Source organism: Thalassotalea sp. Y01, assembly GCF_012932945.1.
In the GTDB taxonomy this organism is placed as follows: Bacteria; Pseudomonadota; Gammaproteobacteria; order Enterobacterales; family Alteromonadaceae; genus Thalassotalea_A.
In genome coordinates this window covers 83741-141411 of sequence record NZ_JABBXG010000005.1, presented here as the reverse complement: position 1 = coordinate 141411, position 57671 = coordinate 83741, and the positions used below count along the sequence as shown (strand labels likewise).

The following is a 57671-nucleotide window of genomic DNA, read 5'->3' as shown; positions in this document are numbered from 1 at the left end:
CTAAAATATTAACGCCAAAAAACGACAATATACTGTTGATATTCAAGGTCAACAACACCCCGGCAATGGCGCCTAATATCGTGCCCCACAGGCCATTTACCATGCCTTGGGTAATAAAAATATGCAAAATTTGATGTCGTTTCATGCCTAAGGTTTGCAAAATACCAATCTCACCTTGTTTATCAATCACTACCATCACCAGCGCCGAGACAATATTAAACGCCGCAACGGCAACAATCAGGCTTAACATCAACCACATCATATTCTTTTCAATCTGCACCGCGGCAAACAAGTTACCTTGGCTGGCATTCCAAGTGGTGATATCAAATTTGCCATTGGCATTATTTACCAGGCTGGCTTTAACCGCATCGGCGTCAAACGCATCGTATAAATACAGACGTATATTGTCGACATAATCTTTGGGCTTACGCATCATTCTTGCAGCGTCTTGAGCATGAATAAGCACCATGTGCTCATCCACCTGGGAGCTGACTTGAAACACCCCAGACAAGGTAAATGTGCGTTGTACAGGCACCCTGCCCATAGGGGTAAAAATGGTTTTATTTGGTAAGGCTATGCGTAATTTATCGCCAATTTTAACGCCTAGTTTGCGTGCCAACGCCATACCGACAATCAGATTATATTGACCGCTTTGTAGGGTATCTAAATTACCAACTTGCATTTTTTGTGCGACTAACGCGTGTTGTTTTTCAAATTCAGGATACACCCCTTGCACCAGGACACCTTGCAATTTGCCAGGGGCTTGAATAAACGCTTCGCTTTCTAGGTATGGCGTTGCGCCTTTTACTCTGGGATCTTTGCTGTACTGGCTAATGAGCAAATCTACGTTGGTAAACGCTTGTTGCTGCTTGTTGATAACCACATGCGGAACCAGCCCTAAAATGCGCTGTTTTAGTTGACCTTCAAAGCCATTCATCACAGAGACAACGGTGATCAATGAGGCAACGCCCAACAGAATGCCGGCAATGGAAAAAAAGGTGATGAAAGAGACAAAACCAGAGCGGCTTTGGCTGCGACTGTATCGGTATCCGATAAATAAGCTAACCGGCTGAAACATCTAAATTTTTATAAAGCTTATGATTATGAGTAGAATTGTCTTCATGATAGCACTTTATCGCTTGGGATGAACAGATCGTAATGATATCATTAGCCCATAACGTCCCAGTTTTTTGCAAACAATTGTGTCAGACACTAACGATTGGGCGATTGCATAGGCAACTTTATCGCTGTGCACTAAAATTGTTCTATTCCGTCCTGACACAAAATACAGGTCAATCTTTATTCTATGACATCCGCTGCTGATTTATTTACACCGGCATTAGCTGCCGGCAAACAAGCACAAAAAGATAAAAAACAATGGCTAAATTTGGCTGGCTCAAGTGATACTCTTGCAGTCTATCATGGTGCCGTTAACCATAAAGGTTTAACGCTATTGGTGACACAAGATACCGCTTGTGCCCTGCGTCTTGAGCACGAATTGTTGAGCATCAACTCCGCCGATTTGCCGATTTGTCTGTTTCCTGATTGGGAAACCTTACCATACGATAACTTTTCACCGCACCAAGACATTATTTCGCAACGTTTATTGACCTTGTATCAGTTGAGCCGCATGAGTATGGGCATCGTTATTGTCCCAGCTCATACCCTTAGTCATCGCATCGCACCTAAAAGCTACATTGATGCTAACAGCCTGATGATCAAAACCGGTGATAACAAAGACATAGGCAAACTGCGCTTAGAGCTTGAACAAAGTGGTTATCGCGCCGTCGAACAGGTGCTTGAGCACGGTGAGTTTTCAGCACGTGGCTCGATTGTTGATTTGTTTCCTATGGGCAGCAAACAACCATACCGTCTTGACTTTTTTGATGATGAAATTGAAACCATACGTACATTTGATGTTGATACGCAACGCTCGATTGATAACATTAAATCAATAGAGTTATTACCGGCGCATGAGTTCCCAACCGATCAAGATGCCATTAACCGCTTTCGTGGCCAATATCGTGATCAGCTGAAAGTCAGTAACGACAAAGACTCAATTTATTATCAAGTTTCCAAAGGCATAATGCCGGCGGGTATTGAATACTACTTGCCGTTATTTTTTGAAAAAACACAAACCTTATTTGATTATTTGCCGGACAATACTTTGTTGATGTCCTACGGCGATATTGAATTGCATATCGACCAGTTTGTCCATGACACCGCCTATCGTTATGAAGATCGTCGCTACGATCCATTGCGGCCGTTATTGCCACCAGCGTCGTTGTTTTTAGCCAAAGACCAATTATTTGCGCAGTTTAAACAATACAATCGTATTGAACTTGGCAAAGCGGCTACTGAGAGCGGTGGCAAACTTGAATTCGCTACATCGGCATTGCCATCGGTTGCGGTTAACCACCAACTCAAACAGCCGCTTGCCAGTTTGTTAGAGTTTTTAGCGCAATGTTCTGAGCAACAGTTACCGGTGCTGTTTATCGCCGAATCCGAAGGTCGACGTGAAACCTTATTGGAGCTTTTGGCACGTGAGCAAATAAAGCCCGAACAAGTCGCCAATATCGATGCCTTTGTTGAGTCTGGTTTAAGCCAAGCGGTCACGGTAAACGCCCTAGCCCATGGTTTTATTCATCAAGGTGCGCATCAATTTGTGATCATCACTGAAGACGACCTGTTCACTGACCGCGTCAAACAACGACGCCGCTCAAGCAAAGCCCAAGAAACCAATTCCGAAGCGATTTTCAAAAACCTAACGGAACTGTCTATCGGTCAACCAGTGGTACACATTGAACATGGTATAGGCCGTTATCAAGGGCTGCAAAGCTTTGAAAACCAAGGTATCACCACCGAATTTTTAACATTAACGTATGCCAACGACGCTAAGTTGTATGTGCCGGTATCATCACTGCACTTAATTTCCCGCTACAGTGGTGCCGACAGCGACAGTACACCGCTACATAAATTAGGCACCGACGCGTGGCAAAAAGCTAAGAGAAAAGCCGCAGAGAAAGTACAAGATGTCGCCGCAGAATTACTCGATATTTACGCCAAGCGCGAGAGCAGTCATGGTTATCAGTTTAAACGCGACAAAAACGATTATCGCGCCTTTAGTGAAAGCTTTGGTTTTGAAGAAACCGACGATCAACAAAACGCCATCATCAATGTCGTCGCTGATATGCTCGATCACAAACCGATGGACCGCTTAGTATGTGGTGACGTTGGTTTTGGTAAAACCGAGGTGGCTATGCGCGCAGCGTTTGTCGCGGCTAACGATGGCAAACAAGTGGTGGTTTTGGTGCCAACCACCTTATTGGCACAACAGCATTATGAAAACTTTAAAGACCGTTTTGCCAACTGGCCAATGAACATTGAAGTTCTGTCTCGTTTTAAGACGGCCAAGCAACAAAAACAGGTCATAGAGCAAGTCGCCAATGGCCAAGTGGATATTCTTATTGGCACTCATAAGTTGCTATCCGATGACATTAAGTACCATGATTTGGGCTTATTAGTGGTTGATGAAGAACATCGCTTTGGCGTCAAGCAAAAAGAGAAAATCAAACGCCTTAGAGCCAATGTTGATATTCTCACTCTTACCGCAACGCCAATACCAAGAACCTTGAATATGGCGATGGGTGGTATGCGTGATTTATCTATTATTGCCACGCCACCAGCGAAACGTTTGGCGGTGAAAACCTTTGTTCGTGAGCGCGATAATGGTCTAATTCGTGAGTCTGTATTGCGTGAGATATTGCGTGGTGGTCAAGTATATTTTTTACACAATAACGTGAAAACCATCGAGAAAACAGCGGCCGAGTTACAAGAATCACTACCTGAAGCGAAAATCGTTGTCGCCCACGGACAAATGCGCGAACGCGATCTTGAACAGATAATGAGTGACTTTTACCACCAACGTTTTAATGTATTGGTATGTACCACCATTATTGAAACAGGTATTGATGTACCAACGGCCAACACCATCATTATGGACAGGGCCGATCATTTAGGTTTAGCGCAATTACACCAGTTACGTGGCCGCGTTGGCCGCTCACATCACCAAGCGTATGCATATTTGCTAACACCGCACCCTAAACGCATGACCAAAGACGCGCTAAAACGCTTGGACGCCATTGCTCAGTTAGAAGACTTGGGCGCAGGTTTTGCTCTTGCGACCCATGATTTGGAAATTCGTGGTGCCGGTGAATTATTAGGTGAAGACCAATCTGGGCAAATGGCCAGTGTTGGATTTAGTCTGTATATGGAAATGCTCGATCAGGCGGTTGCGGCATTAAAAGAAGGTAAAACACCGTCTTTAGAAGATCTAACTGCCAAGCAAACCGAAGTAGATTTAAAACTACCTGCGATATTGCCAGATGATTATATTGGTGATGTAAATATGCGCTTGTCACTATACAAGCGCATTGCCAGTGCTAATAACAACGATGACTTAGATGACATTCAAGTCGAACTGATCGATCGCTTTGGCTTGTTACCTGCACATGCAAAAAATTTATTTCATACTGCTAAGTTAAAGATCCAAGCACAACGTTTAGGTATTAAGCGAGTTGATGCCAGCGCCAAGACTGGTAGTATTGAGTTTAGTGACGATACCAAGATCAATCCGATGCATATTATCGGTTTGATGCAGCGCCAACCTGCGGTATATAGAATGGATGGTGCCAATAAGTTAAAATTCGCCTTGGATGCAGAAGAAGGTGGTAAGCGAATTAGCGCCGTTAATCAACTATTAACGGAACTTAGTCAGACGGTGGCTGCCTAATGGGCAGCATTAGGTTAAGCTATACGCTCGTCGTTTCGCTAAACTATTTAAAAGACAGCGTCGCCAAAAACGTTGTCAAAACAGCAAAGATAACAATAAACACAGGTTTGTAATACATGCGGTTAAACACGATTCGAACATTTGTTAAACGATTCATCTCTGATAAATCACAAACGATTAATACGCAAGCTAAATGCACAGCTTTGACTGTCTTAGCGCCGGTATTGTTCGCCTCAAGCAATGCTTTGGCACAAACCAATGACAATAAAGACAATGCTCGTTGGTTTGAAATTGAAGTCATTTTAATTGAGCAGTTACAAGACAAGTCACGTATCAATGAGAATTTTGATGTATTGAGTTTGAATAACCAAACCTTAACGCGTAAGGCGCATTTAGATTTAGTCGCAGACCAATTAAATCAAGTAGTTAATTACAAAAATCAATTATCTGATTGTAAAAACACCATTGACTTTTCGACCATAGGCGGCATGCCTGAAGATGAGTTTATGGATACCGAATACGAGCCAGTAACTGAACAAGCTGATGCCTCAGCGGTTGCCAATAGCGAGCAAGAAAAAGTCGCCGAACCATTATTTAACGATGACTTGTTAACTAGTGATAGTGCAACAGGTTTAACCAACAACGGTTGTGGCTTTGCCTTTAGTGAAGAAGCGCACCTTGAATCGGAATATTATGAAATTCCGCACATCGTCACCGCCAAAGAAGATGTTTATGCCAATGTGCCCTACTTGCTTGATCAAAGCAGTTTAAGGTTGAGCCATATTCGCAAAGCCTTGGCGCGTTCGAAAAACTTCCGCCCGCTATTGCACATGGGCTGGCGGCAAATTGGTGAACCAGTTAATCAAGCTACGCCAGTGCGCATTATCGCTGGTGAAAACAGCCAATTGATCGACAATGAAGGCAATCAAACAGTTGAAGCAGAAAAACTTACCGCTACGCAAGCCCAACGGTTGATTCAAAATCATATTCAACAAGCCATTACAGCGGCACGCAGCAGCAATGATACAAGCGCTGAAGTGCGACACGTACGTGACAATACTTTAAAGCCATTGATTGAAGAAGCGCAAATAGCGGATGTTGATTTAGGTATCGACAGCATCGATTTTGGTGATGACAATAAAGATCAACAAGTGTTTAAAATCGATGGTTTATTTAGAGTGCATTTGGATCATTACCTATTTATTAATGCCCACTTCGACGTGTTAGATGAAAATGATAAAGGTGAAACCATCAGCATACCGTTTAAGCAAAACCGTCGAGTGATCAGTGGTGAAGTGCACTATTTTGACCACCCTTATATGGGCATGATCGTACAAATTCGTCGCTTTACTAAACCTAAAACTGAAGCAGAGTCTGCACAAGGTTCAGAGTAAGGCAGTAGGCTGCCTAAATCGTTACTGTGCTTAACTGTATTTAACCATGTATTACTGATTTAACTGTGTTTAAACTAATCAACGGGACAGATACCATGACTAAACAGCAACAAACAGAAGTTGAAGCAGCTGTATTTCGCCGCTTATTAAAGCATTTGGACACTCGTAAAGATGTGCAAAACATTGAGTTAATGATTTTGGCGGGTTTTTGCCGGAATTGTTTTTCGAAATGGACAGTGCAAGAAGCCGAAAATCTAGGTCTAGAAATGGATATAGATACCGCGCGCGAACAAGTTTATGGTATGCCATATGCTGAGTGGAAAGATAAATACCAAACGCCAGCAACCAAAGAGCAGCTAGAGCAATACGAACAACTCAACAAAAAATAAGCAGTGTAAGCCGCTTCGAGTTTAAGATGTTATGCCAATTAATACCTAAACAATTGGCATAACTATATCTACAGGTATCTGCACTATGTTAAAGCCTAATAATACAGCCTTTGTATTGGTGGATGTTCAAGGACGCTTGGCGACTTTGATGTACGACAAACAAAGTTTATTCTCAAATTTGCAAAAGCTGATCAAAAGCCTGCAAATTCTAGGTGTGCCGATTATTTGGCTTGAACAAATGCCACAAGCAATTGGCACAACATCGACGGTTCTCGCCTCGTTGTTACCTAAACAACAACCGATCGTTAAAAGCAGCTTTAGCGCCTGGGCCAATAACGAATTTGTTGATGCCGTTATGGCCAGCGGTGCCAACAGTATTTTAGTGGCAGGAATCGAAGCGCATGTTTGTGTCTATCAAACCGCCACAGATTTATTTGATAATGGTTTTGATGTCGAAGTAATCGCAGACGCAGTATCATCACGATCAAGTGCCAATAAGAATATTGCCTTAACTAAGATGCAGCAATATGGCCTTAAATTAAGCAGTACTGAAATGGCGCTGTTTGAATTAATGGGTAATGCTGAATCCAAAGCATTCAAACAGATCATCAAGATTATTAAATAGCACTTAACTTAATGACAGTAATTAATACTGAGCTAGACCAAGCTAAACCGATGCGATTTCTTGTTCCGTTAAGTAGCGCCATTCGCCCAAACCTAAATCTGGATCGAGCTCTATCTCGCCTATTTGCTCCCGATGTAGGTCCACCACACGATTGCCTATGGCAGCAAACATACGCTTCACCTGATGGTATTTGCCTTCGGTAATGGTCAGCAGCGCTTCTTTTTCCGCTAATATTTCAAGGATTGCCGGTTTGGTAAGGTTCTTTTCATTTTGCAATTGTACGCCGTCTTTAAAGCGCTCTATGGCACTCTCAGGGATTGGTTTCGATGTTTGTACACGATAGCGTTTAGCGCACAACTTTTTCGGTGAGGTAATGCGGTGCGACCATTGACCATCATCAGTAACTAATACCAATCCTGTGGTATCCGCATCAAGACGACCCGCGATGTGCAAATCAAAGGCTCGATCAATTTCTAGCAGGTGTAATACTGACGGGTATAATTCATCGACGTTAGAGCAAATACAATCCATCGGTTTGTGCAACATAATATAACGTGCTTTGGCAAACGACAGCTGCCTGCCATCTAATCGTACGTCAGATTCTTCATACACTTGGGCGCCAGGGTCTTTCTCAATCTCACCGTTTACCTTGATCAAGCCTTGTTTAAGCAGTTTTTTCGCTTCACTGCGGCTTAATTCAGTACAACGGCATATATATTTATCAAGTCTCATGGGCACCAATAAAACAGGCTAGAAAATAAAAAACCGATAATAGCATAAGCTGTTATCGGCTTTAAACAATCTTAACGGTTGTGAGGCTCAACTATTGGTGAGTATGTCGGCGCTCGCTACTTTATATTGGATAATTGCAGTTTGGCCGGGTTATCCTTAAAGAAAAAATTACTGACTAAAATTCTTAAAATACGCGATTTGGCGATTTTAGTATTTTCCGACAACTCATTTAATTGCTCAATAATATCTTCGCTCAAGGTAAAGGTTGCGTGTTTAAAACAGCATTCTTCGGTAGTTTGAGCATTGTTATCACAAGACAACGTGCACGCAATATGATCATTGATCAGCTGCGCCTGCGCCTGAATATCGGCACTAACGATTTGTGGCTGGCCAACGGCGTAGTTAGTCGCGTCATCAATAAATTCATCGACGGTAAAAGTACGTTCAACTCTAGTTTGTGACTTTTTCTTTAGATCAGCCAAACTCATAACTTAGCTCCTGCTTAATTGCCAGCATCTCTTCGGCAATTGAGCGGATTTCACTAGCAGCCTTACCTTTAGGCTCCACTTCAAGTACCGATGTGCCTTTCTCTTCACTATCATCGTAGACATTACGAGAATAAGTGATGGCCTCAAGCACATTAATGCCAAACGAAGCACACACTTCTTTCGCCTCAAGAATACGAGGCGCCTGATTTGGTAATGATGGACATTGCGTTATCACGAACGATGCGATCAATTTTGGGTTTACCATCTTACAGGTGCTCAACATATCTTCCATATGCGGTGCGGTTTTTAAATCCCGACGCTTAGGTCGCATTGGAATGAGTACATGGTCGGCCACAGACATGGATGCACGTAACGCTAGGTTATCCTGACCACCACAGTCAACAATCACATAGTCATAATGCTCATTAAGACTAAGCAGGTCATTACGAATTTTACCGTAAAGCTGAATACAATTAATGGTGGCTAACGCCGGATCATTATTACGTGCCTGAATCCAATCAGATGTGGTACGTTGCGGGTCGCAATCGGCAATTAATACCGACGCTTTTTTATCATTGGCAAGATATACAGCAATATTTTGTGCCAGGCAGCTCTTGCCACTGCCGCCTTTCTCGCCACCTACTAACAAAATCATGGTCAATTTCCTTTAAAGTTTTTTTCGTGGATATGCTTCAGAATAGTCGCCAAACGTGACATTCAAGTCATCTGAAAACCGATGCTGTAAATGGCATCTTTAGTTTCGATACAACGGATAACCTTTGCTTGCAGCGTACGACTTTCAGGATGATCTTCTTGAAATTTAAAATCAACCACAGTGCCAACGGCAATCGGGTAATCATATTCAATGCGTAATCCGCCTTTAGAGAAATCTGCGCAAATACATTTGACTTTATGAGCTTGACCGTCGGCATCTCGCCAGGTCACATTAACGAGCTCACCTTCCATATCAATACGAAAAAATTGACGACGCTCGATTGGCTCTATATTGGTTTCTGACATTCTTATTTTTCCTATAGATTCAATTACTTTTAGCGTGGGGGCAAGTAGGACATCGCTGTCCTGATCACACTATAACAGCAATTTTTTAACAATTACAAATTTTTAATCATTGCAATTTTTTTAGGCTCTGGTCATTATGAACGCCATAAAAATGATAAAAAAAGACCTGCCAAGCCAGTAAAAGTCTTGGCTGACGCGCCTTTTATGGGGATGGAAAATATTCATGATTTACCAAATAGAAGATAAAAAACCGAGCTTTTCAGGCAATAATTTTATTGCCCCTAATGCCGTTGTTATTGGTGACGCCATTATTGAGAAGAACGCCAGCATCTGGTTTAACGTAGTAATTCGTGCCGATAATGACAAAATAGTTATTGGTGAGAACTCTAACATTCAAGATGGCAGTATTTTACACGTTGACCCGGGTCACCCAATGCTCATAGGTGACAACGTTACCGTTGGTCATAAAGTCATGTTACATGGCTGCACAATTGGTGATAACAGCCTAATTGGCATGAATGCGGTAGTATTAAATGGTGCCAAAATCGGCAAAAACTGCATTATTGGTGCCAATGCATTAGTACCAGAAGGAATGGAAGTACCGGATGGTTCTATGGTTTTAGGCAGTCCAGGCAAGGTGGTAAAACAATTGCAAGACAAACACATCAAAATGTTAAAATTTGCCGCGGATCATTATGTTGCTAACGGCGAACGATACAACCTGCACGGTAAAGTGATCGGTTAGTTTTAAGCTACTGATCTATACAAGCTCTTTTACTAGCTGTTATATGAGCTCTTTTAATTAGCCTGCTGTATAAACACTAAAAACATCATCAACAAAAAAGGGCTGGTATTTCTACCAGCCCTTTTTTAATGTACTCAGCAAACATTGCTTTATGGCAATCTAGTCAATTTTTGCGAATTGCAGATCCCAAACACCATGACCTAGGTTTTGGCCACGGTTTTCAAATTTAGTCAACGGGCGAGAGTCAGGACGAGGAACATAGTCACCGTTTTCTGATAAGTTTTTAAAACCCGGCGCACCGCTCATATCATCTAACATACATTCAGCATAGTTTTCCCAATCGGTTGCCATATGAAACACACCACCGACTCTTAACAACTGACGAATACTTTCGATAAACTCAGGCTTTACAATACGACGTTTATGATGACGTGCTTTATGCCATGGATCAGGGAAAAACAGCTGCATCGTATCGATACTGCCATTTGGAATGCAATCAGCGATAATTTCGATGGCATCATGTTCATAAACTCGAAGATTCGTTACGCCTTGTTCTTCTGCTAGAGCCAAACAAGCGCCAACGCCAGGACGATGTACTTCGATACCAATAAAATTGCGTTTAGGGTCATTTTTTGCCATTTCTACCAATGACTTACCCATGCCAAAACCAACTTCTAGAGTAACTGGGTTATCGTTACCAAAAACCGCACTCATCGTCAGCAGACCATCACTATGATTAAGTCCCATGCTATCCCATAAGGTTTCAAGGGCACGCGCTTGACCTTTGGTAAGGCGACCTTCACGTTTAACATAGCTACGCACTTTACGAATGTATTTACCTTCCGATTCGGCTTGCTCTATGGTTTTGTGACCACGTTCTTCGCTCATAAAAGCATTACTCTCTAATTTTAGTGAAATTGGAAATAAAAATCTGAAACGGCGCGTATTATAAAGCCTTACAGGCTAAACTCAACTTTAGTCGCTAGATCATCCACCTCAAGGTCGCCCAATCACGACCACCAAACATCGTACAACTCTGACACGGCCACCGATTTCGCGCCATTATCACTGAGCCAAGTTTCAACAATCTTACGATGCTCGTCTGTGCATTTACCAAGTTTTTGGGTACACACTAGACCATGCCATAATAAATCCCCTTCACCACCATAACCTAGGCCATTGGGCTCAATGGCTTCTTTAAAGAACTTATCAATAAATTGGTCAATCTCATCATTGCTGGTACCTTCAGCAAACGACCAAGCCACATCAAAGCCAAGCTCTTGAAATTCATCGACTCGCAATTTTTTGCGCAGACGTCGACTACGATTTTTGGCTTTATCTAATATGATCATGGTGGCCTCAATGAAATGGGTGGTGAGTATCGTACTGCATAGTTTAGTCAAGCTTTGAGATCATTGGTGATGTTTTCAAGCAAGCTCTGATGGCATGGCTAGCGTTAGATTCAAAGAATAAGGCTTTTTTAACTATGATGATTTCGATACACTGCTTGCTTATGAGTGTTGCGCTTTGCTGTTTGTTTTTTTCTTTTGGTATTACATCGTTAATAAAAATAAACATCAAGCATTCAAAGCCAACATATAAATAGCTTAAATACTTGGTACATCTCTAATTATGTCGTTTAGTGACAAAGTCCTTGGTTGGTACGACGAACAAGGCCGCAAAGACTTGCCTTGGCAACAAGATAAAACACCCTATCGCGTCTGGATTTCTGAAATCATGCTACAGCAAACTCAGGTCGCCACGGTTATTCCCTATTACACCCGTTTTATGAAATCGTTTCCGGATATCATCGCCTTGGCCAACGCCGATGAAGATAGCGTATTGCATCATTGGACTGGGCTTGGTTATTACGCCCGCGCTAGAAATTTACACAAGGCAGCGAAAACGATTCGTGATGATTATCAGGGGCAGTTTCCAACCGATATTGAACAAGTGATCGCCTTACCTGGTATTGGCAAAAGCACCGCGGGTGCTATTTTGTCGTTAAGCTTAGGTCAACATCATCCTATATTAGATGGTAATGTTAAACGCGTTCTTGCCCGTTATAACATGGTCGCAGGCTATCCAGGTTTAGCTAGTTTTGAAAAACAGCTTTGGCAAGTCAGCGAAGATGTCACGCCAATTCAGCGCGTTGATAACTTTAACCAAGCGATGATGGACCTTGGCGCCATGGTTTGTACCCGCTCAAAGCCCGCCTGTGTGGTATGCCCATTAAAACAAAAGTGCCAAGGGTTTTACCATGAACAACAGCAAAACTTTCCCGGTAAAAAACCAAAGAAAGATAAACCGGTTAAATCGACGGTGATGCTGCTGTTAAAAAATCAAGATGAACTGTTGATGTACAAACGTCCATCATCCGGTATCTGGGGTGGTTTATTTAGTTTCTATGAAGTAGACAATGCCGCAGGTATTAACGATAAACTCGATGAACTTGGTTTATTGCCTATTGATAAACAGACATTGAATGAATTTCGTCACACCTTTTCTCATTTCCATTTAGACATTAAACCAGTATTAGTTGAGGTCGAGGTCAACCCAAGCAATGCAAATATTAATGAAAATAACAGCCAGCTTTGGTACCATTTGCGCCAACCAATGAGTGTAGGCTTGGCAGCACCATCAAAAGTGTTGATTGAAAGCTTGCAAAAACAGCCAATGAGTAGAGATCATAATGAGTCGTAAAGTATTTTGTCAGCACTTTAAAAAAGAAGACGATGGCCTGGATTTTCAATTTTATCCCGGTGACATAGGAAAACGTATTTTCGATAACATTGGTAAAGAAGCCTGGGGAATTTGGCAGAAAAAGCAAACCATGCTGATTAACGAACATAAGTTATCTATGATGAATGCCGAGGATCGCACCTTCTTAGAAAAAACCATGGTGGAGTTTTTATTTGAAGGCAAAGAACCCAAAATTGAAGGTTATGTGCCACAAAACAAATAATTTGTCGCAATAAAATCAATAAAGGTCGCTATGGCGGCCTTTTTTATTGCCCTATTGGTTTGCTCAATGTTTTTTACCTTTGACTCATATTTGCTACCTCAACCGCTAAATCTGGTAATTTCACGTCGCGAATTGGCGATAAAATGTAATATTTGCGCTATTTTTCTGCAATTGAAATTTTTTTGCAAAAAAATGGTTGACGAGAGAAAAGAAAAACAGTTTAATAGCGCCCGTCTTCAAGACACATCCAGATAACTCAGTCGGTAGAGCAATTTGGAATGGTATTGAAAATCTTTTTAGGTTTTCTAAATTAAAACCGAAGTTTGCCCAGATAGCTCAGTCGGTAGAGCAGGGGATTGAAAATCCCCGTGTCGGTGGTTCGATTCCGCCTCTGGGCACCATATTTTGAATTAACGATTAAGTTTGTTAATTCGGTGCCAAGATACAATTATGTATCGCACACAGTTTTGTGTGCCGACTTAGCTCAGTTGGTAGAGCAACTGACTTGTAATCAGTAGGTCGCCAGTTCGACTCCGGCAGTCGGCACCATTCATACGATAAAGCCCTAACAGAAATGTTAGGGCTTTTTTGTATTTAACTCGACAACAGAACTTGCTCTTGTTCGACTGCATGGAAGCGAGAGATAGAATAAAGCAGGATGCCTTAAACGATTTGGCAGCATTTATATTAAGCCTTATAAAATCTTGCACTGTTGCTATAATAGAGCGCCCTACCATATTTTCGATAACAATTTTGTGCTACCTTTCTTGTCTTTCTAGTCTTTCTTATATTGTCTTTTTACGGGCCGAGGTTTAACTAAACCAAAGTCCGTCATTAGTGCAAATCTTGTTTATTTTTAAGTACTTCTTTTCAATTAATGTTGATTTAAATCAAGCCGTTTTTTAAACAAGCGACTAAAATAATTTGTTAATATATGGTTAACACAACGATTTACGCATTAATCATATATAAACACCAACAGATTGGGGTTATATGTAATGGTCACTTTGAGACATGCGAAATACCTGTTAGCACAACTATTCATAGCTTGTTTGCTTACTTTTGCTGTTTCTACCCCAAGCTATGCAGTCTTTGTTAGCCCGCCCAAAGAACCGCTACCGTTGATTCAAAAAATATTCCCTAAAACCGCCATTATAAAAGATAAATCAGGAGAAATCCTTCATTGGGTTGTTGAAGATAATGGGGAAATCATTGGCTACGCTTTTGAAACCAATGATATCAATAAAATACCCGCCTATTCTGGTGAGCCCGTTAATATGTTGGTAGCCATAGATAAAGACGGTAACTATCTGGCGACTAAAGTGCTCGAACATCACGAACCAATCATCCTTGCCGGAATCCCTGAAAGTAAATTACATGCCTTTGTTGACCAATACAGTGGTTTAAAAGTCAGTGATCGCCTCAAAGTTGGTGGTAACCAAACCGAAAACATGATTCATCTCGATGGCCTATCTGGGGCAACGGTCACAGTGATGGTAATGAATGTTGCTATAACTCGTTCGGCAACCAAACTGGCTCGACATTTGGGCATCATCAGTGCTAGCTCGCAAGTCATAGTTCCTATGGCAACCATTTTAGGCGATGTATACCAACAATCTGACTGGCAAACCTTGGTTGGTGACGGTTCGCTTCGTTCTTTGTATTTAGACAGAGCAACAGTTGATAAGGCATTTATAGGTACCGAAGCCGAACACATCGACGAGGCAAGCGCAGAACAAAAAGACGATATGTTCACGCAGATATTTTTTGCTCAAGCAAACTTGCCAAACATTGGTAAAAACTTACTGGGCGAAAGTGAATATGCTTGGCTTATGTCTATGCTGCAACCTGGTGAGCACGCCATCATTTTATTAGGCAACGGCTATTCCTTTAAAGGTTCAGGCTATGTCCGAGGCGGTATTTTTGACCGTATTCAAATATTACAAAACGACAATGCTATTTCTTTTCGCGACCTTGATCATCATCGCATCTCTGACATTTACATAGCAGGAGCACCGCAGTTTAAAGAAATGGACCTGTTCATAATTCGTGAACATTTTGAATTTAACCCTGGAGTTGATTGGCAGTTAGAATTACTGGTACGCCGACAACTGGGGGCTATTGACAGCTTATTTACCAGCTTTAAAGGGGATTACCACACCCTAGATCAATACATAGACAGACCTCCTGTTATTGAACCCGAGCCAGAACGGACTTTAATCGAACAAGTATGGTTCGAGAAAAATGTTGAAGTCATCGCCTTAATGATCTTGATGCTGATTTTATTGGCAACCTTATTCTTTCAAGATATTTTGGTGCGACACCCAACATTTATGCATAACTTCAGACACGGGTTTTTAGTGGTCACTGTGGTGTTTATCGGTTGGTCATGGGGTGGCCAACTGTCCGTAGTCAATGTCTTTACGTTCTTGCAAGCCTTTATGAGTGACTTCTCTTGGGATTTATTTTTATTAGACCCGGTTATCTTTATTCTTTGGTGCGCTGCCGCGGTTACAGTGTTGTTATGGGGACGTGCCGTTTATTGCGGTTGGTTATGCCCATTTGGCGCCTTACAAGAATTAATTAATGTTTGTGCAAGATACTTTAAAGTACCGCAGTATGAGTTGCCTTTTGCTGTGCATGAACGCTTATGGGCAATCAAATATTTAATTTTACTTGGCTTATTTGGCTTGTCCTTTGACTCGTTAGCGTTGGCTGAGCAATTTGCCGAAATAGAACCGTTTAAAACCACCTTTTTATTAAAGTTTGATCGTGAGCTGCCTTTTATTCTGTGGGCGTTGTTTTTGTTATTAGTCAACGTGTTTTCTCGAAAAATGTTTTGCCGATACCTATGCCCACTTGGTGCGGCTCTTTCAACGGGTAATAGCCTAAGATTATTCGATTGGTTAAAACGCCGCAAGGAATGTGGCCAACCATGTAAAACGTGCGCCAAGGAATGTGAGATCCAAGCCATACACCCAGACGGTCATATTAATATGCGCGAATGCCACTATTGTCTCGACTGCCAAGTAACCTATTTTAATGAACAAAAATGCCCGCCACTTAAGAAAATGGCCCGAAAAAAACAAAAAGATTTCGGCAAACCAATAACGGCGGTTGAAGTGAGCTAAAACCATGAAGCAGTAAAAACAAATTCATAATCCTTAATGGAGAAGACTATGAGCAATAACGAAAAAGACCTCAAAAGTGACGTAATACAAAGCAAAGACAGACGTAAGTTTTTTGGTAAAACAGCGGCGATAGGCGCCGGCGCTCTGGCTGCACCGATGACAGCGGCAATGTTCGCCAATATGGCAACAGCGCAAGCAGCCGAGGCAAAAAACAGTCCATTTGTTCACCCTGGTGATCTGGATGAGTATTATGGTTTCTGGAGTGGTGGCCATTCAGGTGAAGTAAGAATTCTAGGTATTCCTTCAATGCGCGAGTTAATGCGCATCCCAGTATTCAATACCGACAGTGCAACCGGTTGGGGCACGACCAATGAAAGTAAACGCATAAAAGGTGACAGCGCACATATTATGGCCGGTGACTCGCATCATCCGCATATGAGTATGCAAGACGGTCGCTACGACGGTAAATATGTGTTTATAAATGACAAAGCTAATACTCGTGTTGCTCGGATCCGTTGTGATGTGATGAAAACCGACAAAATGTTGTCGATTCCTAACGCTCATGCTATTCACGGTTTGCGCGTACAAAAAGTACCTTACACAAAATACGTTATTTGTAATGGCGAATATGAAATACCGATGAATAATGACGGTAAGGAATCATTAGAAGATGTCAGTACCTATCGCTCTTTATTTAATGTCGTTGATGCGGAAAAAATGGAAGTAGCCTTTCAAGTTATGGTAGACGGCAACCTAGATAACACCGATGCCGATTACGACGGTAAATATTTCGCTTCAACCTGCTACAACTCAGAAATGGGAATGAACTTAGGAGAGATGATCACCGCTGAACGTGATCATGTAGTGATCTTCAATTTAGCCCGTTGTGAAGCGGCCGTTAAAGCCGGCAACTTTAAAACCTATAACGGCAACGATGTACCGGTGCTTGATGGTCGCAAAGGCTCTGACTTAACGCGATATATTCCAGTACCAAAATCACCACATGGCCTAAACACCTCGTCAGACGGTAAGTATTTTGTCGCCAATGGTAAGCTATCCCCTACCGTATCGATCATTGCTATTGAAAAGTTGGATGATTTATTTGCCGACAAAATCAAACCTCGTGATGCCATTGTTGCGGAGCCAGAATTAGGCTTAGGCCCATTGCATACAGCCTTCGATAACAAAGGCAATGCCTATACGACCTTATTCCTCGATAGCCAAATCGCCAAATGGAATGTTGATGATGCGATTGCAGCTCACAATGGTGAGAAAGTAAATTATATTCGCCAAAAACTCGATGTTCATTACCAACCAGGTCATAACCATACCTCACAGGGTGAAACTCGTGACGCAGATGGCAAATGGTTGGTGTCGCTTTGTAAATTCTCTAAAGACAGATTTTTACCAGTCGGTCCATTGCGCGCTGAAAACGATCAATTGATTGATATCTCTGGCGATGAAATGAAGCTGGTGCATGATGGCCCAACATACGCTGAGCCTCATGACTGTATCATTGTCCATCGCAGTAAAATGAAGCCGAAAAAGCTGTGGACTCGCGATGATCCAATTTTTGCCGATACCATTGCCATGGCTGAAAAAGACGGTGTTAATGTGATGACCGATAATAAAGTCATCCGTGATGGTAAAAAAGTTAGAGTCTATATGACCTCTGTTGCTCCAAATTTCGGCATGACGGAATTTAAAGTAAAACTCGGCGATGAAGTTACTGTTGTCGTCACCAATTTGGATCAAGTAGAAGATGTTACACATGGTTTTTGTATGACCAATCACGGCGTACAAATGGAAATAGGCCCGCAAGCGACAGCCTCTATCACATTTGTCGCCGACAAGCCTGGCGTACAGTGGTACTACTGTAACTGGTTCTGTCATGCGTTGCATATGGAAATGCGCGGTCGTATGTTGGTTCAAGCGTAAACACAACCCTTCATGCGGCTCGACAATATGAGCCGCATAAGGGGTTATACTTGCTTAAATAATAATAAATAAAGAGAGAATTCTTTGCTTTACTGTTGTCGTATTTGTTTGCTGATTATCATTATTTGTCTCGCTGTCAATGACGCGTGGGCTCAGCAATGGCATGTGCTGCCAAAAGATAATCTACAACGCATCCTTGATCAAACTAAAGATGGCGATATTGTCTTATTGAGCAACGCTATATATAGCGGTAATTTTATTATTAATAAAGCCATTACCCTTAAAGGCGTTTCTATCGCTAATAGCACTGGGGATATTGATGGCAGCATCATCGATGCAGGTGGACAAGGGCACGCTCTGCATTTACAACATAGTAACATTCACCTTGAAAATCTCAGTATCATTAACTGGGGTGATGATTTAACCGATCAAAATGCGGGCATTTACTCAGATCAAAAAAGCCACAACATCACGATAAAAAACAATCACTTACAAGGTGATGGTTTTGGCATGTGGCTGCAAAACATTGAGCAGGTAACGGTCGAAGATAATACGGTAATAGGCAACGACACATTGCGTTCGGCTGATAGAGGCAACGGAATACAACTGTCCAATGTAAAAAAAGCTCGCGTGAAGGGAAACAATATTTCCAAAACACGAGATGGATTATATATTATCTCCAGCCAAGATAATGTCCTAGAACACAACACCATGCACAATCTGCGTTATGGCATCCATTATATGTATTCGCACAGCAATAAGGTACTCAATAACCTTGCCTTCAATACCCGTGCCGGATATGCGCTGATGAGCTCGCGCCACTTAACCGTCATCGGTAACCGCACCCAAGATAGCGAAGATTACGGCTTTTTATTAAATTTTATCACCTACTCAACCATCTCTAATAACCAAATCGTCAACGTCTGGACCAAGCCTGAAAACAAAGTACTCGGTCGAGATGGCAAAGGTCTGTTTGTCTATAACTCAGCCTATAACACCATTGCTGATAACCTAATAGACACCACTGAAATAGGCATACATCTTACCGCCGGCTCTGAGTACACCCAGGTGTACAGCAACAGCTTTATTAATAATCCGACACAGGTGAAATACGTATCGAACAAAAAACAAGAATGGAGCAAAGATGGGCAAGGCAATTACTGGAGCAACTACCTTGGTTGGGATATTAATAATGACAACATTGGTGATGTTATTTTTGAGCCAAATGACGGTATTGATAAATTGGTATGGCAATATCCTGAGATGAAAATGTTGATGGACAGCCCTGCAGTTGTTATTTTGCGCTGGGTACAAAAACAATTTCCAGTACTAAAACCACCGGGAGTGAAAGACAGCTTCCCGCTAATGCACTCAAAGCATCAACTACAACGAATACCTAATAGTAAATCCGAACAATCACCCTGCTCACCTACCGAGCCCCAACTGACAGCAAAGCCATAGAAGAACAACTATGAATGAGCCACTGATTTCACTTAAAAACATTGTTAAACGCTATCGAGGCGTAGTCGCCTTAGATGACGTTAGCATGACCCTCAATCAAGGCGAAATTCTTGGCTTGTTTGGCCACAATGGCGCAGGTAAAACCACAATGATGAAGCTTATTTTGGGTATTATCTCCCCTTGTCAGGGGCAAATTAACGTATTGTCGAATCAACCCGATAAAAGTGATGCTTGGCCAATTCGAGCACAAATAGGCTATTTGCCAGAAAATGTCAGCTTTTATGAGCAATTGTCTGGCTTAGAAGTACTCACCTACTTCTCCAAATTGAAAGGCTATGATAAGTCCATGGCGATAAATTTATTAGAGCAAGTTGGCATCAGCCATGCGATGAATCGGAAAGTAAAAACCTATTCAAAAGGTATGCGCCAACGCTTAGGATTAGCTCAAGCGTTTATCGGCAAGCCAAAGCTACTCCTGCTTGATGAGCCAACGGTTGGCTTAGATCCTATTGCCACAGCCGAGTTTTACCAAACAGTCGAACAATTGAAAACACAAGGCTGCAGTATTATTTTATGCTCACATGTATTACGAGGCGTCGAGCAACATATCGATAGAGCAATGATACTATCTGCTGGCAAAGTGCAGGCGGTTGGCAGCTTATCAGCATTGCGTCAGCAAGCAAACTTACCGGTGACGATAAAACCCGTTGGTTTGCGACAACAGTTAAATAACCACCCTGAATTAGCGCAATACGTGCAATGCCATAGGGACAATAACAGCAAAAACAAAGTCACAAATGAAAATGGCGAGGCTACGCTGCTGGTGCCTGAAGATAAAAAGATCGAGGTATTGAAACATCTATTAGCTAATAACGACTTGCACGATTTGTCGTTGCAATCAGCAAGCTTAGATCAGTTATACCAACACTATTCGGCTATAGCGAATCAAAGCAATCAGGAGCACAAATAATATGTCGATGTTTACGGTTGCTAGTAAAGAGTTCAAAGATGGATTGAGAAACCGTTGGTTGATTTCAATCACTGCAATTTTCACCATCTTATCCATTGGTTTAACCTACTTTGGCTCTGCTGTATCAGGAACCCTTGAAGTCGCGTCTCTGTCAACAACCATCGCCAGCTTAGCAAGTCTAACCGTGTTTTTAGTGCCTCTAATAGCGTTATTAGTAAGCTACGATAGTTTCGTAGGCGAACAAGAAAGCGGCACCTTGTTGTTATTGCTCACCTATCCGCTTAGCAAGCCACAATTATTACTAGGCAAGTTCATCGGTCAAGGTGCGATTATCGGGTTAGCAATTTTTTTTGGTTTTGGTAGCTGTGCGCTTATTTTATATAGCCAACATAGCGACATAATTATCCTTTATAGTTTTGCTATCTTTATTGCCAGTGCCATATTACTTGGCTTGAGTTTTACCGCAATCGCTTATTTGATTAGCTTGTCGGTCAACGAAAAATCAAAAGCTGCAGGCTTGGCTTTGATTACTTGGTTTTTATTTGCGTTAGTCTTTGATTTAGCGCTATTGGCATTTTTAGTCGGTGTTGAGCAAGGCATTAGTCAACAAGGTTTAACAAAATTGATGATGCTCAATCCAGCGGATATTTTCAGATTGGTCAATCTTGCGGGCTTAGACAGCGCTGACGTAAATGGCAGTGTCGCAATGGCGGTTAACTCCACCATGTCACAAACATCGTTGTTTTCAGTGCTCACCGCTTGGATTATTTTGCCTCTGAGTTTATCCATTTGGCTGTTAAAGAAGAAAACATTGTAATGAAAACACTATTTTTAACTTTGTACATGTTCATAGCCTCTTTGTTATTGGTCGCTTGTGATAACACTAACCAACAAAAAATGTTACTCACTGCCCACGCTATAGAAAGCGGTGATGAATGTCACTTATGCGGTATGTTAATCAGCGATTATTCTGGACCTAAAGGTCAATTATACCGCAATGACCAAGGAGAAAAGGTGCATAAGTTTTGCTCTACGCGCGATCTATTCAGCTTTTATCTCGACCCAGAAAACACTCGAAACGTCACTGCCATCTTTGTTCATGATATGAGTAAAGCACCATGGGGTGAACCAAATGATAGTTACTTTATTGATGCCAAATCGGCATGGTATGTGGTTGGTTCTAGTCAACTAGGTGCAATGGGGAAAACCTTGGCGAGCTTCAGTCAAAAGCAAGACGCCATTGCTTTTAGCGATAAATTCGGCGGTGAGGTGATAGATTTTAACGCTATTGATTTTAACGCATTGCGTTAAAGCGTTGTGTTAAAACGTTGTTTTATTGCTACAAACCATGCTCACTACTTTATAGCCAGTTAAAACGACGCAAAAGTGCCGCGAAGGCGAACCTAATGCGAAAAACTGGCGCAGTAACAATACTTTTCATATTAGCGGGCATCGAGCAACAGTAATTTTGTGCATTTTACAAACAGTTCCCTCTTATATATGCAATGTTAAAGCTCATTAAAGAGCTCAACGATAAAGCTTAACGAATTTGTAACAGTCTCCTCTGATCTGCCATAGAATTTAACTATGCTACTGTAATATTTGTTAATTTGTGTTAATTTAATGCCGAATTTTGAATTAGCAAAAAGTGCCTACCAGTTTTCGTATGAGTGCAAACCAGACTTACTTTATTGGTGATTGTAAATTAGAAAGTCACACTATGTTGTTGAGCTTAGCTGATAAACAAATCAAATTGTCCGCCAAAGTATATGAATTACTTATTCTCTTTATAGAAAGTAAAAATCATATTGTTAGCACAGAACTGGCAATTGAACAGGTATGGAATAATAACGAAGGAGTCGGTAAGCGCGGGTTACGCAATGCCACTTGGATGTTGCGAAAGTCATTTAAAGATTTAGGTATCGAGCAAGACATCTTTCAAACCTTATCAAAAGTCGGCTATCAGCTTATGCTGCCGGTTAGCCAAGTTGATCAAGAACCTAGTGCAGCCCCCGCTGCGCCTAAAAGCACCAATAAAGGATTGTATGCCTTAAATGGCTTAGCACTTATCGCCTTGGTCGTGGTATTGGTGCTATGGCCTTCAGAGAAACAAGAGCAACCTGTCGCGGTTAACAATTACACCAGCTACGACAGCATTACCAATTTTGAGGGTACTGAAGAACACCCTGCTGTTTCAAATACTGGCCAATATCTGGCATTTCAATGGCGTCGTGAAGGCTCCGGTGGTGAGCTCTACGTCAAAGATCTAACAAATGACGATAGCCCCCTCAATTTGATCACCCATCAACAGGTAAATGAAGCATCACCGGCTTGGGCCAGTGACGATCAGTTATTAGCCTATGTGCGAACACCTGGCGATAACCAATGTGAAATCCGCTTGCGCAAATTTTTAACCAATGCAGATACCGCATTAGTTAATGATTGTTATTACTTTCCATATCGACGTGTTTTAACTTGGAGTAATGGCAACAATGACTTTGTCAGTTATTCGAAAAACCACGGCACCAAAGTAGCAATCCACAGTTTAGAATTAAAAACAAAGAAGAGCACGCAAATCACCAATCCACAAACCAATGAAGTCGATTATGCACCGCACTGGTCTGCTGATAACAAACAAATGGTGTTTATTCGTGACAAAGGTGCGGTGCGTTTAAGTGACTTAATTTTGTTAGATGAGAACCAACAAGAGCAAGTTATTCTGTCGAACAAAATCAGCATCATTGATGTCGATTGGGATCTGACAGAAAACACCTTATATGTCAGTACCTCAGAAGATGGTCGTCTAACAAACTTGAGTATTAACCTTGATAGTGGTGCACAAAAAGCAATCAGCAACCTTGGTTTGGGCAGTAATTTATCATTTAATCAGGCCAGTAAGAAACTGCTATTTTCTAGTCATATTTCGAAAGAATATGTAGCGCTTATAGATCTGAAGTCACAGAAAACCATTAAACGAATTTCATCATCATCTCGTGATATGTACGCTCGCTATGTTGCTCACAAAAAAGATATTCTATTTTTGTCAAATCGCAGCGGCTATTGGTCATTATGGAAAAAAAGTAACGCCGGTAGCGTTAATGTAACCAAGAATATGGGTAACAGTTTAGTACCCGCGGTGTCTCATAATGGTGAGCAATTTGCCGTTATCGTTAAAAAAGACAGTACACCAGCTCTTTACTTGGGCGATACCCATACTTACAAGCTTAAACCTATTGATACCAAAGGCCTTAAAGTTGATAACTTAAGTTGGTCTAGAGATGATAGTGCGCTATATTTCGTCTCCAACAAAAACGATAACGTTGGTATATACAAACTGACCTTAAGCACCGGCGATATTGAGCAAATTACCAATAGCGGTGAGCAGTACGCCATAGAGGGTGACAATGGCCAATTATTCGTTTCTCGCATTAACCGTGATGGTTTATGGCTATATGAACCAACGACGAATGAGTTCACTTTGTTTACAGATGAGTTAGCGCAATATGATCATTCATCCTACTTTTATCAGGATAACAGTGTCTATTACGTTAATCGAACCTGGGACTCCGATCAGATCAAAAAGCGCCACTTAGATGGTAGCGAAGAAATCTTAATGACCTTCCCTGCAGACAGTATTCGTAAGCACTTCGGTATATCAGCGGCTAAAGACGATACCATTGTCGCAACGCTTAAGATAACTAACGAGTCTGATATTGTCTCAATTGCATTGCAATAATCGTTACCACAAGTCATTCAAATAAACATTATAAGTTATTGTTTATTAAATAAATTGACAAAATATGACAATGTTCAATGCTGCTATTGCAGTTAATTTGATGTTAATTTGTCGAATAGAGCCTTGCCTCGCTAATCCTTAATGCAGTACAACCCTATTGCCCCTTGCAATAATAATAAAAATATAGGGGCCGTTGATGTACTCAAGGAAAGCGATATGAAAATGAAAAAGAGTGCCATAGCAATTTGTGTTGCCGCTGCATTCACTGCAGGCTCGGTCATCTATACTGATCATTTTGAGTTTAAGCGGGCAAATAGTGATCTAGCCGAAAATAACCTAGCCCCAAAAAGCCAAGATAAAAACAGCCTAGACGAAAACAACAATGAACTGAATAAACTGAGTGTCGCTGCCCATATTGTTAAGCAGACATACCCAGACTTAGAACAGTTGGAAATTAATGCGCTTATTGTTAATACCGCGGCAACCACTCAAGCCCTAAGTACAGGCAAACCGGATCCTCTAAAAGCACTAGCAAATGGCCAAGGCATTGAAAATATCAACGCGGCGATAGCCTCGCCACTGCTGGTTATGGAACTAGCTAGTAAGCAACCATTTATTCAGTTTGCTTTTGAAGACGTGAGTAACCAAGGGCATCTGCCTAAACGCATCGTTTTACGCAATTTATCCGACTCAGCACAAACCTATCAAGTGGGTCATCAATTACATACCACAGACGATGTAAAGAGCGCATTCAGTTTTGAGCACCCTAGCTCGGTATCGATCCCAGCAAACGCCTCCGTTGCAATCAACGTGGTTATGAACATCAGCCAAACCGCGCTATCACAGTGCTCAGTAATTGATACTGATGCATTGCTTACAGCCGGTCGCGAGTCAACAGCAAAACCGAATGAGCTGCATGGCTATTTTTCTTTCTGGTCTGAGGGAAATCCGCCACTCCATTTGCCATGGGTAGTAACCACCCGTGCAGATAAGCATGATAACGCACGTATGCTGGTGCAACGTTACCCATTGCGCCATGGCTGTAATCCAGATTTTGGCCACTCACAGTGGCTGTCAGAAGACTAAAGAATCATTGCTCAAGAATCTTAAACAAATTAAACCTAACAGTTCGACTAACTGTCGGTAGCAGTTTAAGCCAAGCCCGGCTAGTGTAGTTCTCCCTTACATTTAGTGCTTCACCTAACGGGCTTGGTTTTCCCAATACATTGTTAATCGCCTATAGATATTAATGGGTTAATAACAAAGGCTTGATAATAGCGGCTCGAGATTAGTAGCTTAACCTCAACTTGCAAACACCACTTTATTGCGCCCCATTGCTTTGGCTTGATACAACGCCTTGTCGGCCTGATTGATGGCGGTTTCAATTGATTCAGGCTGATGTTCAAAATTAAACACACCGAAACTGGCGGTGACATTTATGGTGATACCGTGATAGTCAACCACTTGACTTGCAATTACCGCTCTAAGACGCTCAGCAACCCCTTGGGCACTTTCTCTATCGGCGCGTTTTAATAATATGACAAATTCTTCGCCACCAAGGCGACCAATAATATCGCAGGCTTTGATGTTTTCCTTCACCAATTTTATGGTATCCACGAGAACCATATCCCCCGCATCGTGACCATGGGTATCGTTAATGGCTTTAAAATTATCAATATCTAAATACAATAAACATAATTGCTGGTGCTCGTTTGTTGCTATTAAATCTTGCTTCGCCTGCTCGTAAAAGCCACGTCGGTTATAGCAATCAACTAATGAATCGGTCATTGCCAGTAAACGCATCTTTGCGGACAAATCTGAGGCGAGACTAAATACCACAAACAATCCCATGGCAATAAACGCCGCCGGCATAGTGACCAGATTTATGATGTTATACCAGTTCCAATAAAAGGCATCGGTGTCGCGACCTTGCATCAATGCCATGCTAGCAGCGGCAACTTGAGATAACGCCATAAGAAAGTAAGATATTGCCGCGCCTTTTTCTGCGGGTAGCGGCTTTGCACGATGTTTAAGAATAACAACACCAATGGCAAATAATAAGCTGACGTTAAAATAAAGGTATAAAGATTTACTTAAACCGGCGTGAGGAAATACATCGGTAAATAGATACGTCGCCGCTAATACCAACAACGAAATATAAAACAAATAACGAATATTCAAGCGTGCGCGAGTACGCAGTATGTGCCCCCAACTGCCTAAAATCACACTTTGTACTGATAAGGTACAAACAATCATCCAATAGACAGTATGAGAATCAAAGGCAAATTGAAAAATATTAAAATCGCGTTGTAGCAATAACACCACAAAGGCGAGTGCAAATAACAAAATATGCTTTTGTCTGCCCATAGTACGCCAGGCCATAAAAAATATAATGGCCAAGGTTAGACAAGCGATAAGTACAGTAATTTGGATGAGCAAAACAGAATTTATGTCGTATTATTTTTTAATTTATCGATATGTCGGTCTCGTTTGCTATTGATAATGAGTAATCAAAATCGCTGCCCAATGCAATACAACAATACAGATAACCGAGCTGTATTTAGCACCATTTAAAACAGAAGCAAGCGTGTTAGTCAATGCTGACGATAAATCTGCATTAAGTTTTTACTATGCCAGGGGGGGAAAACATAAAGTGCAGGGATGGAATGACAAGCTTCAATACAAAACTGTTGTTCAGTGATGGTTGAGTCAGTATTGAGTTAGTGCTGATTGAGTTAGACGTTTAACTAATGGTTTAAGTAACGCTTTAAGTAATGGCTTCAATAACAGCGTAAGTATTGATTAAGGGCGATAAATATATTCGTGAAAGCCGCCCCACTTTAGTTCTGGGTGACGATTTAACACGTAATCTAAAGACTCTTTTTGCACGTGTTGCATTTCAATAAGCAAAATAAAACTGCCGTCATCCAATTTTTGATGAATAAAATCTGAGTCAATATTGACACTGAGTTGTTCCAATAACGAGGAATCTGTTTGCCTATTCAATAGGCTAAAACCGATCACCGGTATCGCCATACACCAAAACAAAGTAAATAGCTTAAAACCAAAACTAAATGCCAATATCGCAATGGCGATAGCGGTAAAAATTGCAAACCAAAGAAAATGAGAGCCAAACAGTAAGGTGCTGTAAAAGCTACCGGTAGCCGGCATAAAGGATTCCATAAAGTCTCGATTTTCATTATTCGAAACAATATGAAGTTGACTGCGATCAAAGCCTGATTGCCTTAGCTCTTTAATGGCAAATTGTATTGATTCCCTGTCATCACAGGCAAAATAGTATCTTTGCATAACATCCTGTCTTAACAAAATAAGCCGCGTAACATTTAAACGTAGAGACTACTTTGTACATTAGGCAAATTTTACAGAGCAAAAAATGCCAATTATCTTGATGGCTTATTGTTCATGGGTAAATAAATTTGTCGAAAAAAAAGGAGCAACCGTATTGGTGCTCCTTCAAGTTATGCGTCCAGCGAACATCCTGTTAATTCTTCACGTCCTGTGATGAGTAAATCCCATTCCATAACATCAAATCCTTGATGTAACTTCCTTGATTTCATCCGTGCAGAATTCCTTTTCGGAAAGTCAGTCCATTCACTTGCGAGTGAAACAAGTTAACTGGCACTGGGGCATTGACTTTCCCGTTCGTCACCGTCACTGGTAACAACTTGAAACATGCATCCTTGCCGGTTCACCTTGAACCTGAAATTACGTCCTTGAGGTGTCCATATTAACAATTCATTTACATCACAAAAGGCGTTAAGCCGCATTTTTCTTAGCTTTTAAAAATTAACTATGAGCTTATTGGCAACAAGCCCAATAAAAACAATGGCTTCAGAGTTGCGAGTAAGCTTAATCAAGGTTTAATTGCCGAGTTCTCGCACACTCACGTAAGATATGTCTTACACCTGCAAAGGCAATTAGCAAAGTTCTGAAAGTCGCTACATATGCTAAAACCTTCTTGTCTGGCAAATTTGAACCTCAATTATTTTTTCAATCTAGCAACTAGCAGCCAATACTGCTCTTTAACTTTGCACTTGATAACTAAATACATCGGCAATTGACACACTAAACACATCTGCAATTTTAAAAGCCACCTCTAAAGACGGCGAGTACTTGCTCTTTTCTATCGCGACAATGGTTTGCCTAGAGACATTAACCGCTTTAGCTAATTCTTGCTGTGTCATCTCATTGTGATGAAAGCGCAACACGCGAATATTGTTGGTTAATACTTTAGCCATATTTAGACACCTTTTTGGTAGTAATATAGCTGGTAAGAGAATTTTAATGTTTCTGCAACTAGAAAGCCTACAAGTAATATATTCAACACATTGAAGCCTACACTTAGGGTATCAAAGTAGTAACGAGCACTTTCTAATGATGTAGCCCATAAAATAACTAATACGATTACAACCCAAGTGCTTAGCATGTTGTAGGCAGCATTGCCGCCTTTTAAACTAATCAATATATCTCGCTCATCACTTTCTTGTTCAACTTCGTCCTTGTTACTCAACACGGCCACTATAGTATGTACAGCGATATTCAGAATAATCAGCTGTAGAGCTGTCGAAAATAATAATGAAATAAAGCTGTCATCATTAAGCTGCTCTGTAGAATATAAGTTAGCAAATTCACTGCCGTAATAATAAACAATAAACACGGTTATCAAAAACTGAACCCAAACACTTTTATGAACAAATGACATAGCTATTTCCCCTTCAATCGATGTCAAATATATTTAACATCATGTAAGAATAGTTGGACTCAAAATCAATGTCAAATATATTTAACATGATGTAACTTTTATCATACTTTCACTTGGTAGTATGTTTTATTAAATAGGGAGTATATTGTGTCAATGTCGATGTGCTAGTCACTTACCATTTATCCTGATAAAGATAACAACATTTCCCTATGCTCCGTAGCTACTGACATTGTCAACCGTCAAAGAAGATACAGACAAATCAAATAATTAAGATCGAAACATCAATTATATTGAGGTATAAGCCGAGGTTATCTCTTTATTTTGATATTCAAATTTATATCGACTGTATGCCAAACTAATACTACTTCCATCACCATTACGCCAATTAACACCGATGTTTTAGAATGAGTCGTTACCACTGTTTTCTTCCATGGTTTCATCATCAATACACAATACCGAATCGTAGCAAGAGTCCGTTAATTTAAGTTCTGTGTCCCAGTAATGTCCCCCTACCTTGGCGACTAATTCGACATTTTCATAAACAGACAATTGGATCGCGGCAGTTACCATGGCGATCGCATACGCTTAAACACACAAGGTCCTACCGAAACCTTGTTAGCACAACTCGCGGATATCGGTCATGATTTGAAAAGCTTAAACGACCGCTATTGTCAGATGTTGTATCAACAACTTGGCACCTATGATGCGGTTGCAACTCACACACAAATAGACAGGCGCACAGTCAAAAAATATGTCGTTCAATTAAACACTGAATCATGACGGATTAGGTTTTAGGGCTAGGGGCTAGGGGCTAGGGGCTAGGGGCTAGGGGCTAGGGGCTAGGGGCTAGGGGCTAGGGGCTAGGGGCTAACTATTAGAATTAGGATCAAGGTTTAAAAGTCAAGGGTTAGCGGCTGCGGCCTGTTAGGTAATATTTTATTTCTTGATAAAACATGACCCAATCCCCCACCAAGCTATAAAGTGGGTAGGTAAAGGTCGCAGGTCTATTTTTCTCAAAAAAGAAATGCCCTACCCAAGCAAACCCATAACCTATGACTGGCAACAACCACAGCAATTTATATTGACCTGTCAAAAGTGCATAAGCCAGGGTAAGCAACACCAAAGCACTGCCAACAACATGCAATTTCCGGCAGGTGCGGTTTTTATGCTGCGACAAATAGAATGGATAAAACTCTTTAAAACTTTGGTATTGCTTGGGCTTTGTTGTCATTAGGACTCTCGATAATGCACCATCAATGGTCCGGTAACTTGTCCAACGGTTATTTCAGCTAGTGTTTTATAATCACATTCTTTAAAGAACGCTTTATATTTATCGGATGTAACGTAAATAACCACACCTTCACTGCTGCTATCGTCTTCTAAGGTGGCATTAACCGCCGCCATCAAATAATGGCCAAAGCCGTGATGCTGATGCAATGGATGGATTGCCACAAACGAAAGGATATGAAAACGTTGAAATGGCACCGCATCAATGATCTGTTGCTCTTTCTGGATCATTTGCTTAGTCGAAACATAGCCTGCCGACAGCATCATTTTCAACCGCCAATGCCAAAACCTCTCAGATCCAAAGCCATCGGTTGGGCTATGCAAACAGGCTACGCCAACTAAGGCTTCGCCCTTATAGATCCCCAAGATAGGTTGATTGGCTTGCCAAAACGCCGCCAGCTCTTCACGAATCGCCGCTCGTAGTTTTTGTTCGTAATCGCCACTGCCAGTATCAAACAATTCGATAAAGACAGGATCATCGTGATATGCCTGATATATCAAAGAAGCGGCTAACTTAAGCTCTGGTGCGGACAAATAAGCCGCTCTAACATCAGAGTCCGTTTTCACTTGTACGTCGTTCATGACTACCCCATAGTTTCATTAATGGCAATGTATTGGCTGGGTAATGCGCTTATTATCGTTTTATTATCGATTACCCTGGTACGATACATGCGGTTTTTAACGTTGGAAAAATCACCATATCAAGTCAGGTGAAAGCAAGTCAAACAAAATATTGGTCAGTTTTTCTACATTATCTATACTGCTAATAGTTGCCTGTTTATTTGGCGATAGGCTGTAAGAACCTTGAGGGGAGCGCTATGGATTTATCACAACATAATTTAAAAAACCTGTTTGCACAATTAGGTTTGGATAGCAGTGATGCGTCAATGAAGATATTTATTGAGCGTCATAAAGGCGTACCAGAGCACATGCATCTATCGCAGGCCCCATTTTGGAAGCCGTCTCAATCACGATTTATTGAGCAGGCCATTGAGCAAGATTCAGATTGGAGCGAAATTGTCGATGTACTCGACAGTATGTTGCGTTGATAACACAAAGGCATAAAATCAATCGCATTAATGCAATGCCATTAATCAGGCCATGATTTGTAGGGTATTCGGATGATGCTTACTTCGAGGTGATAGATGTGAAAAGGCCAATGCTATTGCTATCAGCATTGGCCCCGTCAAAGCGCTTAGAATATTTACACAGCGTTAGATTTCTGAATAAGCGCTTTCCCCCCACGCTGCTAATTTTCCATCTTTAAACACCAATGGAGTGCATTCATCTTTGGTGGTCATGCTGTCTGAATGCTTGCGATTGGTGCGATAAAATAATACTTGAATATTTTCGCCATCTTTTTCATACAATTCAGTGAAATCCGGTACACCAAGTAAATCTTGAGTCGCGCTATATTCCATGCCTACTTGTAAACGAGCAATCTTTTTACGGTTTTCGTATTCACGCTCTTCATGATCCGCCAAGTGGCTAAAATCACCTTCTCCATCGGTTGCAACAACGATACAACCAGATAAACCTAAAGACAGTGGTGCAACAAGTAATAAAGCAGCTAACGATTTTTTCATTTTATTTCTCTCTTGAATGTTTCGTTTTTAAGTCGAAAATTATTTTTTATTTAGTTATTACAAAGCAAATAGGTTGCCAACTTTTTAAGCTGTTGTTTTTAAAGGATTTTGTAATTTTAACAAATAATTTACAGGTGACAACGTTAGTCTATTTCGCTATTATTTTGTCAATTTGACAACTTTATTGAATTTATCATCAGACAGTGACCTATGGATAATCAACAACACATATATCAAGCCTGTACCGAGATTGCCAAACAAGGTAAGACTCCTTCGATTGCCTTAATCAAAGCTCGAGTAGCCGCGGGTACGCCATTAGCATTAATTATCAAAGGCTTACAGACTTGGCAGAAAAATCCAAAACTTGGCGAATCAACGTCAGCAACGCCACAATCCGCGCCAGCAAAAGCCAAACCAATGGTCGATGATATTGAGCAACGTATTACTAGTGCCATCCAACCTTTGCAACAACAGATTAATGATTTAAAGCAGGAAATTGCCGAGTTAAAGGCGAAGAGCTAAAAGTTAAGAGTCATGAACTAAGGGCTATAGACTCAGAACAATAGATTCAAAACTTAGGGCTCAAAGCCCAGATTAAAAGCTCAGGACTCAACAACCAAGACTTGGCAAAGAGTCTATTGCTCGGCTTCTTGCTGACTGTAGCTCAGGCTAGCAATAAATTCCTGTAGGTTTTTCGCAACGAACTTGCTCGGCTCTAAGCCGACAGGTTCGGCCCATACTTCACCATTATCGTTTTTTATTACCAAGTTAATTTCTTCTTGATCGGTTACCGCAAAAAACAGCGTTTCAGCTTGTTGTAAACGACGTTTCATTAGTACATGACCAATCAAATTTTGTTGCAGTCGTTCAAAATCTTTGGCATTCCAGGCCAACAATAACTCTAATTCCCCTTGTTCACAGCGACAAGGAATTGCTTCTGAATACACGGCCGTAAAATATTCTTTGATATCGTTATGCAGCGTTAGCTCTAGCGCTTTTTCAACATTATCAAAGCTTAATTCATCTTCTATATCAACAGCTTGCCAGCTAATAAAGCCATCACCATCAATGGCACCTAGCTCACACGGAGACGGCCAATCGTCATCATGTTCGATGATTGGCAATTTAGCGGTTTTTTGTTGATGGAACTCTGCGTAGCCCTTGGCGAACTGGCCAAGGCTTTTTTGTAGTAGACTCATGAGTTAAAATAAGCTTTGGTTACGACATTGTTAGTCGTATTATAGCGAACCCATTGTTTTTATTGCCATCAAAAAGTTAACTTATGTCAAAATATTCAAATCGTGATGAACTCAAATCATTGGTCCTTGGTAAAACCACCGACTACACCAGTGACTATGCGCCACATTTATTGCAAGCCGTTCCTCGTTCGTTAAATCGAGATGATTTGAACCTGAGCGGTGAACTGCCATTTAAAGGTGAGGATGTTTGGTATGGCTACGAACTGTCTTGGCTAAATAACAAAGGTAAACCTGTGGTTGCGGTTGCCGAATTCCGCATCCCTTGTACCAGTGATAATTTGATCGAATCAAAATCATTTAAGTTGTATTTAAACAGCTTTAATCAAAGCCGTTTTGCCAATTGGCAAGAGGTTGAGCAAACACTTTGCAAAGACCTAAGCAAAACCGCAAATGCCGAGGTAAGTGTGACTTTGTTTGCAGTGGATGACTGCCCTGCGTTAGCCATTAGCGATATTGATGCGGTTTGCATTGATGATTTGGATATCGACATCAATGATTATCAATTTGACCGCACATTATTGGCAAATGCCTGTGACAAAGGCTCTAAGGTTAGTGAACAACTAATTTCCCATCTGTTGAAATCCAATTGCTTGATCACCAATCAACCTGACTGGGGCAGTGTATATATCAGTTATCGCGGCAAGCAAATCGACAAAGAACAATTGTTACGTTATTTGATTTCATTTAGACAGCACAATGAGTTTCATGAGCAATGTGTTGAGCGTATCTACACCGATATTATGGAATTTTGCCAACCGGAATCATTAACGGTATTTGCGCGCTATACTCGACGTGGCGGCTTAGACATCAATCCGTTTCGCTCAAGTGAGGTCGCCATAGCGCCACAAAACCGCACCTTACGACAATAGTATCAAAAGCATTTTTAAGCGCCCTACCCACCTTTAAAATTGATAAATTTTATGTTTACAAGCAATGACTTAACGAGTCATTGCTTGTTACAATTTTAATTTGCACTAAACTGATAAATAGACCAAGTTAAAACTTATCATAACGTCATAATTAGCTTGGCTTTTCGCGCTATATAACAATAGCTACTATTTTGCGCCAGTCGTATTTTAAGGGGTGCCTATGCAAATCGAATTGAACCCAGTCGGCAACATGTGTCTTCTTTCGCCACTTGAAGTGGATCTTCTCCAGCATTCTGCCAATTCAGAACTTTATCAGCTTTATCGCAACTGCTCGCTCGCGGTGTTAAATGTTGGCAGTACAACCGACGATGCTGAAGCCATTTACGAAACATACAAAGATTTTGATATTCAAGTACTTAAACGAGAGCGTGGCGTTAAACTGCGTTTAATTAATCCACCAAGCCATGCCTTTGTAGACGGTAAAATCATCAAAGGTATTCAAGAACAATTATCGGCGGTATTACGCGATATCTTATTTATTTCCAGTCGCTATTTATCACAACCTAAACCTAGGCCGCAAAGCCTGATCACCCATATTGTTTTTGACATTATCCGCAATGCCGATGCGATAAAACTTGAAGCAGACCCGTCGCTTATCACTTGTTGGGGGGGGCACTCAATTAACCATGTGGAATACAAATACTGCAAAGAAGTCGGTTATGAACTGGGCTTACGACACATCAATATATGTACCGGTTGTGGACCAGGGGCGATGAAAGGGCCAATGAAAGGCGCGACATTCGGTCATGCTAAACAACGTAATGACTCTGGCCGATATGTCGGTTTAACTGAGCCAAGTATTATCGCTGCCGAGCCACCTAATACCATAGTCAATGAACTGGTGATCATGCCGGACATTGAAAAACGTTTGGAAGCTTTTGTGCGTTTAAGCCACGGCTTGATTATATTCCCAGGTGGTGCCGGTACCGCCGAAGAGTTGCTTTATGTGCTGGGCATTTTATTGCACCCAGAAAACAAGTTACAAAAATTACCGATTGTCTTAACCGGCCCTAAAGAAGCGGCGCAATATTTTGCCGATTTAGACAAATTTATTGGCGAAGTGTTAGGCGCTGAAGCGCAAAACCTGTACAGCATTATTATTGATGATCCTGAGCAAGTTGCCCAATACTTAAAAGATCAGGTTAACTCGGTGATCAGTTACCGCAAAGCAGTAGGTGATTCTTATCACTATAACTGGACCTTAGAAATTGAAGCGCAATTTCAACAACCATTTGAACCGAGTCATGACAATATGGCGGATTTGCGCATCAACAAAGATATGCCGGTAAATGAGTTGGCGGCAAACTTACGCAGAGTGTTTTCAGGCATAGTGGCGGGCAATGTAAAACCGCAATGGGTGCGAAATATTCGCCAACATGGCCCCTATGAAATATCCGGTGACAAAGAAATTATGACACACATGGATAACCTGTTATCATCATTTGTTAAACAACAACGGATGAAACTGCAAGGCGAATATACGCCGTGCTATAAAATAGTTTCTCAATAACACGGATATTAAATAGCAACAATGCAAGCTCATTTAGTTCTTATCGATGCAATGAACCTGATCCGCCGTATTTACGCGGCTCAGGAGCGTCCTTATGCGATGCTAGATCAATTGTCAGATAAGACGTTAGCGCAAATAATTCATAATACTAAGGTACATACCAACAGCGCTTTACAAAAAATACTCAGTCAACACCAACCCACTCATGCGTTGGCGGTGTTTGACGGTCAAGGGCAATGTTGGCGCCATAAATTATTCGCGGACTATAAAAAAGGTCGCAAGAAAATGCCAGAGCACCTGGCCAACTCTCTTGCTGATATGCAAGACAGTTTTTTAACGCATGGTGTCGATTCACTCGAGTCTGAAAGTGATGAAGCGGATGACTTAATTGCCACATTGGCGGTAAAAATGGCGATAAAAGGGCAAAACACCACGATTATCTCCACAGATAAAGGCTTTTTACCGCTGCTTGGCCATCATATTAAAGTGTATGATTATTTTAATAAGCGTGACTTTGATGATGACTATGTTAAAGCTAAATTTGCCGTAAACACGGAACAGTTAATCGACTATTGGACTCTAACCGGTGACACCACAAATAAAATACCAGGTGTTCCGGGGATCGGTCCTGTTACCGCAGTTGAACTGCTTGGTAAGTATCATTCATTAAGTGGCATTTTGGCCGCAACGGATCTTAAGATTTCGATGCGTAAAAATTTGCAAGAACACGAAATGCAGATCAAACTTTATCAGCAGTTGTTAACATTGAAGAAAGATATACCTTTAGGGTTTAATCTGAAAGATATTCGTTTGCCAGTAAACAATAATGCAAACGATGTAGTAGCTAATCAGGAAGCTTAAATGAACAGTAAAGTTGTCATGTGGATAGCCTTGGCAATGGGACTCTACGGAGCCTTTGCCTATAGTCTAATACATTATTATGAAGACGATGATCAACCCGCTCAAATGCAATGGGATGAAAAAGAAGGTTATAACCGCCAATATATCGCCAAATTGCAACTCGAAAAGGTTGATTTAGACACCATTCTTTTGGATATTGGTAGCCCCGATATTACCGAAGCGAAAAAAGTTGAAAGTGATAACTATCAAATCACCTTTTATCGTACTCAGCATCGCCACTCAGATGGTAAAACAACCCAAGATGAGTGTACGGCGTTATTATTTAAAAATGGCAGTTTAATTGGTATAGGTGAAAGCGCCTACAACGATTATAAAAGCTATGTCGCCACTTTTGACAATCAATAACGACACAATAATCAATATGCATGAGTTAGCGTAACTCGGACAATATTTGTCATTTTACTACAAAATGGCACTTAATTGACGATAAAACCGCCTAATTTATCGCCACTTGCCATTCTAACTAGAAATATTACGTCATTTTTGATATAAAACCGCCATTAAATACAGGCGGTTTTTTTATATCTGTTGCTCGCGCCACGATTTTCAATAAACCGACATCCCTCTCTCGATTAAAGGCAGCCCCATGACAAAACAAACAATCACAGTGATCCCAGGTGACGGTATCGGTCCAAGCATCATCGATGCGTGTATAAAAGTATTGGACAAAGCCGGGTGTAATTTTGAATACGAATTTGCCGATGCCGGCCTTACCGCATTAGAAAAGCATGGCGAACTGGTTCCTGAGCAAACATTAGAGTTAATTGCAAAAAACAAAATTACCCTTAAAGGCCCGTTGACGACACCTGTCGGTGAAGGCTTCACGTCAATTAACGTCACCTTGCGTAAGAAGTTTCAGTTGTATGCCAACCTACGCCCAGTATTGTCTTTCAAAGGCACCCGTGCTCGTTATCAAAACATCGATATTTTAACCATTCGTGAAAATACCGAAGGTATGTACTCTGGTTTGGGCCAGGTTGTATCAGACGATGGTGAAACCGCTGAAGCGATGAGTCAAATTACCCGCGAAGGTGCCGAGCGCATCGTTGAATTTGCTTACCAAACAGCGCGCAAAGAAGGCCGCAAAAAAGTCACTGCGGTACATAAAGCCAACATTCTAAAGTCAACTTCAGGTTTGTTTTTAAAAGTAGCTCGAGAAGTCGGCGAACGTTATCCTGATATTGAGTCAGCGGAAATGATCGTTGATAACTGTTGTATGCAATTGGTGATGAACCCTGAGCAATTTGATGTGATTGTAACCACCAACTTATTTGGTGACATCATCTCTGATCTTTGTGCTGGTCTTGTCGGCGGCTTAGGTATGGCCCCGGGTGCTAATATCGGCAAGGATTGCGCCATTTTTGAAGCGGTTCATGGCAGCGCCCCAGATATCGCTGGTAAAAACTTAGCCAACCCATCGTCTGTTATCCTGGCTTCTATCCAAATGTTAGATTACCTAGGAATGAGCGAGCAAGCGGATAAGATTCGTAACGCTTTAAAAGAGGTTATTGAGTCCGGTGACCGCACCACCCGTGATTTAGGTGGCGAACACGGCACCACAGACTTTACAGACGCCTTGCTAGAACGTTTGTAATCGCCCTGGTTAGACGATTAGCATTAACGAGCGTTTATGCTGCTTAAGACATAAAAAAGCCGACACACGGTGTCGGCTTTTTGTTATTTAGACAAATACGTCTTTTACAGTGTTATTTTTTCCATACCGCGCGACGCGCTAACAATGGTAAGAAAAGCAATAAGTAGAACAAGCTACCGCTAGAAGAATCGTCGTCCTCTTCTTCTTCATCAGCTGATTTTTCTTTGATTTTCTTAACAACACTTACATCAATTGATGCTGTAACGTCGTGCTTATCATCCGAAACAGTCACTTCATAAGTGTGGTTGCCTTCATCAAGGTCGCTGATAGTTGGTGTTGCAGTATCGGCATCTGTCATAGTGCCCGGACCTGACCAGCTATAGGTTAACTCATCACCGTCTACATCAATCGCCATTGCCGAAAGTGTTACCGAATCACCTGTTTCGATTTCAATACTATCGGTTGCAAATGATACCGATGGCATATCGTCTTCTGGCGTTACCGTTAACATAAAGGTCGCGCTAGCTGAGTCACTGTTGTGCTCCATATCGTATACCGAGACCGTTACTTCAGTTTCACCGAAGAAATCGGCATCAGGAATAAGATTAAAGCTCATGCCGTCGATTTCAGCACTGATGTGCTCACCGTTAACTTGCAATGCATTGTCAACCGCATTGGTGTCGATGTGCATTACTTCGATGCCATCAATACGGCCATCTTCTGCAACCGTCATGTCAGCCATGTCAGCCACTTTGATGTTGCTATTCACATCAATTGAGCGAATAACCTGAGCAGAACCTTGACCTTGCAAATCATAATCAACAACTATATCGACTGTTTTACCAACCGCTTCAGGTTGAATAACTGCTTTGAAGTTTAGTTTGATTTCTGATTGCTCAGGACCCTGGTAATCAAAACAGATAACCAAATCATCATGCAAGAACTCACCTAAATCACCGAAGAACGGTTGCGTCTTCAAGAAGCCGTCCGCTGGACCTACATTGCTTAAGAATGGTGATTTAAAACCACTCAAACCTAGGGTACCTTCTGGCAAGCTGCCAAGATTGTCATAAGCAAAGATAACTTCGTGCATGCCTTCATGATCGTCAACACCAGCACGTAAGATCATTTCATAGTCAAAACGCTCGCCGGTGTTGACATCACGCATGTCATCAAACTCAAGGAATAATACGTCACCAATATCTGGACGCTCACTTGCGTACTGACCGGCAATGGTTAAACCACGATAGTCTTTCACACCACCAATGATTTGCTTATGGTATTCCGCTTCCATACTTCCTACCCACATTGGAGAAACTGCATGAATAAGGTTGCTCATACTGGTTAGAGTGCGCATTGGCCAATAAGAATCTACCAATTGGAAAGCACCGGCAGGGTTAAATTTCATAATACCGTCAGATTTTTCGTTGTAGATATCAAAATCATTGTTTTGCATACCTTGCGTTAACCACCACATAGGTACAACGAAATCATTACGATAGTTACCTTCAAACCAAGTTTGGTTAGGTGGTATTCTAAAGTCAGCAAAGTCGATATAACCACCGTCTGAGTATTCATCGATGATAGGTGTATGACACTGCTCTGAGGTTAGGTTAGTGGTCATCACATACTCAGCCTCAACATAACGAGTTGTTAGCTGCGTACCAGATAGTTGCATGGTGTTTTCATCGATCATCACCGCTTGCTCGATCGCATCATTGTTGCCTTTAAACGTTCTAGGCGCGATGCGCATGCCCTCAGGCATAGTTAGAGTGATATCATAGTCTCTATCGTCTGACTCCATGTTGGCCATTAATTCGATTGACACATCGATGATGTCCATATTGCGAGCCTTATCTTGGCTTACCTGCATAGTGAATGCATCTTTGCCGCGGGCAAGTTTAAGAGCGGTAAAGCCTAATGTACCTTCAGCACCCGGCATGTTACCCATGTCAAAACCGCCAAAGAATACATCACCTTGCGCTGCGTCTTGTAAGTTCCAACTAAGGTCGATTGGATAATGACCATTACCATCGTGTGACTCAGGGCCCGAGATCGTCATGTTACCTGCGTCACTGTCTTCAGTAACAAAGGCGTGACCAACAGACACCTGATATTCAACATCGGTTAGATCCATATAACGAGTGTAACCGAATGCTGAAACCCAATACGTACCTGGCTCTGGGTCAATAATGTAACAATGGTTGTGCATTGACGAGCTGGTTGAATCACAAACACGTTCTTCATATAACTCGTTAGCAATCTCCTGAGAGCTTTCTGACGGAATAAAACCACCGTTGCCATTGAAATCTTGACCGACTAATAGCCAAGGTCTGAAACGTTTAAACTTACCATTGGCGTCAACTGTCGTGTTTTCGGTATCAACGGATAAAGACTCAACCATTAATGCTTTGGTACCTTCTGGCACTTCAATCGTGTATGTGTGCCAGCCAGGGCCAGTTACACGGCTATGAGCCAACGAAGCAGAGCGAACACCAGTAAGGTTAAACTCGGTTTCTTCTGGTTTGGCTAAACCAAAACTGCGCGCAGTTAACTCGCTGTAGTTATCGGTATTGATCCAAACCGTTTCACTGCCCTGGTTACGATGAATATCCAATTCCATTGAGGTTGGCAATTGATCGCGAACAGAAGCAACAACAATTGGCATACGCGATACCGGTGCTTTATTGTCGACCTCGGTTAAGATCAACTGAGCATTAAGGAGCTCGTGGTTGGTGTCAATTTTCCAATCCTGACCTGGATCTTCTGGTTCAATGATATTCTCAATAATGCCCGGTACGGTCACCTTGACAATAATGTCTTGCGACTCACCGGCGTTTAGTGAAAATTGAGAAGGTGTTACCGTCACTTCATGGCCTGCGTCGGCGTTGTAACCATTGGTGATCCCTTCAGCAGTCCAGGTACCGTCAATAGTTGCGGTTACTTTACGCATAAAGCTACAACTATTTTCACAATCCATGTCTACCATAGATGGCAAGTTTAACCAGTTGGCAACGCCACCATTATTAGGGTTAGCGTTACGATAATTCTCAATGGTTTCATCAAGAATCAAACCAGCTTGTGATGCTTTGGCAACATCAATCGCACCAGCACCCGCCATAAAGTTATAGAATGTCTCTACACGGCCGTAGTACATCTGCAACATAACGTCATTGGCGGTCATCATCAGCGCTGATTGCACCTGAGCTGGCGTCCAATCTGGATGCATTTGCTCAAGTAATGTCATGGCACCAGCAACATGTGGAGAGGCCATAGAAGTACCTTGCAAGAAGCTCCAATCGCGGGCATCCGGATATTGCTTAAATGGCTGCTCATCAGCGTATGGCGCATAAATCGCCACACCAGGTGCGGTAACGTCAGGAGTTAGCGTATCGTGGAAACGAGACGGCCCCATGGAACTGAAAATTGCCAGGTTATTACCTGCCTCGGCATCAAATTCATAAGTATTGGTGTAATCGGAAATGGTCACCGTGGTATCGGTGGCATTATTGGCCCAGTAATGCATATTAAAATCATAGGCAATATGGATACCTGGGATTGGATATACATCGGCAACAACGTTGGTGGCAACAGGAGGCTGTCCCCATTGCGCGCGGGCATTCATCAAAATAAAACCGCCTGCACCACCATCAGCAACGTATTGTGCTTTTTCAACACGAGCATTTTCGCCACGATCACAAAGAACGATTTGATCCGCAGTAAAAGTACCCGCCGGGAACGGTGCTGCACAAAGTCCGGCATCAAAACCATCACTTGGATCAGGATCTGGGTAGTTAGACGCGAGTACTACTGGACCTGTGATAGCACCTGTGTAACTTTTACCTTCAGTAACTCTTGGCTTTTTCCATGACTGAATACCTTCGGTTGAAAAACCACCGATGGTTTTATTACCTGTGTCCATAACACGATCATGGGTTGACGCACCAACCGTGGTTACCCAAGGCGAAGCATGGCCGACACTGTAAAAATTAGGGCCTGAGTTACCAGCCGCAACCGCTACAGAAATACCTGCTTCACGCGCTGACAATAAGGCCAATTCAATAGGGTCATCCCATGAAAAGCGTTCACCGCCACCGACAGACATATTAATAACATCTACACCGTCTTTAATGGCATCTTCATAAGCAGATAAAATTGCAGACGTAGGACAACCTGAATACGCGTCACCAGAGTTACCTGGCATACACACCTGATAAGAGATAATGTGAGCACGAGGGGCAACACCACTTACCTCAGTAAAATTAAACGGCACATCGATACCATCACTAACGGCTTCGCCTGCTGAGACTTTCAATGGCACATCTGTCATCGTATTACCTGCAGTAGTGCCTGCAACGTGAGAGCCATGACCATTATAATCTTCACCGTTTTCTGGTTTGCGATCACGCCAGCTACCAGAAGCAGGATAATTGTTAGCTTCGGTAACTTCTGGATATGAGTAAACACCAATTAGCTTGTCATTACAAAGCTCTGGGTAATCTGTAGCACAGTCACCATAAAACGCGCCCGCATCATCACCGCGAACGGCGCTATAATCATCATCGGAGGCAAAAGCTTCATGGTCTGTATTAACACCAGTATCGATAATACCAACGACCATACCCTCACCTTTTACGCCAACACCATCGGGTGTGACGCTACCTGACCATGCTTGATCGGCACCAATAAACTGTGGACCGCGGTCGGTATTCAGCTCTAATAAGCGGTTGGGAGTGATTTTAGAAACGCCCGCCATGCGTGACATGGCTATCGCATCGCCTTTGCTCATGCTAACAACCATGGCATTGGTGGCTAACGTGAATTGCTTTTCAACATCAAGCTTAATGCCTTGCTGTTGTGCCTGAGCGGCAAAGTCATTTTGCTTGGCGATTAGAAAGTCACTATATTGCTCAACCTTAGCAGTTTTAACATTGAGTTTGACGTCGGCCAACAAACTACCACGGTTAGCGCTGCGAGTTGCCTCATAGCCTGCAATGTGACCATCGTAAACAGAAACCGCTTGTTCAGTCAGTTGCACAATGTACGAATCGAACTCCCCTGAATCTAGCTCAGGGTCGTAAATATCCTTTGCCGAGCGTTTCTTATAGATGCGATTTGGTTCACCAAGTTGGTTGTGCCCCAATAGTTGTTGCGCATCGGCAAGAGCTTGATCTCTTTCTTCATTAAAACGATGAACATCATCAGCGGTAAATGAAGGAATATGGAAAGTATGATTTCGAACGGAGGCATCACTTTGCGTACCAGATACTTCAGAGGCTATTACCCCTGTCGCACCCACGTACAAAGATGTCGCAAGGGCAAGCGTGGTGCGCTTAAACCGTCTGTGAGATTGCTTTGAATTCATATAACTACCTAGAATTTCGTTATTATTTTTATAAGCAACAAGAATCAATAATTGCATTCTTGTTGTAATCGAATGGTTGGATAAGGCAGCAAACGTTAGATTGTAGGCTACGATTCAGTAAGGGAGTGTAGACTCTGAATTTTTCGTATGTCCATAAACTAAAAGCTTACCGCCTTAAATTTCAAACAGTCAAATTGCCAGACAAAAGTCTCAACAATGTAGCCTGATATTTATTCTCTTTATCCAACGGCAAAGTTGATACTAGGCCGTTAAAGTCCCTATGTTAATTGGGGATAAGCAAAATTGATGTTAAATTGAGGTAAGCTAGAGGTTAGCTAGATGTTGACCTGGCAAATCAGACAATAATGATTACTTATTGCACACCACCTATGTAAAAGCGTATCTTTTCAATAAAGTATTAACATAAAAAAAGGCCGACATTTGTCGACCTTCTGATGCATATTGGCAATAACGATTATTTATTGCCCAATACACGCACGTGTACGGTCACCTCTTCACGATCATAGTAGAGGTGTTTAGCATACATTTCGTACCAGATATCATGCTCAGACATAGTATCTTTGATTTGCTGCAAGTTTTTCATAACTTGCTGATAACGCGCTTTACCCGGTTGCAGTTTTAGATTAAACATAGCTTCTTTGCAATCACCATCAACAATCCAGCTAGCCATCAATCGGGCAACACGAGTCGAGTTTTCGATCATATCGCAAACCAACCAGTAGTTGTTCTTCTTCGATGGACGAAACTTAAAACCGTCTTGCTGATAGTGTTTCACTTGTCCGGTATCCATTAAGCTATCGGCCATAGGCCCGTTATCAACGGCTTTGACCATCATACCGCGACGCACCAACTGATAGGTCCAGCCTCCGGGTGCCGACCCCAAATCTACCGCATTTAGGCCTGAGGTCAGACGCGTATCCCATTCCTCGCGCGGTATAAAATACAAGAAGGCTTCATCAAGTTTTAAGGTTGAACGGCTCGGCGCTTTTGAGGGAAACTTTAACCTTGGTATGCCCATAGGCAAATTAGAACTGTTGGCTACATAGGAATAACCTAGTTGCACGAGTTGTCCTGAGAAAAATAAGGCATGTAAATTGGTTGCTCCACGGCCTTGTTCACCCTGCTCTTTTTCAGCGAGAATGCCAGATTTGCGCAAATGCTGACGCAATGGCACAGACAACTTACGAGAAAATTTGCTTAATGCTTTGCCATCATTGGTATCTAAGGTTTCAACCCGTAAGTCTTCATAACGAAAGTCATCGCCAAGTTGCTCGGCAATCGCCTCAACACGGTTGTATTCAGGTAATTCTAATGGTTCGCCTAAGGCCGCGAACCATTGGCGAGCAAAAATCAGGCGGGTTAATGGTAGCTTTTGAATAAGCACGTCTACCTGACTTTGTTCATAAACATGAAATTCCACCAAACCTTCATTTTTCTTCAGTTTGATAAACCCGTAGATATCATTCCATCCGGCTTTTTCTTGTATTTCTGCCGCACACTCGTTTTCAAAACCGGGACGACAATATAAATAAATGACATTCATTAATGTTTTTTTCCTATAGAAATAGCCAAGCATAACCAGCCTAAAACAAAAGCTATACCACCGACTGGAGTGACATTAGCCAAAAAGCCGATATGTAAGAAGCTTTTTGTAATGATAGAGCCACAAAACAAGATTATGCCAGTCACAAACCCATAACTGGCGACTTTTGCGGATATATGTTGATCAAATAAGCTGATTGACGACACTAACGCCAATATATGAACAAAACCAAAACTGACGGCAATGATCAGGTTTTTCAATGTTTGCGGCGGCAAATCATTGGCCCCATGAGATAACCACGCGCTGAATAATACCAGACTTGCACCGCTGACGCCGACAAATGCGGCTAAGCTGGCTCGGATCATGAGTGTTGCTCCAAAAATTGCACCATAGATGAAATCGCTTGTGCCAAATGTTGCTGATGACTATGACCTGAACGAACTCTTGGTTTCAAATCATGATCGCCATCGGCGAAAAATTGCAATTCAATTGTCTTGGGTAACTGATAACCGTCAATATCCTGCTTATTACCCAGCGCGTCTCTGTCACCCTGCAATATAAGTACTGGCTTAGTCGTCTGAAGTAATGGTTCCAACCTGGTTTTTTCAAGCTTTTTTGGCGGGTGAAACGGGTAACCTAAAGCGATAACCCCATGTACTTTTTCATCATTGCTGACTAATGCCGCTACTCTAGAGCCCATCGACTTACCTGCGACAAACAACGGTAAATCATCATTATATTTTGCCAATCGTTCAGCAAAACTTTGTTCGAGCGCAGGCATCCGGTTTGGCGGTCGGCGTTTGCCATCGAGCGCCCGTTGCTGCATATAAGGAAAATTGAAGCGATATACATTAATGCCTTTGGCGACGAGGCCATTGGTCACAATCTGCATAAACTCGCTGTCAAAACCAGCGCCAGCACCATGGGCGAAAATAATCGACGCTATGGCGTTGTCGGCTTTATCTAAATGCCATGTTAAATCGTCAACAACACTCATTGGACTAACCAGCCTCCGGGTTAAATTGTTCTTGCTCTGCGGCTTGTATCACCCATTCAATGAACTGTGCGATCCGCGGCGTATCTAAATGCTCATCACGGCAGACCACATAATATGCGTCTTTGTTTACTAAAACCTGTTCAAATGGCATCACTAACCTGCCGGCATCAAGTTCTGGTTTGGCTAAAGTATTATTTACCAAAGCGACGCCTTGACCGTGAATCGCCGCTTGCAGTACCAATGCCGAATGGCTAAAAATCGGGCCTTGTTCCACTTTTTTTGAACTCAGTCCGCAGGACTTGTACCAGCGCTTCCAGTCTTTTCTTGAGCTATCATGCAGTAAAGTATGATGCTGTAAATCATCTACATTGATGATCGGCTGTTCTGAGGTTAATAACATCGGCGAGCATACTGGAATCAAATACTCGGTAAATATTTTTTGTGCATGAACATTGGGCCAAGGGCCCCGGCCGTAGTAAAAAGCAATATCGACACTGTCGACTAAGGTATCGTCTTCGTCATCATCGGCTTTGATACGCACATCAATATCAGGATAGAGTTTATGAAACTCACTTAATTTTGGCACCAACCATAAAATCGCTAAGCTCGGCTGAATACTCACGGTGATCGCGCCCTTCTCGCCTTGCGCCAATAACTTTTGCGTCGCATCCTGCAACGCGATAAAAATATCTTTAATGTCGAGAAAATACGACTGCCCTTCTTCGGTTAGCAGCAAAGCTCTATTTTTGCGTTTGAACAGCTTTATACCCAAAAAGCTTTCCAACGCCTTGATTTGATGCGATACCGCAGCTTGAGTAACAAACAGCTCATTGGCAGCCTTGGTAAAGCTAAGGTGTCTTGCTGACGCTTCAAAAGACTTTAAGGCATTTAATGGGGGTAACCGAGTCGACATGTGTATGATGCATGGTTCCATTACAATTTCTAATGCGAATTATACGTGCGTTTGTGATCGACATCTACGCTTTGTTTACAAAATATGGTGGTTTCAGCCTGTTTGTAACCGGCTTTTGTGCACTATTACAAAGCATTACAAAGCGGATCAAACCGTTACTTGTTAATTTAATGTTGCACTGGTTTAATAGCCGCAGTTAAGAAACGAGGGTTATTCAAATGAGAAACATTAAAAAGACTTTAATTGCAATTGCAACGGTATTACCATTCTTCGCATTTAATGCTGCTGCTGAAGATTCAGCTGTTACTCAGCAAGAAGCACAGCAAATTCGTGTTGCTGCTATCAGCGTAGAACAATCTCTTGAGCAAATGCGTAGCGACATCAAAGCCGAAGAAGAAGCGGTTGAAGTGACTGCCATGACACAGCTAAACGTTGAATACATGGATATGGAAGTTGAAGAAGATCTTGAGAACAACGAAGAGTATCAAGAACTTGTTGCTGACTAATCATCACAACACCATAAGCATATAGAATTCACAAAAAAGGCGCCCTACGGCGCCTTTTTTAATGCGTAATTATCTATGCTTTTAAAGCCGTTACTTTAATGGTAATTCAACATCGCCAATCAGGCGTTCAATTTCTTCATTATTTTTCAGCAACATAGCTTTAGTAACAATGTCTCGATTTAAATGCGGTGCAAAACGCTCGATAAAATCAAACATATAGCTGCGCAAGAAGGTTCCACGTCTAAATCCAATCTTGGTTGTGCTAGGCTCAAATAAATGGCTGGCATCAAGAACCACTAAATCACTGTCTTGTACCGGGTCAATGGCCATTGTTGCCACCACACCAATACCAACACCAAGACGAACATAGGTTTTGATCACATCAGCATCGGTTGCAGTAAAGACGATTTTAGGGTCAAGCTGAGCACTTTGAAACGCTTTATCAAGCACGCTGCGACCGGTAAAGCCAAATACATAAGTAACCAATGGATACGCTGCGACATCTTGCATGGTGAGTTTGCTAACTTGCGCCAACGGGTGGTCTTTAGTAACAATGATACTGCGATTCCAGTGGTAACATGGCAACATGATCAAATCGTTATACAAATGCAAAGACTCAGTTGCAATGGCAAAATCGGCATCGCCTTTGGCGGCAGCATCACTGATTTGCGCAGGTGTACCTTGATACATGTGCAAAGATACTTTGTCGTATTTCTTAACAAAGCCCTTTATCACTTCCGGCAACGCATAACGAGCTTGGGTGTGCGTCGTGGCAATACGCAATCTGCCTTCATCAGGTTGGGTGTATTCACGAGAAACCGCTTTTATACCTTCAACTTTAGAAAGGATGTCCGAGGCGATACGAATAATCTCATGACCAGCCTGAGTAACATGTGTCAGGTGTTTACCTGAGCGACCAAAGATTTGCACCCCTAACTCATCTTCCAACATACGAACCTGTTTACTAATACCAGGTTGCGAGGTGTAAAGACTCTCTGCGGTTGCGGAAACATTAAGATTGTTATTTAAGACTTCGACGATGTATCTGAGTTGCTGCAGTTTCATATTGTAATAAACACTCCATTTCTTAGAATTAAAATATATAACAATCATCGATACGGATCTAGCCTTTTGTATACTTTTTGTTATAAGAATGTTTATTTATATAACTCTTACATCTAAATTTGCACACAGATCCAACAATATGCTGTGATTTCATCCGTAATCAGCCGCTATTCACCGCACACCATAGAATTCAGCACAGACTATCGCCCATAAAAAAACCGGCCATAAGGCCGGTTTTTGAGTTAATGATTACGTCTATTATTTCTTGCCTTTGCTGGTTTTACTCGCTTTTGACTTTTTCGTCTGCTCTTCAACCCACTTACCATCAACATATTTGGCGACCCAACCGGTGGCTTTACCATCGATTTCGGTCATAACGTATTGCTCTTTATTCTTTCTTGAATAACGAACAATATAATCGTTGCCATCACCATCTTGTTGCGGCGCATCAGCTAAGTAATAGAACTTAGGTGAAATCCTATCGCGAAAACGATGTAACTCAGCTACTTTTGGCGCTCTGGTTTCCCTTGATTTAGGGAATGTACTGGCGGCAAGGAAAATACCTGACGCCCCGTCGCGCAATTTAAAGAACGCATCTGACTTTTCACATTTTAACTCAGGTAAATCAACTGGATCTTCTTTTGGCGGCGCAGCTTCACCGTTCGCCAAAAGTTTACGGGTGTTTTTACATTCTGAGTTAGTACAGTCAAAGTACTTGCCAAATCGGCCGTTTTTAAGTTCCATATCGCTGCTACAGCGATCACACTCTAATACCGGACCATCATAGCCTTTGATCTTAAACTCGCCTTTCTCAAGCTTGTAACCATCACAAACCGGATTATTACCACAAACATGCAGCTTACGAGATTCGTCGATCAAATAGCTGTCCATCGCTGTGCCACATTTGTCACAACGCTTCATCGCCATAAGCGCTTCGGTTTCACGGTCTTCTGACAACACGCTCACCGCTTCTTCACCTGGCGTTAAGTTCATGGTTTTGGTACAACGTTCCTTAGGTGGTAAGTTGTAGCCAGTACAACCTAAAAAAACACCGGTAGATGCGGTACGTATACCCATTTCACGGCCACACTCAGGACATTCAATATTGGTTAAAACTGGCAAGTTTTGCTGCATGCCACCTTCATCCATGTCCTTGTCTGCTTGCTCAAGCTGACCGGTAAAGTCACTATAAAACAGGTTTAAAACATCTTTCCAATAGCTTTTGTCTTCGGCAATTTCATCAAGCTGACTTTCCATATTGGCGGTAAAGTCATAATTCATCAGGTGCTCAAAACTGCCCGATAGTGCATCGGTGACAATTTCACCCATTTTTTCGGCATAAAAACGTTTGCTTTCAAGGCGCACATAACCACGATCTTGAATGGTCGAAATAATCGCCGCATAGGTTGATGGACGACCAATGCTACGTTTTTCTAGCTCTTTAACCAATGACGCTTCACCAAATCTTGATGGCGGCTTAGTAAAGTGCTGTTCAGGATCTAAGTTGATCAAGGTCAGCTTATCACCAACTTGTAAGTCTGGTAGGTTTACGTCTTTATCGCTAGCACTCTTACCTGTTGAACGACTGTGTACTTTTGTCCAACCGTCAAAACGCAAGACTTTACCTTTGGCACGCAACTGATAGTCTGCTGCGGTTATCGTTAAGGTGGTTAAATCATAGCGAGCGGCGGTCATTTGACAGGCGACAAACTGACGCCATATTAAGTCGTACAATTTACGCGCATCAACTTCCATTTCGCCAAGCAATGCCGCTTCTTTAGTCACATTTGAAGGTCGAATCGCCTCATGCGCCTCTTGCGCATTAGCTTTAGCGCCATAGGTTTTAGCACTGTCTGGCAAATAGTTTGCGCCAAAATTGTCATTGATGTACTGGCGACAATTATCAACCGCTTCTTTTGATAAATTAGTTGAATCGGTACGCATATAGGTAATATGGCCTGCTTCGTATAAACGTTGTGCCAACATCATGGTTTTCTTCACCCCAAAACCAAGTCGGGTACTTGCCGCTTGTTGCAGGGTTGATGTGATATATGGTGCAGACGGCGTGCTCTTAGATGGCTTATCTTCGCGTTTAGTAACCGCATAACTTGCGTCTTGCAAAGTCGCTACCGCGTTCATCGCGTCTTTTTCATTATCGACTTTAAAGGTGTTACCGGCGTGTTTACTTACCGCCAGTTTTAACGCATCACCAGCTGCTGTCGTGGTATTGGCATCAATATCCCAATATTCTTGTGGAACAAACGCTTTAATGTCACGCTCACGCTCAACAACCAGTTTAACGGCGACAGACTGTACGCGTCCCGCAGACAAGCCACGAGCAACTTTCTTCCATAATAGTGGGCTTACCATAAAGCCAACAATACGGTCTAGGAAACGGCGCGCCTGCTGCGCATTTACGCCGTTCATATTTAATTCGCTTGGTTGTTCGAAGGCATCTTTAATGGCACTTTGCGTGATTTCATTAAACACCACACGACGAAATCGTTCGTCATCACCACCAATAACTTCTTTTAGATGCCAGGCAATCGCTTCTCCCTCGCGATCCAAATCCGTCGCGAGATAAATAGTGTCGGCTTTCTCTGCCAGCTTTTTAAGGTCATCAACTACCTTTTCTTTGCCAGGCAATACCGCGTAAGTAGCTTGCCAATCTTTTTCAGGGTTAATACCCATACGATTAAACAAAGCGACTTTTTCACGTTTCTTTTTATAGCGCTCCTTTTGCGCAGGCGTCATCTTGCGAACTTCCGCAGGAGATTTGGTTGCTGCTTTCTTGCCACCTGAAGTTGGAAGATCGCGAATATGACCAACGCTAGATTTCACCACGTAGTCTTTGCCCAAGTACTTGTTAATTGTTTTCGCTTTGGCTGGCGACTCCACAATTACCAGAGATTTAGCCATAAATTTGTACTTTCCTTTATGCCGGTTTCAATTGCCGGTACATCTAATATGCAAGATATAAAATTTAACAGTGAGTCGTAAATTACTCTGCTTATATATAGATACATATACAAGCGATTGTTATTAGGTATATATGTAAAATTTCCCAGTGACAAGCACTAATTTTTTTAAAAAGTGGAAATTTGATTATTAGATAGGTTCAAAATTACATTTTTCAAGGCGCCATAATAATCAAAACTTTACGGCATAATAAAGAAAAAAATGTGAAAAATATCAATTTGATGGCTATTCGCTTAAATAAAAAGCAGTTTGCCAATAATTCGACTTACTTATAAAAATTAATTATCAGATATAAAAAAAGCCTCCGAAGAGGCTTTTTATGTCAACTGTACTGATGTTACGGTGTAACTGCCGAAATCACAATTGGATAGGCTGTAAACACCGTAGTATTACCTGAAGGTGTTGTCACTTCCACTACCAGAGAACCATTTTTAGGCTCGTCTTCACCTTCAATAGTGACACTAAACGCACGACCACCGTTATGGTTATCGTTAGGCCAAACAAAGGTGTCAGGACCCACAATAGAGCCAGCAGTCGCAGTAAACTCAACAACAGTACCTTTTGGCATTGGTTGATTATGCAAATCAGCAATTACAACACTTGCCCAAGCTGAGTTTTCACCTTGAATGTTAACCACACCGTCGTTATCAACACCATTGACAGGATCGGCATCCGTATCACCGTCACCATTTTGTGTCCACAAGGCGTTACTACCAGACATCACTAATCTGATTTCACCACGGACAGTCAATGATGTTTGCTCTGCACAGCCTTCTGCTTCGCCAAGACCATCTGCACATAAACTACCGTTGTACATCGCATCAGCGGTTTCATAAGTGCCTGAATTGTCGAAATCAACATAGGTTTCATTCTCAGCACCAGCGACTGCACGGTCGAAAACACCGTCTTCGTTGTGATCAACAAATGCTTCAGGTAAATCATATGGATTACCAGCTACATCATTATTGTTTTGAAAAGCTTGCAACTCTGTTTGCGCATGACCGGCAAGAACCGTGCTGCCATCAAAGCGACCATTACCGTTCAAATCTACAAAAGATTCTTCGCCAATAGCATGCGCCAATATCGTCGCACGGCCACCGACACGGTTACCTAAGCTTAAATCAATTGGATTATTAACCGCAGGGGTTGCACCTTCAGGGCCTGTTGGACGAGGCTCTTGACTGGTCCAAACTACGGTACATGCACCTGCCATGATCACACATGACGGTTCAATAGAACCACCTTCAGTGGTAAAGGAAACCGCAGTGCCATCTGGCGCAGGGTTGTTAAATGCATCGGCAAGACGTGCGGTAATAACCACTTCGGTACCATCAACGTCCCAACCTTCTGGGTTCACCATTTCAGCAGACAAACTAAAACTGTCTTGATCAGGGATACCCGTTGAGATAACCAACAAGCTTGATTGCGATGAAATCGCAGGAACCAAGCCATTAATGGTTGCGGTCACACGCACTGACGTCGCAACCGTGCCTGAATTAACAACGGTTTGCACCACCCCTTCGCTATCTGTTGTGGCCTGAATTGGGTCAAGAGCAACACCACCAAGATCGGTATTTAAACCAAAATCAACCAATGTATTAGGCACAGGGTTGCCGTTAACATCTAACACACGGAACTTAACCGTAGAACTCTCAGTACCACCCACGCCTTTCAGAGAAATGTTTGCAGGAGAGGCACTTACGAACTCGATACTACCCGCATCGGCTGGCAATACATTAACAGTAACGCTTGCCGTTAGATTAACACCACCCGCGTTAGCTGAAACATTAATTGGATCATCGCCAACACAACCTTGTGCTAGATAGGTGCTGCTTGCACTACCGTTTGAGGTGGTGACTGGAGAGCTTAATGTTGCAGAACCAGCGATTGCACAGTTTGAACTGAACTCGACGTCGACAGGTAAGCTATAAACGTTACCCATATCATCATTGATATCGACTGTGACAACCGTTGTACCACCAGCGGAAACAGTGGCTAAAGAAAGCTCAGCAACCCCTTCATTAAACGGGTCACCACTACCCATCTGCAGGTCGGTAGCACCAATCACAATGAGTTTCTCACCCATTTCGCCACCTTTTAAGGTCGCTTTAACGGTGCCAGCACCTAAATTATTGCCAGCGTAGATATCTACGATAGCTTGGTTTTGATCATCGGTGATCGCCGTTGAAATAGGAATTTCCCCTAAGTCGGTACTAAAAGTAACGATAACTGGTTCGCTAACACCGGTTACACTGGCAATCAATTGACCTGGGGTTGTTGCATTGATCGACGAAATTTCGTTCATCGTGCCAGGTTCAACCATGATTACATCGACGGTTACCGCCGAAACTTGGTCGCCTTCGGTAGCAAATCCGACGCTGTCAACTTGCCCATTACTGGTGGTTGCTGTGACGGTACCTGCCCCTTTTACATCACCAGCAGATAGCATGATAGTCGCTATTCCGTTTTCATTGGTCAACGCTGTACCACTGGCGGGATTTAAAACACCAATGGTCGATGAAAACGTGACAACATCTCCAGCTAACGGAGTCCCAGCATCTAACACTGTTGCCGTTACTGTTGCAGGGTTATTCCTATCAATGGAGGTTCTATCAATATCGATACTTACGGTGACTGTATTAAAGTCCCCTCCACCAGTTGATGGTTCAGTATCTAATCCATCCCCGGCAGATTCAAAACCAATACTGGCGCTTTCACCACTATCGATACTAGCGGTAACACTACCTGCACCTTGCACGTCGCCAGCAAGCAAGCCGATCGTGGCTTTACCATTGCTGTCAGTTAATGCGGTTGCAGATTCAACGTCAAAAAGGGCAATATCAGAATCGAAACTGACTACCACGCCTTGCTGCGCTTCACCGTTAGATTTAACGGTTGCGGTAACAGTTGCTGGGGATGTTGCACTAAGACTTGTATTGTCGATTTCGACTTCAATGGTTGTCGTCGGTTGAGTCGGGTCGGTACCTTCCTCATCCTTACCAGTAAACGAATCACCATCACAAGCTGTAAGAAACACTAGCGCGAACAGGTAAAAAAGATGCTTAAGCGGCTTCATAAAAAGCTCTCTCCCTGAATTTATTGTTATTTTGTCAGAAAACATCTTAACCGATTAAATACAAAATAGTTACCTTTAAATACAAAATTTTTATTGTCGTTAACGAGGCTGTTAGGCAACATGATGTGCGTCATAAAAAGTCAGGCAATAGAATTAACAAAGACTTAACAATTGAAACGAAAATAACGTAGAATTGTCTGAATACATTAAAAATTCAACAAGAGTTGTTATATGAACAAAGAAAGCGCAAATAGTTTAACGGCCCGCATTGTAATTGGCATGATCGCCGGTATTGGTCTGGGTTTGTTGTTCAAGGCCATGCTGCCCAAAGATGGAGATCTCATTATTCCTCTTGGCCTTTTTGATTTTTACGTCCGAGGTTTTTTCGTTGATGGATTATTTGAAATTGGTGGGCAAATATTCGTCACCAGTTTAAAAATGTTGGTAGTACCATTGGTCTTTGTCTCATTAGTGTGCGGTACGTGCTCTCTTACGGATACCTCAAAAATAGGAAGCATTGGCGGTCGAGCGATTGGTTTATATTTGATCACCACTGCAATAGCCATCACCATCGCTATTTTTGCTGGCTTGCTGGTCGCACCGGGTGAAGGGGTCAACATGACTTCAGAAGTCACCTTCGCCGCCGCAGAGGCACCGACCTTAGCACAAGTGATTATTGGTATGTTCCCATCAAACCCTTTTGATGCCTTCGCCAAAGGTAATATGCTGCAAGTTATCGTGTTTGCTTTGTTGTTTGGTATTGCGGTTGCTTTAGCCGGTGACGCTGGTGAGCGCATTTCAAAGCAATTTGAAGACTTAAATGAAGTTATCATGCGTCTTGTTGTTATTTTGATGAACCTTGCACCTTACGGTGTGTTCTGTTTGATGACCACCTTATTCGTTAAGCTCGATCCAAGTGCATTTGCTAATCTGGCGGCATATTTCTTTACCGTTTTGGGTGTATTAATTCTGCATGCCTTGCTAACCTACCCGACATTATTGAAAGTATTAACCGGCCTAAACCCGATAATCTTTATTAAGAAAATGCGTACCACAGCAATGTTCGCGTTCTCAACTGCAAGTTCTAACGCAACCATACCGTCCACATTAAATACCACGACGAAAAAGCTCGGTGTTGGTAATTCTATCGCCTCGTTTACGGTACCTATGGGTGCCACCATTAACATGGATGGTACGGCGATTATGCAAGGTGTGGCAACGGTCTTTATTGCTCAAGTATTTAACGTAGACCTTACTGTCACCGATTTCCTTATGGTGATTGTTACTGCAACCCTAGCGTCGATTGGTACCGCGGGTGTACCGGGTGTGGGTCTTATCATGTTAGCCATGGTATTAGCACAAGTTGGTTTACCAGTTGAAGGGATTGGTTTGATTATTGGTGTTGACCGCCTGCTTGATATGGTACGCACCGCTGTTAACGTGACGGGTGATTCTATGGTTACCGTTGTGGTTGGTAAAGCTGAAGGTCAGTTTAACCAAGATTTATATAACAGTGTCGATGATACCCGTGGTGATCGCATCGATTTTCATCACTTAAAAGACAAATATTAGACTAGCGCTATGTCGAAGCACTACGAAAAACAAAAAAGGCTGGTTAATACCTAAGCCGATTACCTAACGTGGATCTAATTGAAAGCGTCAAACTACTAGTTTAGTTTGACGCTTTTTTACATTAGCTGTTTACAATTGCTACTGAATCATTAGGATGAACATAAGCGAGCGGAAAACTTCCGCTTTGAGCGAGGAAGAGACCTTCGGTTAGATACTCTTTGACAGTTCGATAAGAATAACTAAGTTAGAATATGCAAAAACATTATTTATTGGTTTTAGCCTTTATTTTCGGGTGTTCACCTTCTTGGGAGGAGGCTCCTTACGAAGTTTACTGGGTTGATGGTGCTAAAAAATTAGGGTATCGAGTCAGTGATGGTGCTTATATTTCTCGCATCGATGAGCCTGTAAATATAGAGACTAACCAAGACTTTATTTCTGTGTATGCCTGCCCTAAGAACGTTTGCAATTATTTTTATATTGATAAAGTCAATGATCACAAATTTGCAGATCACGATGAATTTGTTTTCGGCCCATACACAAAGAGGCAGTTTTCAAAGGTGGCAGAGAGCATGGGATTGCCAAAATTAGCCAAAGATTAAGGGCTGAAACGAGCGATAAGCGGAAGTTATGGGAATTACAAATCTATTGAACCCTAGAAAAGATAAATACTTATAACAAGCTATATTTGTTCAATTCGTGTTGAAAATTTTTCTTTTAGTTTACTTGCTTTTTCTTGTGCTTGTTTATGTCCTTGCTCAGCCGCTCTGGTGTACCATTTAAACGCAAGATTGTCGTCTTGTTTTACTCCGACTCCATTTTTATAAAAGTTTGCGAGATTGTATTGGCAGTACGCTTCTCCATGTTCCGCCCCAATGGTGTACCATTTAAACGCTAAACTGTAATCTACTTCTCCCCCTCGGCCTCTGTGGTAAAAATACGCGAGACTAAATTGAGCCTTTGTATGCCCTTGGTTGGCGGCTTTTGTGTACCACTTGACTGCTTTTTCATGATCTCCCCAGGGGCTATCATGTAGAAGCCCAATCTGGTATTGGGCAATAGCATTTCCTTGTTCGCCAGCCTTTACAAAATACCGATAAGCTTCAGCCTGATTTTTACTTTCCTGAGCTTTTAAAGCCATGTCTAAATAGTTTATTTTATCGGACGCTGCTAACGATAAAAGGGATGTCACGGTTATTATTAGTCTTCGTTTCATATCTGCTTTTTAGTCTTTCTTGATTATTATATTAACAATAAGGATGCGGAGCTTAGATTGCAACTGTTTAGTTAGTGCTTATTTTTTACACAGAAAATTAGCAAAATAATTCCAGCTATTAACTTCCGCTTATGGCACAAAACGGCCCCTCAAAGCCACCTCGAAACGAAGGGAGATCCCATCCAAAGGCATGATGGGATGACGGTGAATTCTTTCTATATATGAA

50 protein-coding genes and 2 tRNA genes (1 of these 52 cut by a window edge) are annotated in these 57671 nt (G+C 42.0%); 27 read left to right on the top strand and 25 right to left on the bottom strand.

The window, feature by feature from the left end:
• Positions 1 to 1078 carry the 5' portion of a lipoprotein-releasing ABC transporter permease subunit gene (locus tag HII16_RS08940; protein ID WP_169129421.1) on the bottom strand. 158 nt of this gene lie to the left of the window's left edge, so 1078 of the gene's 1236 nt are visible here — the first part of the coding sequence; it begins with the start codon at positions 1076 to 1078; its stop codon lies off the left edge, out of view.
• A 228-nt stretch (positions 1079 to 1306) separates the two neighbouring features.
• On the opposite strand from HII16_RS08940, the gene mfd reads away from it, so the two are divergent.
• The 4 genes from mfd to HII16_RS08920 all read left to right on the top strand — a co-directional run bounded on the left by mfd (position 1307) and on the right by HII16_RS08920 (position 7200).
• Positions 1307 to 4792: a transcription-repair coupling factor gene (mfd, locus tag HII16_RS08935; protein ID WP_169129419.1), complete on the top strand. Its 3486-nt coding sequence runs from the start codon at positions 1307 to 1309 to the stop codon at positions 4790 to 4792.
• Between the two features lie 116 nt (positions 4793 to 4908).
• A complete protein-coding gene (locus HII16_RS08930) occupies positions 4909 to 6186 on the top strand; it encodes a CsiV family protein (RefSeq protein WP_169129417.1) in 1278 nt (425 codons plus the stop codon).
• A gap of 95 nt (positions 6187 to 6281) precedes the next feature.
• Positions 6282 to 6575, top strand: a complete 294-nt coding sequence (locus tag HII16_RS08925; RefSeq protein WP_135437434.1) for a DUF1244 domain-containing protein — start codon at positions 6282 to 6284, stop codon at positions 6573 to 6575.
• Between the two features lie 85 nt (positions 6576 to 6660).
• Positions 6661 to 7200, top strand: coding sequence for an isochorismatase family protein (locus HII16_RS08920; RefSeq protein WP_169129415.1), 540 nt, complete (start codon positions 6661 to 6663; stop codon positions 7198 to 7200).
• Positions 7201 to 7242: 42 nt separating this feature from the next.
• On the opposite strand, the gene rsuA is transcribed toward HII16_RS08920, so the two are convergent.
• The 4 genes from rsuA to HII16_RS08900 form a co-directional block, all read right to left on the bottom strand.
• On the bottom strand, positions 7243 to 7932 hold the full coding sequence (gene rsuA / locus HII16_RS08915; RefSeq protein WP_169129413.1) for a 16S rRNA pseudouridine(516) synthase RsuA: 690 nt from the start codon (positions 7930 to 7932) through the stop codon (positions 7243 to 7245).
• Positions 7933 to 8048: 116 nt separating this feature from the next.
• Positions 8049 to 8420 (bottom strand): ribbon-helix-helix domain-containing protein, encoded by a 372-nt coding sequence (locus HII16_RS08910; RefSeq protein WP_169129411.1) that lies wholly within the window; start codon positions 8418 to 8420, stop codon positions 8049 to 8051.
• Positions 8407 to 9075, bottom strand: a complete 669-nt coding sequence (locus HII16_RS08905; RefSeq protein WP_169129409.1) for an AAA family ATPase — start codon at positions 9073 to 9075, stop codon at positions 8407 to 8409. Before HII16_RS08905 ends, HII16_RS08910 begins: the two co-directional genes overlap by 14 nt.
• Before the next feature lie 62 nt (positions 9076 to 9137).
• Entirely contained in the window at positions 9138 to 9440 is a 303-nt protein-coding gene (locus HII16_RS08900) for a PilZ domain-containing protein (protein ID WP_135437439.1), read from the bottom strand.
• Positions 9441 to 9663: 223 nt separating this feature from the next.
• Between HII16_RS08900 and HII16_RS08895 the strand changes: the two genes are divergently transcribed.
• On the top strand, positions 9664 to 10185 hold the full coding sequence (locus HII16_RS08895; protein WP_169129407.1) for a gamma carbonic anhydrase family protein: 522 nt from the start codon (positions 9664 to 9666) through the stop codon (positions 10183 to 10185).
• Between the two features lie 159 nt (positions 10186 to 10344).
• Here HII16_RS08895 and trmB read toward each other — a convergent pair whose 3' ends face one another.
• Positions 10345 to 11073, bottom strand: a complete 729-nt coding sequence (trmB, locus tag HII16_RS08890; protein WP_169129405.1) for a tRNA (guanosine(46)-N7)-methyltransferase TrmB — start codon at positions 11071 to 11073, stop codon at positions 10345 to 10347.
• Between the two features lie 122 nt (positions 11074 to 11195).
• Positions 11196 to 11537 (bottom strand): YggL family protein, encoded by a 342-nt coding sequence (locus tag HII16_RS08885; protein WP_169129403.1) that lies wholly within the window; start codon positions 11535 to 11537, stop codon positions 11196 to 11198.
• Positions 11538 to 11817: 280 nt separating this feature from the next.
• Here HII16_RS08885 and mutY point away from each other — a divergent pair, with 280 nt between their 5' ends.
• From mutY to HII16_RS08825, 12 genes are all read left to right on the top strand, one after another.
• Positions 11818 to 12888, top strand: a complete 1071-nt coding sequence (gene mutY, locus HII16_RS08880; RefSeq protein WP_169129401.1) for an A/G-specific adenine glycosylase — start codon at positions 11818 to 11820, stop codon at positions 12886 to 12888.
• Positions 12878 to 13150 carry an oxidative damage protection protein gene (locus HII16_RS08875; protein ID WP_169129399.1) on the top strand — a complete coding sequence of 91 codons (273 nt, stop codon included), beginning with the start codon at positions 12878 to 12880 and terminating at the stop codon, positions 13148 to 13150. The genes mutY and HII16_RS08875 overlap by 11 nt, the downstream gene beginning before the upstream one ends.
• A gap of 325 nt (positions 13151 to 13475) precedes the next feature.
• A tRNA-Phe gene (locus tag HII16_RS08870) sits at positions 13476 to 13551 on the top strand.
• Positions 13552 to 13623: 72 nt separating this feature from the next.
• Positions 13624 to 13699 (top strand) — tRNA-Thr (locus HII16_RS08865).
• A 449-nt stretch (positions 13700 to 14148) separates the two neighbouring features.
• Positions 14149 to 16281 (top strand): NosR/NirI family protein, encoded by a 2133-nt coding sequence (locus HII16_RS08860; RefSeq protein ID WP_169129397.1) that lies wholly within the window; start codon positions 14149 to 14151, stop codon positions 16279 to 16281.
• 48 nt (positions 16282 to 16329) lie between these two features.
• A complete protein-coding gene (nosZ, locus tag HII16_RS08855) occupies positions 16330 to 18219 on the top strand; it encodes a TAT-dependent nitrous-oxide reductase (protein WP_169129395.1) in 1890 nt (629 codons plus the stop codon).
• Between the two features lie 117 nt (positions 18220 to 18336).
• A complete protein-coding gene (locus HII16_RS08850; protein ID WP_348981406.1) occupies positions 18337 to 19680 on the top strand; it encodes a nitrous oxide reductase family maturation protein NosD in 1344 nt (447 codons plus the stop codon).
• Positions 19681 to 19690: 10 nt separating this feature from the next.
• Positions 19691 to 20650, top strand: a complete 960-nt coding sequence (locus HII16_RS08845) for an ABC transporter ATP-binding protein (RefSeq protein ID WP_169129393.1) — start codon at positions 19691 to 19693, stop codon at positions 20648 to 20650.
• Between the two features lies 1 nt (position 20651).
• Positions 20652 to 21467 carry an ABC transporter permease subunit gene (locus HII16_RS08840; protein WP_169129391.1) on the top strand — a complete coding sequence of 272 codons (816 nt, stop codon included), beginning with the start codon at positions 20652 to 20654 and terminating at the stop codon, positions 21465 to 21467.
• Complete coding sequence (locus HII16_RS08835; protein WP_169129389.1) at positions 21467 to 21961, top strand: nitrous oxide reductase accessory protein NosL; 495 nt, start codon at positions 21467 to 21469, stop codon at positions 21959 to 21961. Before HII16_RS08840 ends, HII16_RS08835 begins: the two co-directional genes overlap by 1 nt.
• Positions 21962 to 22316: 355 nt before the next feature.
• Positions 22317 to 24386 (top strand): winged helix-turn-helix domain-containing protein, encoded by a 2070-nt coding sequence (locus tag HII16_RS08830; RefSeq protein WP_169129387.1) that lies wholly within the window; start codon positions 22317 to 22319, stop codon positions 24384 to 24386.
• Between the two features lie 216 nt (positions 24387 to 24602).
• A complete protein-coding gene (locus HII16_RS08825; protein WP_169129385.1) occupies positions 24603 to 25472 on the top strand; it encodes a hypothetical protein in 870 nt (289 codons plus the stop codon).
• Between the two features lie 216 nt (positions 25473 to 25688).
• Here the strand turns inward: HII16_RS08825 and HII16_RS08820 are convergent, their stop codons facing one another.
• From HII16_RS08820 to HII16_RS08790, 7 genes are all read right to left on the bottom strand, one after another.
• Positions 25689 to 26753, bottom strand: coding sequence for a GGDEF domain-containing protein (locus HII16_RS08820; protein ID WP_248289562.1), 1065 nt, complete (start codon positions 26751 to 26753; stop codon positions 25689 to 25691).
• A gap of 435 nt (positions 26754 to 27188) precedes the next feature.
• Positions 27189 to 27695, bottom strand: a complete 507-nt coding sequence (locus HII16_RS08815) for a hypothetical protein (protein WP_169129381.1) — start codon at positions 27693 to 27695, stop codon at positions 27189 to 27191.
• Positions 27696 to 28429: 734 nt separating this feature from the next.
• Positions 28430 to 28645, bottom strand: coding sequence for a helix-turn-helix transcriptional regulator (locus HII16_RS08810; RefSeq protein WP_135437455.1), 216 nt, complete (start codon positions 28643 to 28645; stop codon positions 28430 to 28432).
• Between the two features lie 2 nt (positions 28646 to 28647).
• Entirely contained in the window at positions 28648 to 29109 is a 462-nt protein-coding gene (locus HII16_RS08805) for a hypothetical protein (RefSeq protein ID WP_169129379.1), read from the bottom strand.
• Positions 29110 to 29508: 399 nt separating this feature from the next.
• Positions 29509 to 29679, bottom strand: coding sequence for a hypothetical protein (locus HII16_RS08800; RefSeq protein WP_169129377.1), 171 nt, complete (start codon positions 29677 to 29679; stop codon positions 29509 to 29511).
• A 337-nt stretch (positions 29680 to 30016) separates the two neighbouring features.
• Complete coding sequence (locus HII16_RS08795; RefSeq protein WP_169129375.1) at positions 30017 to 30340, bottom strand: DUF962 domain-containing protein; 324 nt, start codon at positions 30338 to 30340, stop codon at positions 30017 to 30019.
• Positions 30340 to 30978 carry a GNAT family N-acetyltransferase gene (locus tag HII16_RS08790; RefSeq protein WP_169129373.1) on the bottom strand — a complete coding sequence of 213 codons (639 nt, stop codon included), beginning with the start codon at positions 30976 to 30978 and terminating at the stop codon, positions 30340 to 30342. Before HII16_RS08790 ends, HII16_RS08795 begins: the two co-directional genes overlap by 1 nt.
• A 236-nt stretch (positions 30979 to 31214) precedes the next feature.
• Here HII16_RS08790 and HII16_RS08785 point away from each other — a divergent pair, with 236 nt between their 5' ends.
• Complete coding sequence (locus HII16_RS08785) at positions 31215 to 31445, top strand: DUF2789 domain-containing protein (RefSeq protein WP_135437461.1); 231 nt, start codon at positions 31215 to 31217, stop codon at positions 31443 to 31445.
• 165 nt (positions 31446 to 31610) lie between these two features.
• On the opposite strand, the gene HII16_RS08780 is transcribed toward HII16_RS08785, so the two are convergent.
• Entirely contained in the window at positions 31611 to 31982 is a 372-nt protein-coding gene (locus HII16_RS08780; RefSeq protein ID WP_135437462.1) for a DUF3192 domain-containing protein, read from the bottom strand.
• 210 nt (positions 31983 to 32192) lie between these two features.
• Between HII16_RS08780 and HII16_RS08775 the strand changes: the two genes are divergently transcribed.
• Entirely contained in the window at positions 32193 to 32504 is a 312-nt protein-coding gene (locus HII16_RS08775; RefSeq protein WP_169129371.1) for a hypothetical protein, read from the top strand.
• Between the two features lie 113 nt (positions 32505 to 32617).
• Here HII16_RS08775 and syd read toward each other — a convergent pair whose 3' ends face one another.
• Positions 32618 to 33181, bottom strand: coding sequence for a SecY-interacting protein (gene syd / locus HII16_RS08770; protein ID WP_169129369.1), 564 nt, complete (start codon positions 33179 to 33181; stop codon positions 32618 to 32620).
• A gap of 83 nt (positions 33182 to 33264) precedes the next feature.
• Here syd and queF point away from each other — a divergent pair, with 83 nt between their 5' ends.
• The 5 genes from queF (at position 33265) to HII16_RS08745 (ending at position 38195) form a co-directional block, all read left to right on the top strand.
• Entirely contained in the window at positions 33265 to 34110 is an 846-nt protein-coding gene (queF, locus tag HII16_RS08765; RefSeq protein ID WP_169129367.1) for an NADPH-dependent 7-cyano-7-deazaguanine reductase QueF, read from the top strand.
• 220 nt (positions 34111 to 34330) lie between these two features.
• Positions 34331 to 35680, top strand: coding sequence for a nucleotide 5'-monophosphate nucleosidase PpnN (ppnN, locus tag HII16_RS08760; protein WP_135437466.1), 1350 nt, complete (start codon positions 34331 to 34333; stop codon positions 35678 to 35680).
• Between the two features lie 21 nt (positions 35681 to 35701).
• Entirely contained in the window at positions 35702 to 36541 is an 840-nt protein-coding gene (gene xni, locus HII16_RS08755; protein WP_169129365.1) for a flap endonuclease Xni, read from the top strand.
• A complete protein-coding gene (locus HII16_RS08750; RefSeq protein WP_169129363.1) occupies positions 36542 to 36946 on the top strand; it encodes a DUF3192 domain-containing protein in 405 nt (134 codons plus the stop codon).
• Between the two features lie 241 nt (positions 36947 to 37187).
• Positions 37188 to 38195, top strand: coding sequence for an isocitrate dehydrogenase (locus HII16_RS08745; protein ID WP_169129361.1), 1008 nt, complete (start codon positions 37188 to 37190; stop codon positions 38193 to 38195).
• Between the two features lie 112 nt (positions 38196 to 38307).
• Here HII16_RS08745 and HII16_RS17060 read toward each other — a convergent pair whose 3' ends face one another.
• From HII16_RS17060 to HII16_RS08720, 5 genes are all read right to left on the bottom strand, one after another.
• Entirely contained in the window at positions 38308 to 43560 is a 5253-nt protein-coding gene (locus HII16_RS17060; RefSeq protein WP_169129359.1) for a S8 family serine peptidase, read from the bottom strand.
• Between the two features lie 475 nt (positions 43561 to 44035).
• Positions 44036 to 45124 carry a 23S rRNA (cytidine(2498)-2'-O)-methyltransferase RlmM gene (gene rlmM / locus HII16_RS08735; RefSeq protein ID WP_169129357.1) on the bottom strand — a complete coding sequence of 363 codons (1089 nt, stop codon included), beginning with the start codon at positions 45122 to 45124 and terminating at the stop codon, positions 44036 to 44038.
• On the bottom strand, positions 45124 to 45489 hold the full coding sequence (locus tag HII16_RS08730; protein ID WP_169129355.1) for a DUF423 domain-containing protein: 366 nt from the start codon (positions 45487 to 45489) through the stop codon (positions 45124 to 45126). The genes rlmM and HII16_RS08730 overlap by 1 nt, the downstream gene beginning before the upstream one ends.
• Positions 45486 to 46121, bottom strand: a complete 636-nt coding sequence (locus HII16_RS08725; RefSeq protein WP_211183466.1) for an alpha/beta family hydrolase — start codon at positions 46119 to 46121, stop codon at positions 45486 to 45488. The genes HII16_RS08730 and HII16_RS08725 overlap by 4 nt, the downstream gene beginning before the upstream one ends.
• Positions 46122 to 46125: 4 nt before the next feature.
• Complete coding sequence (locus HII16_RS08720; protein ID WP_169129353.1) at positions 46126 to 47034, bottom strand: transcriptional regulator GcvA; 909 nt, start codon at positions 47032 to 47034, stop codon at positions 46126 to 46128.
• Positions 47035 to 47252: 218 nt separating this feature from the next.
• Between HII16_RS08720 and HII16_RS08715 the strand changes: the two genes are divergently transcribed.
• Positions 47253 to 47540, top strand: a complete 288-nt coding sequence (locus HII16_RS08715) for a hypothetical protein (RefSeq protein WP_169129351.1) — start codon at positions 47253 to 47255, stop codon at positions 47538 to 47540.
• A 90-nt stretch (positions 47541 to 47630) separates the two neighbouring features.
• Here the strand turns inward: HII16_RS08715 and cysB are convergent, their stop codons facing one another.
• The 3 genes from cysB to HII16_RS08700 form a co-directional block, all read right to left on the bottom strand.
• Positions 47631 to 48605 carry an HTH-type transcriptional regulator CysB gene (cysB, locus tag HII16_RS08710; RefSeq protein WP_135437474.1) on the bottom strand — a complete coding sequence of 325 codons (975 nt, stop codon included), beginning with the start codon at positions 48603 to 48605 and terminating at the stop codon, positions 47631 to 47633.
• Positions 48606 to 48863: 258 nt separating this feature from the next.
• Positions 48864 to 51524: a type I DNA topoisomerase gene (gene topA, locus HII16_RS08705; RefSeq protein ID WP_169129349.1), complete on the bottom strand. Its 2661-nt coding sequence runs from the start codon at positions 51522 to 51524 to the stop codon at positions 48864 to 48866.
• 397 nt (positions 51525 to 51921) lie between these two features.
• Entirely contained in the window at positions 51922 to 54660 is a 2739-nt protein-coding gene (locus HII16_RS08700; RefSeq protein WP_169129347.1) for an invasin domain 3-containing protein, read from the bottom strand.
• Positions 54661 to 54891: 231 nt separating this feature from the next.
• On the opposite strand from HII16_RS08700, the gene HII16_RS08695 reads away from it, so the two are divergent.
• Entirely contained in the window at positions 54892 to 56232 is a 1341-nt protein-coding gene (locus tag HII16_RS08695) for a dicarboxylate/amino acid:cation symporter (RefSeq protein WP_169129345.1), read from the top strand.
• A gap of 251 nt (positions 56233 to 56483) precedes the next feature.
• Entirely contained in the window at positions 56484 to 56831 is a 348-nt protein-coding gene (locus HII16_RS08690; RefSeq protein ID WP_169129343.1) for a hypothetical protein, read from the top strand.
• Between the two features lie 80 nt (positions 56832 to 56911).
• Here HII16_RS08690 and HII16_RS08685 read toward each other — a convergent pair whose 3' ends face one another.
• The gene (locus HII16_RS08685) at positions 56912 to 57445 is read right to left on the bottom strand and encodes a tetratricopeptide repeat protein (RefSeq protein WP_169129341.1); all 534 of its coding nucleotides are present in this window, start codon (positions 57443 to 57445) and stop codon (positions 56912 to 56914) included.
• Positions 57446 to 57671: the final 226 nt, after the last annotated feature.

Coding starts and splice junctions, on each gene's coding strand:
- topA (WP_169129349.1), bottom strand. CDS start 51,524: ATGGCTAAATCTCTGGTAATTGTGGAGTCGCCAGCCAAAGCGAAAACA.
- HII16_RS08900 (WP_135437439.1), bottom strand. CDS start 9,440: ATGTCAGAAACCAATATAGAGCCAATCGAGCGTCGTCAATTTTTTCGT.
- nosZ (WP_169129395.1), top strand. CDS start 16,330: ATGAGCAATAACGAAAAAGACCTCAAAAGTGACGTAATACAAAGCAAA.
- HII16_RS08775 (WP_169129371.1), top strand. CDS start 32,193: ATGGATAATCAACAACACATATATCAAGCCTGTACCGAGATTGCCAAA.
- mutY (WP_169129401.1), top strand. CDS start 11,818: ATGTCGTTTAGTGACAAAGTCCTTGGTTGGTACGACGAACAAGGCCGC.
- HII16_RS08745 (WP_169129361.1), top strand. CDS start 37,188: ATGACAAAACAAACAATCACAGTGATCCCAGGTGACGGTATCGGTCCA.
- queF (WP_169129367.1), top strand. CDS start 33,265: ATGTCAAAATATTCAAATCGTGATGAACTCAAATCATTGGTCCTTGGT.
- HII16_RS08685 (WP_169129341.1), bottom strand. CDS start 57,445: ATGAAACGAAGACTAATAATAACCGTGACATCCCTTTTATCGTTAGCA.
- HII16_RS08905 (WP_169129409.1), bottom strand. CDS start 9,075: ATGATTTTGTTAGTAGGTGGCGAGAAAGGCGGCAGTGGCAAGAGCTGC.
- syd (WP_169129369.1), bottom strand. CDS start 33,181: ATGAGTCTACTACAAAAAAGCCTTGGCCAGTTCGCCAAGGGCTACGCA.
- HII16_RS08785 (WP_135437461.1), top strand. CDS start 31,215: ATGGATTTATCACAACATAATTTAAAAAACCTGTTTGCACAATTAGGT.
- HII16_RS08715 (WP_169129351.1), top strand. CDS start 47,253: ATGAGAAACATTAAAAAGACTTTAATTGCAATTGCAACGGTATTACCA.
- HII16_RS08750 (WP_169129363.1), top strand. CDS start 36,542: ATGAACAGTAAAGTTGTCATGTGGATAGCCTTGGCAATGGGACTCTAC.
- HII16_RS08825 (WP_169129385.1), top strand. CDS start 24,603: ATGAAAATGAAAAAGAGTGCCATAGCAATTTGTGTTGCCGCTGCATTC.
- HII16_RS08800 (WP_169129377.1), bottom strand. CDS start 29,679: ATGGTAACTGCCGCGATCCAATTGTCTGTTTATGAAAATGTCGAATTA.
- HII16_RS08690 (WP_169129343.1), top strand. CDS start 56,484: ATGCAAAAACATTATTTATTGGTTTTAGCCTTTATTTTCGGGTGTTCA.
- HII16_RS08845 (WP_169129393.1), top strand. CDS start 19,691: ATGAATGAGCCACTGATTTCACTTAAAAACATTGTTAAACGCTATCGA.
- HII16_RS08925 (WP_135437434.1), top strand. CDS start 6,282: ATGACTAAACAGCAACAAACAGAAGTTGAAGCAGCTGTATTTCGCCGC.
- HII16_RS08830 (WP_169129387.1), top strand. CDS start 22,317: ATGAGTGCAAACCAGACTTACTTTATTGGTGATTGTAAATTAGAAAGT.
- HII16_RS08910 (WP_169129411.1), bottom strand. CDS start 8,420: ATGAGTTTGGCTGATCTAAAGAAAAAGTCACAAACTAGAGTTGAACGT.
- rsuA (WP_169129413.1), bottom strand. CDS start 7,932: ATGAGACTTGATAAATATATATGCCGTTGTACTGAATTAAGCCGCAGT.
- HII16_RS08840 (WP_169129391.1), top strand. CDS start 20,652: ATGTCGATGTTTACGGTTGCTAGTAAAGAGTTCAAAGATGGATTGAGA.
- trmB (WP_169129405.1), bottom strand. CDS start 11,073: ATGAGCGAAGAACGTGGTCACAAAACCATAGAGCAAGCCGAATCGGAA.
- HII16_RS08795 (WP_169129375.1), bottom strand. CDS start 30,340: ATGACAACAAAGCCCAAGCAATACCAAAGTTTTAAAGAGTTTTATCCA.
- HII16_RS08820 (WP_248289562.1), bottom strand. CDS start 26,753: ATGGGCAGACAAAAGCATATTTTGTTATTTGCACTCGCCTTTGTGGTG.
- HII16_RS08875 (WP_169129399.1), top strand. CDS start 12,878: ATGAGTCGTAAAGTATTTTGTCAGCACTTTAAAAAAGAAGACGATGGC.
- HII16_RS08790 (WP_169129373.1), bottom strand. CDS start 30,978: ATGAACGACGTACAAGTGAAAACGGACTCTGATGTTAGAGCGGCTTAT.
- mfd (WP_169129419.1), top strand. CDS start 1,307: ATGACATCCGCTGCTGATTTATTTACACCGGCATTAGCTGCCGGCAAA.
- HII16_RS08860 (WP_169129397.1), top strand. CDS start 14,149: ATGGTCACTTTGAGACATGCGAAATACCTGTTAGCACAACTATTCATA.
- rlmM (WP_169129357.1), bottom strand. CDS start 45,124: ATGAATGTCATTTATTTATATTGTCGTCCCGGTTTTGAAAACGAGTGT.
- HII16_RS08725 (WP_211183466.1), bottom strand. CDS start 46,121: ATGAGTGTTGTTGACGATTTAACATGGCATTTAGATAAAGCCGACAAC.
- cysB (WP_135437474.1), bottom strand. CDS start 48,605: ATGAAACTGCAGCAACTCAGATACATCGTCGAAGTCTTAAATAACAAT.
- ppnN (WP_135437466.1), top strand. CDS start 34,331: ATGCAAATCGAATTGAACCCAGTCGGCAACATGTGTCTTCTTTCGCCA.
- HII16_RS08695 (WP_169129345.1), top strand. CDS start 54,892: ATGAACAAAGAAAGCGCAAATAGTTTAACGGCCCGCATTGTAATTGGC.
- HII16_RS08730 (WP_169129355.1), bottom strand. CDS start 45,489: ATGATCCGAGCCAGCTTAGCCGCATTTGTCGGCGTCAGCGGTGCAAGT.
- HII16_RS08720 (WP_169129353.1), bottom strand. CDS start 47,034: ATGTCGACTCGGTTACCCCCATTAAATGCCTTAAAGTCTTTTGAAGCG.
- HII16_RS08920 (WP_169129415.1), top strand. CDS start 6,661: ATGTTAAAGCCTAATAATACAGCCTTTGTATTGGTGGATGTTCAAGGA.
- HII16_RS08780 (WP_135437462.1), bottom strand. CDS start 31,982: ATGAAAAAATCGTTAGCTGCTTTATTACTTGTTGCACCACTGTCTTTA.
- HII16_RS08815 (WP_169129381.1), bottom strand. CDS start 27,695: ATGCAAAGATACTATTTTGCCTGTGATGACAGGGAATCAATACAATTT.
- HII16_RS08810 (WP_135437455.1), bottom strand. CDS start 28,645: ATGGCTAAAGTATTAACCAACAATATTCGCGTGTTGCGCTTTCATCAC.
- HII16_RS08895 (WP_169129407.1), top strand. CDS start 9,664: ATGATTTACCAAATAGAAGATAAAAAACCGAGCTTTTCAGGCAATAAT.
- HII16_RS08930 (WP_169129417.1), top strand. CDS start 4,909: ATGCGGTTAAACACGATTCGAACATTTGTTAAACGATTCATCTCTGAT.
- HII16_RS08805 (WP_169129379.1), bottom strand. CDS start 29,109: ATGTCATTTGTTCATAAAAGTGTTTGGGTTCAGTTTTTGATAACCGTG.
- HII16_RS08700 (WP_169129347.1), bottom strand. CDS start 54,660: ATGAAGCCGCTTAAGCATCTTTTTTACCTGTTCGCGCTAGTGTTTCTT.
- HII16_RS17060 (WP_169129359.1), bottom strand. CDS start 43,560: ATGAATTCAAAGCAATCTCACAGACGGTTTAAGCGCACCACGCTTGCC.
- HII16_RS08885 (WP_169129403.1), bottom strand. CDS start 11,537: ATGATCATATTAGATAAAGCCAAAAATCGTAGTCGACGTCTGCGCAAA.
- xni (WP_169129365.1), top strand. CDS start 35,702: ATGCAAGCTCATTTAGTTCTTATCGATGCAATGAACCTGATCCGCCGT.
- HII16_RS08835 (WP_169129389.1), top strand. CDS start 21,467: ATGAAAACACTATTTTTAACTTTGTACATGTTCATAGCCTCTTTGTTA.